This window comes from Streptomyces colonosanans, assembly GCF_001866645.1.
Taxonomy (GTDB): Bacteria; Actinomycetota; Actinomycetes; order Streptomycetales; family Streptomycetaceae; genus Streptomyces; species Streptomyces colonosanans.
The window spans coordinates 173,015-229,783 of record NZ_MLYP01000039.1 but is presented as its reverse complement, the minus strand read 5'-3'; the positions used below and the strand labels follow the sequence as shown (position 1 = coordinate 229,783).

51 protein-coding genes, 8 tRNA genes, 1 other RNA gene and 2 pseudogenes (2 of these 62 only partly in view) are annotated in these 56,769 nt (G+C 70.5%); 35 read left to right on the top strand and 27 right to left on the bottom strand.

The window, feature by feature from the left end; genetic code table 11:
* The 3 genes in view from purL to purS are tightly spaced (each overlapping or abutting the next) and all read right to left on the bottom strand, a layout consistent with a single transcriptional unit that may run on beyond the window.
* On the bottom strand, positions 1-598 hold the beginning of the coding sequence (gene purL, locus BIV24_RS15020) for a phosphoribosylformylglycinamidine synthase subunit PurL (protein ID WP_071366787.1). 1,661 nt of this gene lie to the left of the window's left edge; only the first 598 of its 2,259 coding nucleotides appear in the window; the start codon lies at positions 596-598; its stop codon lies beyond the left edge, outside the window.
* Positions 595-1,275, bottom strand: coding sequence for a phosphoribosylformylglycinamidine synthase subunit PurQ (purQ, locus tag BIV24_RS15015; protein WP_071366786.1), 681 nt, complete (start codon positions 1,273-1,275; stop codon positions 595-597). Before purQ ends, purL begins: the two co-directional genes overlap by 4 nt.
* Positions 1,272-1,535, bottom strand: a complete 264-nt coding sequence (gene purS / locus BIV24_RS15010) for a phosphoribosylformylglycinamidine synthase subunit PurS (RefSeq protein ID WP_071366785.1) — start codon at positions 1,533-1,535, stop codon at positions 1,272-1,274. Before purS ends, purQ begins: the two co-directional genes overlap by 4 nt.
* A 359-nt stretch (positions 1,536-1,894) precedes the next feature.
* On the opposite strand from purS, the gene BIV24_RS15005 reads away from it, so the two are divergent.
* From BIV24_RS15005 to BIV24_RS14970, 8 genes are all read left to right on the top strand, one after another.
* Positions 1,895-2,212, top strand: coding sequence for a histone-like nucleoid-structuring protein Lsr2 (locus tag BIV24_RS15005; RefSeq protein WP_071366784.1), 318 nt, complete (start codon positions 1,895-1,897; stop codon positions 2,210-2,212).
* Positions 2,213-2,499: 287 nt separating this feature from the next.
* Positions 2,500-2,574 (top strand) — tRNA-Gly (locus BIV24_RS15000).
* Between the two features lie 77 nt (positions 2,575-2,651).
* Positions 2,652-2,724, top strand: a tRNA-Gly gene (locus BIV24_RS14995).
* 127 nt (positions 2,725-2,851) lie between these two features.
* Positions 2,852-3,859, top strand: coding sequence for an ABC transporter ATP-binding protein (locus BIV24_RS14990; RefSeq protein ID WP_245766810.1), 1,008 nt, complete (start codon positions 2,852-2,854; stop codon positions 3,857-3,859).
* Positions 3,856-4,665: an ABC transporter permease gene (locus BIV24_RS14985; RefSeq protein ID WP_071366782.1), complete on the top strand. Its 810-nt coding sequence runs from the start codon at positions 3,856-3,858 to the stop codon at positions 4,663-4,665. The genes BIV24_RS14990 and BIV24_RS14985 overlap by 4 nt, the downstream gene beginning before the upstream one ends.
* 32 nt (positions 4,666-4,697) lie before the next feature.
* A complete protein-coding gene (locus BIV24_RS14980; RefSeq protein WP_071366781.1) occupies positions 4,698-5,990 on the top strand; it encodes a sensor histidine kinase in 1,293 nt (430 codons plus the stop codon).
* Positions 5,987-6,610: a response regulator transcription factor gene (locus BIV24_RS14975; RefSeq protein ID WP_071366780.1), complete on the top strand. Its 624-nt coding sequence runs from the start codon at positions 5,987-5,989 to the stop codon at positions 6,608-6,610. Before BIV24_RS14980 ends, BIV24_RS14975 begins: the two co-directional genes overlap by 4 nt.
* A 22-nt stretch (positions 6,611-6,632) precedes the next feature.
* Positions 6,633-6,708, top strand: a tRNA-Gly gene (locus BIV24_RS14970).
* Between the two features lie 109 nt (positions 6,709-6,817).
* Here BIV24_RS14970 and BIV24_RS14965 read toward each other — a convergent pair.
* The 6 genes from BIV24_RS14965 to ffs form a co-directional block, all read right to left on the bottom strand.
* A complete protein-coding gene (locus tag BIV24_RS14965; protein WP_071366779.1) occupies positions 6,818-7,717 on the bottom strand; it encodes a phosphoribosylaminoimidazolesuccinocarboxamide synthase in 900 nt (299 codons plus the stop codon).
* Between the two features lie 86 nt (positions 7,718-7,803).
* Complete coding sequence (locus BIV24_RS14960; protein WP_071366778.1) at positions 7,804-9,300, bottom strand: N,N-dimethylformamidase beta subunit family domain-containing protein; 1,497 nt, start codon at positions 9,298-9,300, stop codon at positions 7,804-7,806.
* A 429-nt stretch (positions 9,301-9,729) separates the two neighbouring features.
* Positions 9,730-12,018 carry a hypothetical protein gene (locus BIV24_RS14955; RefSeq protein ID WP_177198724.1) on the bottom strand — a complete coding sequence of 763 codons (2,289 nt, stop codon included), beginning with the start codon at positions 12,016-12,018 and terminating at the stop codon, positions 9,730-9,732.
* A gap of 429 nt (positions 12,019-12,447) precedes the next feature.
* Entirely contained in the window at positions 12,448-13,704 is a 1,257-nt protein-coding gene (purD, locus tag BIV24_RS14950) for a phosphoribosylamine--glycine ligase (protein ID WP_071366776.1), read from the bottom strand.
* Between the two features lie 201 nt (positions 13,705-13,905).
* Entirely contained in the window at positions 13,906-16,143 is a 2,238-nt protein-coding gene (locus tag BIV24_RS14945) for a DNA polymerase III subunit gamma and tau (RefSeq protein WP_071366775.1), read from the bottom strand.
* Between the two features lie 87 nt (positions 16,144-16,230).
* Positions 16,231-16,327: signal recognition particle sRNA small type (gene ffs, locus BIV24_RS14940), an RNA gene on the bottom strand.
* 72 nt (positions 16,328-16,399) lie between these two features.
* Between ffs and BIV24_RS14935 the strand changes: the two genes are divergently transcribed.
* Positions 16,400-16,487: transfer RNA gene (locus BIV24_RS14935), tRNA-Ser, on the top strand.
* A 75-nt stretch (positions 16,488-16,562) separates the two neighbouring features.
* Here the strand turns inward: BIV24_RS14935 and BIV24_RS14930 are convergent.
* The 3 genes from BIV24_RS14930 to BIV24_RS14920 form a co-directional block, all read right to left on the bottom strand.
* Positions 16,563-16,751: a hypothetical protein gene (locus BIV24_RS14930; protein ID WP_107459451.1), complete on the bottom strand. Its 189-nt coding sequence runs from the start codon at positions 16,749-16,751 to the stop codon at positions 16,563-16,565.
* Between the two features lie 517 nt (positions 16,752-17,268).
* Positions 17,269-18,690: a DHA2 family efflux MFS transporter permease subunit gene (locus BIV24_RS14925; protein WP_071366773.1), complete on the bottom strand. Its 1,422-nt coding sequence runs from the start codon at positions 18,688-18,690 to the stop codon at positions 17,269-17,271.
* A gap of 14 nt (positions 18,691-18,704) precedes the next feature.
* Entirely contained in the window at positions 18,705-19,337 is a 633-nt protein-coding gene (locus BIV24_RS14920; RefSeq protein ID WP_071366772.1) for an NADPH-dependent FMN reductase, read from the bottom strand.
* Positions 19,338-19,471: 134 nt separating this feature from the next.
* Here BIV24_RS14920 and BIV24_RS14915 point away from each other — a divergent pair, with 134 nt between their 5' ends.
* Entirely contained in the window at positions 19,472-20,158 is a 687-nt protein-coding gene (locus BIV24_RS14915; protein ID WP_071366771.1) for a TetR/AcrR family transcriptional regulator, read from the top strand.
* 350 nt (positions 20,159-20,508) lie between these two features.
* On the opposite strand, the gene BIV24_RS14910 is transcribed toward BIV24_RS14915, so the two are convergent.
* Entirely contained in the window at positions 20,509-21,897 is a 1,389-nt protein-coding gene (locus tag BIV24_RS14910) for an alpha/beta fold hydrolase (RefSeq protein ID WP_079168265.1), read from the bottom strand.
* 183 nt (positions 21,898-22,080) lie between these two features.
* Between BIV24_RS14910 and BIV24_RS14905 the strand changes: the two genes are divergently transcribed.
* The 6 genes from BIV24_RS14905 to BIV24_RS14885 all read left to right on the top strand — a co-directional run bounded on the left by BIV24_RS14905 (position 22,081) and on the right by BIV24_RS14885 (position 25,904).
* Positions 22,081-23,067, top strand: a complete 987-nt coding sequence (locus tag BIV24_RS14905; RefSeq protein WP_071366770.1) for an ArsR/SmtB family transcription factor — start codon at positions 22,081-22,083, stop codon at positions 23,065-23,067.
* A 141-nt stretch (positions 23,068-23,208) separates the two neighbouring features.
* Positions 23,209-23,886 (top strand): HdeD family acid-resistance protein, encoded by a 678-nt coding sequence (locus BIV24_RS14900; protein WP_071366769.1) that lies wholly within the window; start codon positions 23,209-23,211, stop codon positions 23,884-23,886.
* Positions 23,887-23,989: 103 nt separating this feature from the next.
* Positions 23,990-24,340: a hypothetical protein gene (locus tag BIV24_RS14895; RefSeq protein ID WP_071366768.1), complete on the top strand. Its 351-nt coding sequence runs from the start codon at positions 23,990-23,992 to the stop codon at positions 24,338-24,340.
* A gap of 51 nt (positions 24,341-24,391) precedes the next feature.
* Positions 24,392-24,544, top strand: coding sequence for a hypothetical protein (locus BIV24_RS34415; protein WP_177198723.1), 153 nt, complete (start codon positions 24,392-24,394; stop codon positions 24,542-24,544).
* A gap of 284 nt (positions 24,545-24,828) precedes the next feature.
* A complete protein-coding gene (locus tag BIV24_RS14890) occupies positions 24,829-25,125 on the top strand; it encodes a type II toxin-antitoxin system VapB family antitoxin (RefSeq protein ID WP_003986294.1) in 297 nt (98 codons plus the stop codon).
* Positions 25,126-25,253: 128 nt separating this feature from the next.
* On the top strand, positions 25,254-25,904 hold the full coding sequence (locus BIV24_RS14885; protein ID WP_245766809.1) for a LytR C-terminal domain-containing protein: 651 nt from the start codon (positions 25,254-25,256) through the stop codon (positions 25,902-25,904).
* Between the two features lie 71 nt (positions 25,905-25,975).
* Here BIV24_RS14885 and upp read toward each other — a convergent pair whose 3' ends face one another.
* A complete protein-coding gene (gene upp, locus BIV24_RS14880) occupies positions 25,976-26,611 on the bottom strand; it encodes a uracil phosphoribosyltransferase (RefSeq protein ID WP_071366766.1) in 636 nt (211 codons plus the stop codon).
* 160 nt (positions 26,612-26,771) lie between these two features.
* On the opposite strand from upp, the gene BIV24_RS14875 reads away from it, so the two are divergent.
* The 8 genes from BIV24_RS14875 (at position 26,772) to BIV24_RS14845 (ending at position 31,815) form a co-directional block, all read left to right on the top strand.
* On the top strand, positions 26,772-26,957 hold the full coding sequence (locus tag BIV24_RS14875; RefSeq protein WP_071366765.1) for a hypothetical protein: 186 nt from the start codon (positions 26,772-26,774) through the stop codon (positions 26,955-26,957).
* A gap of 271 nt (positions 26,958-27,228) precedes the next feature.
* Positions 27,229-27,762, top strand: coding sequence for a tRNA adenosine deaminase-associated protein (locus tag BIV24_RS14870; protein ID WP_071366764.1), 534 nt, complete (start codon positions 27,229-27,231; stop codon positions 27,760-27,762).
* Positions 27,763-27,828: 66 nt separating this feature from the next.
* Entirely contained in the window at positions 27,829-28,257 is a 429-nt protein-coding gene (gene tadA / locus BIV24_RS14865) for a tRNA adenosine(34) deaminase TadA (RefSeq protein ID WP_245766817.1), read from the top strand.
* A 70-nt stretch (positions 28,258-28,327) separates the two neighbouring features.
* Positions 28,328-28,412: transfer RNA gene (locus tag BIV24_RS14860), tRNA-Ser, on the top strand.
* Between the two features lie 539 nt (positions 28,413-28,951).
* Entirely contained in the window at positions 28,952-29,128 is a 177-nt protein-coding gene (locus BIV24_RS34410) for a hypothetical protein (protein ID WP_177198722.1), read from the top strand.
* A gap of 46 nt (positions 29,129-29,174) precedes the next feature.
* Positions 29,175-29,468, top strand: coding sequence for a Dabb family protein (locus BIV24_RS14855; RefSeq protein WP_071366763.1), 294 nt, complete (start codon positions 29,175-29,177; stop codon positions 29,466-29,468).
* Between the two features lie 206 nt (positions 29,469-29,674).
* Entirely contained in the window at positions 29,675-30,658 is a 984-nt protein-coding gene (locus tag BIV24_RS14850; RefSeq protein WP_071366832.1) for an RNA polymerase sigma factor SigF, read from the top strand.
* Between the two features lie 245 nt (positions 30,659-30,903).
* A complete protein-coding gene (locus BIV24_RS14845; RefSeq protein WP_071366762.1) occupies positions 30,904-31,815 on the top strand; it encodes an RNA polymerase sigma factor SigF in 912 nt (303 codons plus the stop codon).
* Between the two features lie 287 nt (positions 31,816-32,102).
* On the opposite strand, the gene BIV24_RS34405 is transcribed toward BIV24_RS14845, so the two are convergent.
* A complete protein-coding gene (locus BIV24_RS34405) occupies positions 32,103-32,282 on the bottom strand; it encodes a hypothetical protein (RefSeq protein ID WP_071366761.1) in 180 nt (59 codons plus the stop codon).
* A gap of 87 nt (positions 32,283-32,369) precedes the next feature.
* Complete coding sequence (locus tag BIV24_RS14835) at positions 32,370-32,564, bottom strand: hypothetical protein (RefSeq protein WP_071366760.1); 195 nt, start codon at positions 32,562-32,564, stop codon at positions 32,370-32,372.
* Between the two features lie 310 nt (positions 32,565-32,874).
* On the opposite strand from BIV24_RS14835, the gene BIV24_RS14830 reads away from it, so the two are divergent.
* From BIV24_RS14830 to BIV24_RS14815, 4 genes are all read left to right on the top strand, one after another.
* A complete protein-coding gene (locus BIV24_RS14830) occupies positions 32,875-33,375 on the top strand; it encodes a MarR family winged helix-turn-helix transcriptional regulator (protein WP_071366831.1) in 501 nt (166 codons plus the stop codon).
* 93 nt (positions 33,376-33,468) lie between these two features.
* Entirely contained in the window at positions 33,469-35,922 is a 2,454-nt protein-coding gene (locus BIV24_RS14825; RefSeq protein WP_071366759.1) for an MFS transporter, read from the top strand.
* A gap of 109 nt (positions 35,923-36,031) precedes the next feature.
* Entirely contained in the window at positions 36,032-36,853 is an 822-nt protein-coding gene (locus tag BIV24_RS14820) for a YceI family protein (protein ID WP_071366758.1), read from the top strand.
* A gap of 53 nt (positions 36,854-36,906) precedes the next feature.
* Positions 36,907-37,380: a PPOX class F420-dependent oxidoreductase gene (locus BIV24_RS14815; protein WP_071366757.1), complete on the top strand. Its 474-nt coding sequence runs from the start codon at positions 36,907-36,909 to the stop codon at positions 37,378-37,380.
* 23 nt (positions 37,381-37,403) lie between these two features.
* On the opposite strand, the gene BIV24_RS14810 is transcribed toward BIV24_RS14815, so the two are convergent.
* The 4 genes and pseudogenes from BIV24_RS14810 to BIV24_RS14795 form a co-directional block, all read right to left on the bottom strand.
* Entirely contained in the window at positions 37,404-38,177 is a 774-nt protein-coding gene (locus BIV24_RS14810) for a TetR/AcrR family transcriptional regulator (RefSeq protein ID WP_071366756.1), read from the bottom strand.
* Positions 38,178-38,392: 215 nt separating this feature from the next.
* Positions 38,393-38,743 (bottom strand): annotated as a pseudogene (locus BIV24_RS31915) (MFS transporter); the annotation flags it as partial.
* Positions 38,744-38,787: 44 nt separating this feature from the next.
* Positions 38,788-39,528 (bottom strand): response regulator transcription factor, encoded by a 741-nt coding sequence (locus BIV24_RS14800; RefSeq protein ID WP_071366754.1) that lies wholly within the window; start codon positions 39,526-39,528, stop codon positions 38,788-38,790.
* Positions 39,529-39,733: 205 nt separating this feature from the next.
* The gene (locus BIV24_RS14795; RefSeq protein WP_071366753.1) at positions 39,734-40,603 is read right to left on the bottom strand and encodes a DUF2797 domain-containing protein; all 870 of its coding nucleotides are present in this window, start codon (positions 40,601-40,603) and stop codon (positions 39,734-39,736) included.
* Between the two features lie 194 nt (positions 40,604-40,797).
* Here BIV24_RS14795 and BIV24_RS14790 point away from each other — a divergent pair, with 194 nt between their 5' ends.
* From BIV24_RS14790 to BIV24_RS14780, 3 genes are all read left to right on the top strand, one after another.
* Entirely contained in the window at positions 40,798-41,634 is an 837-nt protein-coding gene (locus BIV24_RS14790) for an alpha/beta fold hydrolase (protein ID WP_071366752.1), read from the top strand.
* Positions 41,627-42,199 carry a TetR/AcrR family transcriptional regulator gene (locus tag BIV24_RS14785; RefSeq protein ID WP_071366751.1) on the top strand — a complete coding sequence of 191 codons (573 nt, stop codon included), beginning with the start codon at positions 41,627-41,629 and terminating at the stop codon, positions 42,197-42,199. The genes BIV24_RS14790 and BIV24_RS14785 overlap by 8 nt, the downstream gene beginning before the upstream one ends.
* Before the next feature lie 75 nt (positions 42,200-42,274).
* Positions 42,275-42,751 carry a PH domain-containing protein gene (locus BIV24_RS14780; RefSeq protein ID WP_177198721.1) on the top strand — a complete coding sequence of 159 codons (477 nt, stop codon included), beginning with the start codon at positions 42,275-42,277 and terminating at the stop codon, positions 42,749-42,751.
* Positions 42,752-43,220: 469 nt separating this feature from the next.
* Here BIV24_RS14780 and BIV24_RS14775 read toward each other — a convergent pair.
* Positions 43,221-43,293: transfer RNA gene (locus BIV24_RS14775), tRNA-Arg, on the bottom strand.
* A gap of 236 nt (positions 43,294-43,529) precedes the next feature.
* Positions 43,530-43,620 (bottom strand) — tRNA-Ser (locus BIV24_RS14770).
* 271 nt (positions 43,621-43,891) lie between these two features.
* Here BIV24_RS14770 and BIV24_RS14765 point away from each other — a divergent pair.
* Complete coding sequence (locus tag BIV24_RS14765) at positions 43,892-44,323, top strand: SSI family serine proteinase inhibitor (RefSeq protein WP_071366749.1); 432 nt, start codon at positions 43,892-43,894, stop codon at positions 44,321-44,323.
* A 224-nt stretch (positions 44,324-44,547) separates the two neighbouring features.
* Positions 44,548-48,573, top strand: a complete 4,026-nt coding sequence (locus BIV24_RS14760) for a PAS domain-containing protein (RefSeq protein ID WP_071366748.1) — start codon at positions 44,548-44,550, stop codon at positions 48,571-48,573.
* A gap of 88 nt (positions 48,574-48,661) precedes the next feature.
* Here the strand turns inward: BIV24_RS14760 and BIV24_RS14755 are convergent, their stop codons facing one another.
* Positions 48,662-50,317, bottom strand: coding sequence for a long-chain fatty acid--CoA ligase (locus tag BIV24_RS14755; protein WP_071366747.1), 1,656 nt, complete (start codon positions 50,315-50,317; stop codon positions 48,662-48,664).
* Positions 50,318-50,572: 255 nt separating this feature from the next.
* Positions 50,573-51,118 carry a SigE family RNA polymerase sigma factor gene (locus tag BIV24_RS14750; RefSeq protein ID WP_071366746.1) on the bottom strand — a complete coding sequence of 182 codons (546 nt, stop codon included), beginning with the start codon at positions 51,116-51,118 and terminating at the stop codon, positions 50,573-50,575.
* 241 nt (positions 51,119-51,359) lie between these two features.
* On the opposite strand from BIV24_RS14750, the gene BIV24_RS14745 reads away from it, so the two are divergent.
* Positions 51,360-52,232 carry a bifunctional DNA primase/polymerase gene (locus BIV24_RS14745; protein WP_071366745.1) on the top strand — a complete coding sequence of 291 codons (873 nt, stop codon included), beginning with the start codon at positions 51,360-51,362 and terminating at the stop codon, positions 52,230-52,232.
* A gap of 207 nt (positions 52,233-52,439) precedes the next feature.
* Here BIV24_RS14745 and BIV24_RS34400 read toward each other — a convergent pair.
* Positions 52,440-52,523 (bottom strand) — tRNA-Ser (locus BIV24_RS34400).
* Between the two features lie 606 nt (positions 52,524-53,129).
* On the opposite strand from BIV24_RS34400, the pseudogene BIV24_RS36460 reads away from it, so the two are divergent.
* A pseudogene (locus BIV24_RS36460) lies at positions 53,130-53,272 on the top strand (IS1380 family transposase); the annotation flags it as partial.
* Between the two features lie 258 nt (positions 53,273-53,530).
* On the opposite strand, the gene BIV24_RS14740 reads toward BIV24_RS36460, so the two are convergent.
* Together BIV24_RS14740 and BIV24_RS33870 are read right to left on the bottom strand one after the other, a co-directional pair.
* The gene (locus BIV24_RS14740) at positions 53,531-55,057 is read right to left on the bottom strand and encodes an FAD-binding oxidoreductase (protein WP_071366744.1); all 1,527 of its coding nucleotides are present in this window, start codon (positions 55,055-55,057) and stop codon (positions 53,531-53,533) included.
* Positions 55,058-56,314: 1,257 nt separating this feature from the next.
* Positions 56,315-56,769: the 3' portion of a hypothetical protein gene (locus tag BIV24_RS33870; protein ID WP_143064609.1), read on the bottom strand. 1,030 nt of this gene lie beyond the right edge of the window; only the last 455 of its 1,485 coding nucleotides appear in the window; the start codon falls outside the window, past its right edge; it ends in the stop codon at positions 56,315-56,317.

Sequence of the window (56,769 nt, the reverse complement as noted above, 5' to 3'; positions counted from 1 at the left end):
CACCGATGGCACCGGCGTTGACCAGCGGGTTGCCCTGGTAGCAGGCGTCGAAGACGACCTCGCCGCCGATGTTGGGCAGGCCGAGGCAGTTGCCGTAGCCGCCGATGCCGGCGACGACGCCGGGCAGCACACGCTTGGTGTCCGGGTGGTCGGCCGCGCCGAAGCGAAGGGGGTCGACGACGGCGACCGGCCGAGCGCCCATCGCGATGATGTCGCGCACGATGCCGCCGACGCCCGTGGCCGCGCCCTGGTAGGGCTCGACGTACGAGGGGTGGTTGTGCGACTCGACCTTGAAGGTGACCGCGTACCCCTGACCGACGTCCACGACACCGGCGTTCTCGCCGATGCCCACGAGCAGGGCGTCGGACTCGGGGGCCTTCTCGCCGAACTGGCGGAGGTGGACCTTGGAGGACTTGTACGAGCAGTGCTCGGACCACATGACCGAGTACATGGCGAGCTCGGCGCCGGTGGGGCGGCGGCCCAGGATCTCGACGATCCGCTCGTACTCGTCTTTCTTCAGGCCGAGTTCGGCCCAGGGCAGCTCGACGTCGGGGGTCGCGGTCGCGTGTTCGACCGTGTCCAGAGGCGTCCGGCTCATGCGCCCACCAGCTTCTTGAGGATCGAGGTGAAGAACGGGAGGCCGTCGGTACGGCCCGTACCGATCAGCGGCTCGACGGCGTGCTCGGGGTGCGGCATGAGGCCGACGACGTTACCGGCCTCGTTGGTGATGCCGGCGATGTCGCGGAGCGAGCCGTTGGGGTTGAAGTCGAGGTAGCGGAACACCACCCGGCCCTCGGCCTCCAGCTTGTCGAGCGTGTACTCGTCGGCGACGTAGCGGCCGTCCATGTTCTTCAGCGGGATGTGGATCTCCTGGCCGCTCTCGTAGTCGCTGGTCCAGGAGGTCTCCGCGTTCTCCACCCGCAGCTTCTGGTCGCGGCAGATGAAGTGGAGGTGGTTGTTGCCGAGCATCGCGCCCGGGAGGAGATGGGCCTCGGTGAGGACCTGGAAGCCATTGCAGATACCGAGGACCGGCAGACCGGCCTTCGCCTGCTCGATGACGGTCTCCATCACCGGCGAGAAGCGGGAGATGGCACCGGCGCGCAGATAGTCGCCGTACGAGAAGCCGCCCGGCAGCACGACGGCGTCGACCTGCTGGAGGTCCTTGTCCTTGTGCCAGAGAGCGACCGGTTCGGCGCCCGCGAGGCGGATCGCGCGCTGGGTGTCGCGGTCGTCCAGACTGCCCGGGAAAGTGACGACGCCAATACGAGCGGTCACTTCGCGGCCTCCGCCACTTCCTCCACCTTGACGGTGAAGTCCTCGATCACGGTGTTGGCGAGGAAGGATTCCGCGAGATCGTGGATGCGGGCGAGCGCGGCGTCGTCAACCGGCCCGTCCACCTGGAGTTCGAATCGCTTTCCCTGACGTACATCGGAGATGCCCTCGAATCCGAGCCGCGGCAGTGCGCGCTGCACCGCCTGGCCCTGCGGGTCGAGGATCTCCGGCTTGAGCATGACGTCGACTACGACGCGTGCCACTGGCACTCCCGATGTGTGGTGCTGAGCAGGTCCCTTCAGACTACCCGTACAAAATTTCTACTCGCGTAGATTCGTAGGATCCTACGTGACTTCCATCACGGTCCGACAGTGACCGCGGGATGTGCACGGAAAATCCTTGGAAAAACCGCAGAAGACACGGGAGGGCAATGCGTGCGGACACGCGGAGGCATTCCATCGGTCTTCACAGCGCAATGCCAGGCACTGTACAAAGGAAAAGGCAATAGCCGATACTTCGCTCAATTACTGCCGGACAGTCGACATCTCTCCGACATCTCCCTGACGTCTGCGCACGTCGCGGAGGGTGGTCGCGAAGGTGCCGCACGAAGGGACCGATATTCGTGGCGCAGCGTGTCGTAGTCACTCTCTTTGACGACATCGACGGCTCAGAAGCGGCGGAAACGATCGTCTTCGGACTGGACGGCAAGTCGTACGAGATCGACCTCAATCAAGCCAACGCCAAGAAACTGCGTAAGGTGCTGGCGCCGTACGTCGAGGCCGGCCGCAAGAAGGCGAAGTCCGGGAAGGCGTACACGCACACGGCATTGACGCCCGACCCGGCTGCCGTCCGCGCCTGGGCTCGCTCCCACAACATGGACGTACCGCCTCGGGGCCGCATCCCCAAGAAGGTGTACGAGGCGTTCGCGCAGGCGCACTGACACGTTCGGGCGGACCCGGCAGACCCGACCGGGCCCACCCTCTGCCCGGGTGGCGGCATCCAGCCGCCCCCGCTGCAGTCCCATCGGCTGTCGACCCCTGGCCCCGGACGCCCGGAGCGTCTCGCCATGGGCACCCCCGCAAGCGCACTCCCCGGCCGCCCGCCGCCACCCGCTCACACCCTCATCGGCCCTCGCCCGCAGCCGACTTGCATTGCCCCCCTGGTGATCAGATAGAGTCTGGAGCACGCCGAGGGGCAAGGCCGAAAGGCCGAAACCCCAAGGGACACGCGGGTGTAGTTCAGTAGCAGAACACCCCCTTTCCAAGGGGGAGGCGCAGTGTGCAATTCCTGTCACCCGCTCCATGGCATCGGTCCGACCATCCTTGTGGATCAGGTAGGCTGGTGCTCGCACCGATCGGTGAGAGCCGGTCGGAGGCAATGCGGACGTAGCTCAGTTGGTAGAGCGCAACCTTGCCAAGGTTGAGGTCGCGAGTTCGAGCCTCGTCGTCCGCTCAGAAAGAAAGGCCCCGGTCCAGTGGACCGGGGCCTTTCTGGTGCCCGTCGAGCGTCTGACATTTGTCATGCCGAGCGATGACACCGCGCACTGCAGCCGGGCTCCGGCGCCCGGGACGCTGAATCCATGACAGCCATGGGCACGATGACAGAACACGAGCACGTGATAGAGGTCACAGACCTACGGCGCGTGTACGAGGGCGGGTTCGAGGCCGTACGCGGGATCACGTTTCACGTGAAACGCGGCGAGGTCTTCGCCCTGCTGGGCACCAACGGCGCGGGCAAGACCTCGACGGTCGAGCTACTGGAGGGACTGGCGGCACCGGCCGGAGGGCGGGTGCGGGTGCTGGGCCACGACCCCTACGCCACCGGAGTCCCCCCTGGTCGAGCGAAGTCGAAACCTTGGGGAAGGGCCGCGATACGGCCACGCACCGGGGTGATGCTGCAGGAGGGCGGCTTCCCGTCCGAGCTGACCGTCGCCGAGACCGCGCGGATGTGGGCGGGCTGCGTGAGCGGGGCACGGCCGCCCCGCGAAGTGCTGGCGCTGGTCGGTCTCGAACGGCGGACGGATGTACGGGTCAAGCAGCTGTCGGGCGGTGAGCGGCGCCGCCTGGACCTGGCGCTCGCGCTACTCGGCGACCCCGAGGTGCTGTTCCTGGATGAGCCGACGACCGGTCTGGACGCCGAAGGACGCCGGGACACCTGGGAGTTGGTGCGAGCGCTGCGCGATGCCGGGACGACCGTGCTGCTCACCACGCACTACCTGGAGGAGGCCGAAAGCCTTGCGGACCGGCTCGCGATCCTGCACGAGGGGCGCATTGCCGCCACCGGCACCCCGGCCGAGGTGACCGCCGCGCAACCGTCCCGGATCTCGTTCCGGCTGCCCGAGGGGTACGCCCTGGGAGACCTGCCACCGCTCCCCGAACTGGGTGTGTGCGACCACGAGCTGGACGCCCGGGTCGTACGGCTGCGCACGCGCGAACTGCAGCGGACGGCTACGGAACTGTTGCTGTGGGCCCGGCACGCCGGGGTGGAACTGCGCGAACTGGACGCGCGATCGGCCTCGCTGGAGGAGGCGTTCCTCGGGATCGCCCGCGAGGCCTCCACGGCACGTCAGAAGGAGCACGCGGCATGAGCAGCACACGCACCACCGCTCCGGCCACCCGCAGCAGCGGCGCCACCACTCCTCTGGGCCGCATGGCCGCGCTCGCCCGGGCCGAACTGATCCTGTTCACGCGGAGCAAGGGCACGCTGGTCGCGGCCGTGGTCGTGCCGTTCCTGCTGCCTTTCAGCGTGCACACGGCGGCCAAGGACATGAATCTGGAGGACGCCGGACTCACCATCGGGCTGGTCATGCTCCCCGCCGCGATCGGCTTCTCGCTGCTGTTCGCCGTGTACTCCACACTCGTCGGCGTGTTCGTCACCCGACGTGAGCAGCTCGTCCTCAAGCGGCTGCGCACCGGCGAGCTGCGCGATACGGAGATCCTCGCCGGGTCCGCGCTGCCGGCCGTCTTCACAGGGCTGACACAGACGCTGATCCTGGTGGCCGCGTGCACGGCACTGCTCGACGTACCGGCCCCGCACGCTCCCCACCTCGCGGTCGCCGGAGTGTTGTTGGGTCTGGTCCTGTGCGGCGGTCTCGCGGCGGTGACCGCGGCCTGGACCAGGACCACCGAGAGCGCGCAGGTCACCTCCCTCCCGCTGGTGATGGTCTCTGCGATGGGCTCGGGGATCATGGTCCCGCTCCAGCTGCTGCCCGATCGTCTGGCCGCCGGGTGCGCACTGCTCCCGCTGTCGCCGGTGATCACCCTGGTCCGCGGCGGCTGGACCGGTGAACTGAGCGCGTACGAGGCCCAACGGGCCCTGGTCATCGCTCTGGCCTGGGCGGGAGTGACCGTGTTTGCTGTACGGCGGTGGTTCCGTTGGGAACCGCGGCGCTGACCGCGCAGGGGACAGCAAGGAAGAGGGCGACGGTGTTCGGTGGGATAAGGAGGTGGCAGCGGCGCCACTGGCGTGAACGCAGCAAGGCCGAACGAGTCGAGTTGCAGAGCATCATCACGTGGCGCGCCACGGTCTGGGTGTTCTCGCTCACGTGGCTGGCGCTGCCCGTGGCCGGAGAGCTGCGCCACCGGCCACTGCCGCTGGCCCTCGGCGGGCTGCTGCTGGTCGTCGGTGGGCTGCAGTGCGTGGCCGCCAACCAGCTCATGCGGCGCGCGCTCGACCACTACCTGCACCGCAGCCCCCTGCCCGCACGCGCGCTGGGCATGACCGTCGCCCTGCTGGTCCCCGCGCTCGTCCTGCCACTGGTGCTGACCGCCATCGGTGGCTTCGCCCCGTGGACGGCGCGGCTGGCGCTCGGCGCCGCTCTGTTGCCGTTCGGCCTGGTGTACGGGATGGTGACGCCGGTGCCCGTGGTCCTGCGGCGGTCCGCCGTCCTGACGGTGGTCCTCATGGCGGCAGCCTGGCTCGCCCGAGGGACGCTCGGCGACGTCCTGATGACCGGTGTCGTGGCCGCCTTCGCGGTGGGCTTGTCGCTGCTCGCTTCTCGCTGCGGCGCTTGGACCCTGTCGGTGCTGTGGGAATCCGAACGGGCCCGCGAGGTCGAGGCCCGGCTCGCCGTCGCCGAGGAGCGATTGCGGTTCGGGCGGGACCTGCACGATGTACTGGGACGCAACCTCGCCGTCATCGCATTGAAGGCCGAGCTGGCGGTGCAGCTGGGCCGACGCGGGCGGCCCGAGGCCGTGGAGCAGATGATCGAGGTACAGCGGCTGGCGCAGGAGTCACAGCGCGAGGTGCGCGCCGTGGTCCGCGGCTACCGTGAAGCCGACCTCGGCGCCGAACTCGCCGGTGCCCAGGGCGTACTGGCTGCCGCAGGCATCGACTGCACAGTCACCGGCTCGGCCACCGGCCTGCCCACCCCGGTGCAGTCCGCCCTCGGCTGGGTGGTCCGGGAGGCCGCCACGAACATCCTGCGGCACGGCGACGCCCGGCAGTGCACCGTGTCCCTGAGCGTGACCGGAAACCAGGCCGAGCTGTCCGTGGAGAACGACGGGGTGCCCGAGACCCCCACCGGCAACCTGCCGGGTTCCGGGCTCGCCGGGCTGCACGAACGGCTCTCGGAACTCGGCGGCACGCTGCGCGCCGGGCCGGCGGAGCGCGGCCGGTTCCGGCTGACCGCCGAGGTGCCGTTGTCGGCACCCGACGCGCTACCGCGAGCCACCCGCCCGACGAGCGAGCCCGCCCCCTTGAACGAGGTCACCCTATGACGACGTCTCCCCCACCCATACGGCTGCTGCTGGCCGACGACGAGCACCTCATTCGCGGTGCGCTCGCCGCGTTGCTCTCGCTGGAGAACGACCTGCTGGTCGTCGCGGAGGCGGCCAGCGGACCGGAGGCACTGGCCATGGCGCGGGCGCACGCGCCCGACGTCGCCGTACTGGATCTGCAGATGCCCGGCGCGGACGGTGTGAAGGTCGCCACATCCCTGCGCACCGAACTCCCCGGCTGCCGGGTGCTGATCGTCACCGGTCACGGGCGGCCCGGGCATCTGAAGCGGGCGCTTGCGGCGGGGGTACGCGGGTTCGTCCCGAAGACCGTCAGCGCCCAGCGGCTCGCCGAGATCATCCGCACCGTGCACGCCGGAAACCGCTACATCGACCCGGAGTTGGCCGCCGACGCGATCTCCGCCGGGGACTCGCCGCTGACCGCACGCGAGGCCGAGGTGCTGGAGCTGGCCACCGACGGAGCGCCCGTCACGGAGATCGCCGAGCGGGCCGCGCTGTCCCCGGGAACCGTACGGAACTACCTGTCGTCGGCGGTGACCAAGCTGGGTGCGGACAACCGGCATGCGGCAGTACGCCTCGCGCGCGAGCGAGGTTGGGTATAGTTGCTCTCGCGCACCGCGCAGTGCGGACGTAGCTCAGTTGGTAGAGCGCAACCTTGCCAAGGTTGAGGTCGCGAGTTCGAGCCTCGTCGTCCGCTCCAGATGCCGAAGGCCCCGGTCATGACGACCGGGGCCTTCGGCATGTCCGGGCAGGGGCCCCGTGGGCGCCCGGGACCCGGCCGGTCGCCGGACCCCGGGGGACGTCCCCGGCTACGACCAGCTGACGCCCGTCAGTCGCTCGTACGCCTCCACATACTTCGCCCGGGTCCCCTCCACGACCTCCGACGGCAGCGGAGGCGGAGGCTGCTCGCTCGCGCGGTCCCAGCCGGAGGCCGGTGAAGTGAGCCAGTTCCGTACGAACTGCTTGTCGAACGATGGCTGGGGGCGGCCCGGCTCCCACTGGTCCGCCGGCCAGAAGCGGGAGGAGTCCGGGGTGAGCACCTCGTCAGCGAGGATGAGGGTGTCGCCGTCGTAGCCGAACTCGAACTTGGTGTCCGCGAGGATGATCCCGCGCTCGCGGGCGATGTCGCGGGCCCGGCCGTAGACGGCGAGGGTCACCTGCCGCAGCTGGGCGGCGGTCTCGGCGCCGACCTGGTGGGCGACCTCCTCGTAGGAGACGTTCTCGTCGTGCTCGCCGACCGCGGCCTTGGTGGCGGGGGTGAAGATCGGCGCGGGCAGCTCCGAGCCGTCGACCAGGCCCTCGGGGAGGGCAAGGCCGCAGACGGTGCGGGACGTGCGGTACTCGGCGAGTCCCGAGCCGGTGAGATAGCCGCGGGCCACGCACTCCACGGGAACCATCCGCAGGGACTTGCAGACGAGAGTGCGGCCGGCCCAGTCGGCGGGCGCGCCGGGCGGAAGTTCGGTGCTCAGGACGTGGCTCGGGACCAGGTCGGCGAGTCGGTCGAACCACCAGAGCGAGAGCTGGGTGAGGATCCGGCCCTTGTCCGGGATCTCGGTCGGCAGCACCCAGTCGAATGCGGACATGCGGTCGCTGGCGACCATCACGAGGTCGCCCGCCTCGTTCTGGTACAGCTCGCGCACCTTCCCGGTGTGCAGATGCACCAGACCCGGCACCTGGACGGGCTCGGGCTTTTCTACGAATCCGGACACGGTTCCTCCCCGTGGTTCTCTCCAACTGGCTCGATTCTCCCGTATGCGGATGCCGAGCCGGACCCGGGGGGCCGGGAAGAGAGGGGTCAGTCCCGTTTGCAGATGCGGTCCAGCAGGTTCGCGGTGGCCTGCTGGACCCGAGCGTCCACGTGGCCGGGGCGATCCAGTGCGGGGGACCAGGCGAACGTTCCGGACGCGAAGACCAGGGCGCCGGAGGGAGCCCGGTAGAGGGAGGTCTCCTGGTGGCGCAGGACGCCCTCGCCGTCCCGGTACGGAGAGTGGGCGAGGAGGATGCGGCCCAGGTGCTCGGGCAGCGGAGCGCGCGGGAAGTAGCGGTCGGCCTCCCCGGCCACCATTCCCTGCAGCTCGTCGCCCTCGTGGGCGCCGGTCGCCTCCCACAGCCAGTGGCCGGCGTTGCGGACGACGAGGGGGTTCGGTTCGGGCACCCGGCCCGCGTACTGGATCCCGATCATCTCCTGCTCGGGACGGTCGATTTCCCGCCACAGCGTCGGCTTTCCTGGGCCGCGGCGCTTGCGGCAGGTGAGCAGCCGGTCGGGGACGCCGGACGGGGACGGGCCCAACTCCACTTGCCAGTACATGGTGTTGGCGGAGAGGAAGACGAGCGAGGTGCCGTGTTCGCGGGCGAGTTCCACGGTGCGGCGCATCTGCGTCGACCAGTACTCGTCATGGCCCGGGAAGACGAGGCCTCGGTAGCGGGTGGGGTCGACACGGCCGGCATGCAGATCGCGGGCGTCGGCGTAGGCGAGGTCGTAGCCGTAGCGCTCGGCCCAGCGGATGAAGTCGTAGGCGTGGCCGACGTGCAGGGGCAGGCCCGCTCCGGCGTAGGGGCGGTCGAAGGAGACCGTGGTCGCGGCGTCGGCCTCGCCGAGCAGCCGGCCGTTGTCGTCCCAGGCGTGGTACAGGCTGGCGCCCGTGTGGCCGTCCTCCGGGTAGAGGTTGTACGCCTGCCATGTGATGTCGGGGAGCAGCAGGAGCAGGTCCGCCGGGCGGGCGTCGCGGACGGTGAAGGGGACGTGGGAGCGGTACCCGTCAGCGGTGGTGAGGACCGCCACGTAGGCGCCGATGCTCCAGTACGACGGGATCTGCAGTCGCCAGGAGAGCCACCAGTGGTGGCAGGAGACCGTGCGGTCGGCGGTGAGCGGGGGCGGCTGGACGATGCCGGAGAGGCGGGGGCTGGTGGTGATCTTGGATGCCCCGTCGCCGCCGTAGTGCCCGATCCGGTAGACATCGACGCCGAACTCCTGGGGCGGGTCGACCGTGACGTGGAAGTCGATGGCCTCGCCGGGGGCGACCGCGCCGGCGGAGGTGAAGCCCTTGATCTGGCCGTGGACGTCGTCGGCGGAGCGCGGGCCGCTGGTGCGCGGGGCCGGGATGCGTGCTCCCTTGGCCTGGGACGGGATGGCGGGCGGCGTCGGATCCACGTACCAGGGGACCACGTGGCCCGTGTCGTCGAAATACGTCTCACTGCCCCGCAGCCAGGGAACCGGACCCTGGCCGAAGGGGTCCGTCACGGCATGCGCGAGAGCGCCCGACTCCCAGCGATGGACGTGCTCCGAGCCCATACGATGTCCCCTCCCTCGTCCCCCGTGAGCCCTCGTAAGCCCGTTGCTTGCGCTCGATCGGTCCCAGCACATCACATTACGCACCCACTCCGTCACCGTTCGTCGTGAATTGACGTGACCGGAATAGGGGGCTCCGGCCAGCGGTAGGGGTTGCGGTCGTGCCGTGTGGGGCGTTTCCGCAGGTGGGAAGGGTGATGACCGCCTCTGGACACTTCGGGTGCGGATGACGGCATCTGGTCGGAGCACCGGGTTCCGTGGGGCCGATGCAGGCCGGGCGGGGGTCCTGACGGGGCCTGGTCCGGGGTGCGCGGGGCCGGTGCGGGCCGGGTGGGATCCGGGCGGGCCGTTGTCACGGTGCAGACGAGGGATGCGATGAGGCCGAGGGGCCCGGTGAGGGGGTGGCCCGGCCGGCGTACCCGGCCCCCGGGGTCAGACCAACCGGACCGGCTTCTCCGGGCGTATGCCCAGGTGGACGAGCCAGGTCCGCAGCGGGACCGGGTCGCCCTCCTCGACGAGGGTGAGGACTCGGGGCGCCAGGTCGACCATGCGCTCGCCCTTGACCAGGAGGGACGGGCCGTCCAGCCAGTCGAGGCCCGGCGCCGCTCCCGCCGTGTCCATCGCGGCGCAGCACACCATCGCGGTGACGTGGTCGACGAGCAGTTCACGGCCCGTGCGGGGCGGCTGGAGCGGGAACAGCGGCAGCGTCCCGTCGTCCCACAACGCCCGGTCCGGGCCCGCCGGCTGCCCGGCGCCCCCGCCGCTCGGTATCGCCCCGGCGCCCGCCTCCTCCCGCGCCACCGCGGCACTGAGCCCGGCGAGGAGAGCAGCGGTCCGCCCACTGGCGACGAGGCCCTCGTCGTCGGGGGGGAACACGTCCGCCCGGCCGCCGTCGCCATCGAGGACGCATGCGTCACTCGTGGCACCTCCGGCGTCAGGGGCTGCCGTCTCCCCTTCCGCGCCTCCATCGTGGGGAGTTGTCGCCTCCTGCGGTGTGCCTCCGTCGTCAGAGGTGGTCGTGTCGCCTGGCGGCACATCTCCGGGGGCGGATGCCTCCGCGGCACTGTGGAGAGCCTTCTCGCCGGAGGCATTGTCGTCCCGCGGGGCACGTAGAGAGTCGGGCTCGCGTTCGCCGCCCGGGGCTCGATCGCCATCCGCCCTCCTTCCGGCGCCCGGGGCTTGTACGCCCTCCGGTGCGCCTTCACCCGCGAGGCCGCGTGGGCCGTCGGACGCGCCCTCGTCGCCTGGCGTTCCCGCGGTCTCGGGTATCGCCGCACCACCGGAAGCCCTCTCGGCCCGCTCGTTCGGCCCGACCGGCTCGGTCCTCCCGCGCCGCTGCACCTGTCCGGCCTGCTCGGCCCACCCTGCACCCCTCACGCGTGCGGTGCCCGGCCCCTTTCCGCCCTCACCCCCGTCCACCCGGACCGTCAGGTACTCCAGTACCCGGTCCAGGGTCGGCCCGTCCGCGTCGGGTGTGGTCGTGTCCGTGACGTGGTGGACGCCCAGGGCGTCCAGAACGCGGTACAGGCGGGCCGCATCCATGCGCCATGTGCGGTCGACGACCTCGTCCGGGTACTCCTGCCAGTCCACCGGGGCCCAGTTGCGGCCGGGCCGGGCCGGGCCGCCGTGGAAGAGTCGGGCCGCGAGCAGCGACGCGGCCTCGTCCACGACGCCGGGTTCTTCCAGCAGATCGCAGGCCGGCCGCTCACCCAGGCGGGAGGCGAAGGCCTCGGCCAGTCGGTCCCGGCGCGAAAGTTCCGTAAGCGCCGCGACCACGCCCGCATCCAGGCGTGACGGCCAGCGGCCCATCCGCCAGGCCGGCAGCGCGACCCGGGTCAGGAGCCGGTCCCAGCCCGCGTACGCCAGGCCGACCTGTTCCTGGGCGACGATCCGCAGACCGTAGTCCACAGCCTGTGCATGCTCGGCCGCAGCCGCGGCCACGCCCCGCTCCATCTCCGCCGCGTGCCCGCGACAGCTCCGCAGCAGCAGACGGGTCACCCAGCCGACACCGGCCAGCACCATACGGGTCAGGGGTCCGTGCGCAGGCGCCGACGTCACGGCCACGGCCGCGTCCAACCCCCGCACGAAACGACGCGCCGCCGCTATGTCCGGGTGCGCCGACGGTCCCGTACCGGCGACGACCGGGGCGAGGACCGCGCGCAACTCGCCCACTCGCATCCACCACAGGAACGGTGAGCCGATGACGAGCACGGGCGCGGTCGGGGCGTGGTGGTGCCGGGGTGCCGACAGGCCGCGTATCCCCCGAACACCCGGTATCTCGTGCGCGGACGCGGAAGGCGGCGGGTTGTGCGCGGGGTGGGCGCGATCCTCCAGCCAGCTGTCGCAGTCCGGGGTGAGTGCTATCGCGGAGGGGGCGGGGACGTCGAGGCGGTCGGCCAGGTCCCGGACCATGCGGTACAGATCGGGGGCCGTGTCCTCGGCGATCGGGACCGTAGGACTGATGGCCGGGCGGGCGCGGGCGACGACGAGGGCGACACCGGCGGCGGAGAGCAGGACGACCGCGGCGACAGCGGCCACGATCCAGCGCACGGTCGCCCAGTGCGCACCGCTGATGTGACCGGTGGAGCCGCCGACGAACAGCACCACAGCAACCGCTGCGGGCAGCAGGGCAACGGCCAGTGCCCTGCTGCGGACCCGCAGCACGGCGAGGGCCCGGGAACGCGCGGCCTGCGCGCCCGCCTCCACACCTATACCGATCACGACCGGCCGTCACCCCCTCTGTCCCGCCTCTGTTTGGCGCGACACACGCCGTGACGGTCTCCGTCACGGAAATCGCCGCCGGATGCCCGTGCGTTGCTCACTCCCCCACTGTGGCATCCGTCACTGACATCGCAATGCCGGTGGGCCAAGTGCCGGAACGCCTGCGCCGCACCCTAGTTGGGGCTCCGGCCATCGTCAGCAGGATGGGGCACCGGTCACTCGATGGAATGGCTTTGGGGAAAGGTGGATGACGCAGGGCAAGGAGCAGGGCAAGGATCAGCCCCTCGATTGCTCAGGCCCCTGCTCGTGGCCGACCCATGGCCTACTCATGGCCCGCTCATGGCAAGGGCCCCGAATCCCGAGACGGATGCGGGGCCCATGGGGTCTTCGGGCCGCGCTACGGCATCGGCCCGTGCTGCGCCCGGGCGCTCAGACTGCGGCTTCCGCGGCCTTCGCCGCGATGTCCGTACGGTGCTGGGATCCGTCGAGCCCGATGCGGCCGACGGCCCTGTACGCCCGACGGCGCGCCTCGGCCAGATCCGCGCCGGTCGCCGTGACCGACAGCACACGTCCGCCCGCGCTCACGACCGCGCCGCCCTCGCTCCGGGTACCGGCGTGCAGGACGTACGCGAACGGGGCGTCCTGGGCCGCCACTTCGTCGAGCCCGGTGATCGGGTCGCCGGTGCGCGGGGTGCCGGGGTAGTTGTGCGAGGCCACGACCACGGTGACCGCCGCGTCGTCGCTCCAGCGCAGGGCCTCGAGGTCGGCGAGGGTGCCCTTGGCGGCGGCCAGCAGTACACCGGCGAGCGGGGTCTTCAGACGGGCGAGGACGACCTGGGTCTCGGGGTCTCCGAACCGGGCGTTGAACTCGATGACCCGCACACCGCGCGAGGTGATCGCCAACCCCGCGTACAGCAGCCCGGAGAACGGGGTGCCGCGGCGGCGCATCTCGTCGACGGTGGGCTGCAGAACGGTCCGCAGGACCTCCTCGACCAGCTTCGGGTCGGCCCACGGCAACGGCGAGTACGCGCCCATGCCACCGGTGTTCGGCCCCTCGTCACCGTCCAGGGCGCGCTTGAAGTCCTGGGCCGGCTGAAGGGGGAGGACCGTCTCGCCGTCGGTGACGGCGAACAGGGACACCTCGGGTCCGTCGAGGAACTCCTCGATGACGACGCGCTCGCAGTCGGCCGCATGCGCCTTCGCGGCCTCCAGGTCCGTGGTGACGACGACGCCCTTGCCGGCGGCGAGGCCGTCGTCCTTCACGACGTACGGGGCGCCGAAGGCATCGAGCGCCTCCTCGACCTCCTGGACGGTCGTGCAGACGTACGAACGGGCGGTGGGTACGCCCGCGGCCGCCATCACGTCCTTGGCGAAGGCCTTGGAGCCTTCCAGTTGTGCGGCCTCCTGGGAGGGGCCGAAGACCGGGATCCCCACCTCGCGCACGGCGTCGGCGACACCCGCGACGAGCGGCGCCTCCGGGCCCACGACGACCAGCTCGACGCCGAGGTCGGTGGCCAGCGCGGCCACGGCCTCTCCGTCGAGAGCGTCGATCCGATGCAGTTGGGCCACCTCGGCAATCCCCGCGTTTCCGGGGGCGCAGTGCAGCGCGGTGACGTCGGGGTCGAGCGAGAGACAACGGCACAGGGCGTGCTCGCGGGCACCACTACCGATGACGAGAACCTTCACGGGGTCAGCCTAACGGGCGCAGCCCGACGGCTTTGTGCGGGCCACTGAAGCGGAGCGGGGCGGGGATTTGTGGGTTCGTCCCAAGCGGGCCGGGAGTTCGTCCCGAGCGGATCCGGGAAAAGGGGGGCCCGCCGTCCTCCGAGCCCTCGCCCTTACCCGTTCCGCCGCTTCCCCTTGTCCTTTTCGCTCGCCCTGGGCGCCCTACTCGTTCGAGAACTCCTCCACCACCGTCGCCCCCAGTTCCCGGACGATCAGTTCATGGCCCGAGAGGGCCGACTCGTCGAGGTCGGGGTCGTCGTCCGCCGGCATGTCGTCCTCGGGGGCGACCACGTGTCGCTCCGGGGCGGGAGGCCCGGCGGGTGCCGTCGGCGCCACCGGTGCCGGCGAGGGAGCCGGCTCCGCCGGGGCGGCAGGACGCGCTACCGGGGCGGACTGCTGGCGTGCGGGGCGCTGCGCGGCGGGTGCGCCGCCGTATCCGCCGCTCGCTCCCGAGTTGAAACCGCCGCCCCCGGATCCGGAGCCCGCGGCGGCCGGCGCGGCCGAGCCACCGGACGGGTCGACGATCGCCTCGATCTTCCACTGCACGTTGAACTGCTCGGCCAGTGCCTGCCGCAAGACGTCCTCGCTGCCGCTGCTCGCGAAGTTGTCCCGCGCGCCCGCGTTCACGAAGCCGAGTTGCAGCGTCGTACCGTCGAAGCCCGCCACCTGAGCGTTCTGACTCAGGAGGATCCAGGTGAAGCGGCGGCGATTCTTGACGGCCTCCAGGATGTTCGGCCAGAGCATGCGGGGGTCGAGCCCGCCGGCCGCCGGTGCGGCAGCGGCAGCCGGCACGGGTGCGGCCGGCACGGGTGCGGCCGGCACGGGTGCGGCCGGCACGGGTGCGGCCGGCTGCGCGGGAGCAGCCGGGGGTCGCCCCCCACCCGCGGGCGCGGCCGTGGGCCACCCGCCGGGCCTCCGGCCACCGCCCGCGGCGGCAGCGGTGGGCCAGGCACCCGGAGCGGCGGGAGCAGGGGCAGCCTGCGGCTCAGCGGCCGCGGGGGCGGCGGGAGCCGGGGCAGCCGGAGCGGTCTCAGGCGGTTCCGGAACGGGCGCCGTCTCACCCTCGTGACCTCCCGGACCGGATGCCCCACTGGCGCGCACCGCGGCCCGGGCCGCCGCGACACCGCCACCGGGCGGAACGGGCGCCGCCCCCTGCGGCACCGGCGCCCCGGCCATCCCTCCGTGCGCCTCGGGCCCCGGCACGTACCCCATGGCGGGGCCCGCACCGCCGCCCGAGAAGCTGACGCCCCGCTCCAGCCGGTCGAGCCGGGCCATGACGGACCGCTCGTCGCCGTACGCGGCGGGGAGCAGTACGCGCGCGCAGATCAGCTCGAGCTGGAGCCGGGGAGAGGTGGCCCCGCGCATCTCGGTGAGCCCCTCGTTGACGAGATCGGCGGCGCGGCTCAGTTCGGCCGGACCGAAGACGCCCGCCTGGGCCTGCATCCGCTCCAGTACGTCGGCGGGGGCGTCGATGAGCCCCTTCTCCACGGCGTCGGGCACGGCGGCCAGGATCACGAGGTCCCGCAGCCGCTCCAGCAGGTCGGCGACGAACCGCCGAGGGTCGTTGCCCCCCTCGATGATCCGGTCCACGACCTCGAAGGCGGCGGCCCCGTCGCCGGACGCGAAGGACTCGACGACGGAGTCGAGCAGCGACCCGTCCGTGTACCCGAGCAGCGAGGTGGCCATGGCGTACGTCACACCCTCGGCGCCCGCGCCCGCCAGCAGCTGGTCCATGACGGACATCGAGTCACGCACGGATCCCGCGCCCGCGCGCACGACGAGCGGCAGCACCCCGTCCTCGACGGGGATGTCCTCCTTCTGACACACCTCGGCGAGGTAGTCCCGAAGGGTCCCCGGCGGCACGAGACGGAAGGGGTAGTGGTGCGTACGCGACCGGATGGTCCCGATGACCTTCTCGGGCTCGGTGGTGGCGAAGATGAACTTGAGGTGCTCGGGCGGTTCCTCGACGACCTTGAGCAGCGCGTTGAAACCGGCCGACGTGACCATGTGGGCCTCGTCGATGATGTAGATCTTGTACCGGCTGCTCGCAGGCCCGAAGAAGGCCTTCTCCCGCAGGTCACGGGCGTCGTCGACACCACCGTGCGATGCTGCGTCGATCTCGATGACGTCGATGGACCCCGGCCCGTTCCTGGCCAGGTCCCGACAGGACTGGCACTCGCCGCACGGCGTCGGCGTCGGCCCCTTCTCGCAGTTCAGGCACCGGGCCAGAATCCGCGCGCTGGTCGTCTTTCCACAGCCGCGCGGACCGCTGAACAGGTACGCGTGGTTGACCCGGTTGTTCCGCAGCGCCTGCTGCAGCGGGTCAGTGACATGCTCCTGCCCGATGACCTCGGCGAACGACTCCGGGCGATAGCGGCGGTACAACGCGAGAGACGACACACATACGAGGTTATAGGCGCCCGCCGACAAAGCTCCCCGCTCGAGCTGCGGCCCCGCATCCCTTCCCCGGCGCTCTCCCCCCGGAACGCACAAGACCCCCCACGCACCCGCCAGAGCCGACCTACCCTTGCTGCCTTCCGGCCCTGGGGGAGTTCAGTCAGATAGCGCCGCGTGAGGGGCTGACCCCCAGCCTACCCGATCGCCGGGGCCCGAACGAGTTCGCTAGCACTCCCCAACGTCATGTAATGTTTCCGGCGGAGGATTCGCCTAGAGGCCTAGGGCGCACGCTTGGAAAGCGTGTTGGGGGCAACCCCTCACGAGTTCGAATCTCGTATCCTCCGCCACGGCTGACCAGCCGAAACGAAGGTCCCGACCGCAGTGCGGTCGGGACCTTCGTCGTTCCGTGGTTGCAGTTCCGGTTATCGCCCGTTGAGAACGGCCCGGCACACGTTGCAGTTCATGGCGGCGTTCCGGCCGTAGCGCCGCATCAGCTGGCCGCAGCTGGCGCACAGCCCGAGCTCCCACGGCGGGCATCCCAGCGCCGCAAAGGCGGCGGCGCGTTCTACGGCGGTGATCCGCATCGGGCCGCGGGAGCGCTGGAACGGCATGCGGGGAAGCGTGAAGCCGCCGGTCGGCTGCCGTTCACCACCTACGTTCAGCCCCACTCAGCCGCAGGTCAGGCCCTGGTCCATGAGCCGGAAGTATTCCTCCCGCTCACGGACCAGCTTCTTACGGCCTTGCGCCACCGTCCGCACCTTGCGGATCTCGAACTCCATCGCACCCCTTGAACTGGGGTGTTGCGACGACTCCTAGAACCCAAGCTGTGCAGTCGGGGCCTTCGGCATTCCGCCGTTCCGCAGTTCCGTCCCGCCGTAGCGCTGGCTCGGACCGCTCGCTCGCAAAGACGTCGATCGCCCCTGCGGACGTTCCCACAGTCAGGCCAGCCTCGCCCGGATCGACGCCGTCGCGGCGCAGCGCGCAGGCGAGTCCGGTCATCCAAGCCGTGCCGACGAGCCTGCGGGCCCCAGGACCGGTGCTCGATCGGGTGAGTCATCTCGTCTCCGCTCAGTGGTGAAGTGACGAGAGGTGATCAGTGCGGCCGACGACGTACTCGTGGCCGGCCGGTTACGACCGCCGGTGCGGGAGCAGTGACGCGGGCAGCAGCGCCAGCGCGAGCACGGCCGCCGCGACCGCGTACGCGATCCGGAACCCCGCCGGGTCCGCGCCCGCCGAGCCCAGCACCACGGAGATGAGTGCCGTCCCCATCGACGCCCACAGCTGCGAGTTGATGCTCAACGCGGTGCTCGCCGCGGCCATTCGGTCCTTCGGCAGGTCGCGGCTGGCGGTCGCCATCGTCGGCATCAGCACCATCCCGGAGCCGACGCCCATGACCATCGCCGAGCAGACGACCCGCCAGGCCGCCACCCCATCCGTTCCGACCTGAACCGCCGTCAGCGCCATCCCGAGCGCTCCCACCGCGATCCCGGCCGGGATCAGCCGCCGCGGCGACGCCTTGTCGATGCGCCGCGCGGCGATCTGCATCGTCGCCCCGACAGTGAGCGCTACCGGCGCGCCCAGCGCTCCCGCCGCCGTCGCGCTCATGCCCCGCACCTGCTGCCAGTACATCGGCCCGAGCAGCATCGATCCGAAGTAGCCACATGTGAACAGCGCGAGCGTGCCGATCCCGACTGCGAACGTGCGGTCGCGCAGCAGCCACAGGTCGAGCAGCGGCTCACGGACCATCAGCGCGCGCCGCACGAAGGCGGCGACGAGTACGGCACCGGCAAGGGTGGGGACGAGCGCGCCGGGCGAGGCGAAGCCACCGCGCTCTCCGCCCCGAGTCAGCCCGAACAGCAGCAGCGCGAGGCCCGGCGAGAACATCAGCAGGCCCGGGACGTCGAGCTTGGGGCCCGATGAGGTGCCGCCCGGCGCGTCGGGCCGTAGCAGCGTTGCGGCGAGCGCCAACGCTGCCGCGCCCAGGGGCAGGTTGATGAGGAAGATCCAGCGCCAGGACGCGGTGTCGATCAGCCAGCCGCCCAACATCGGCCCGGCGGCCGGCCCGACGAGAACGGGCAGCCCGAGCAGCGCCATCGCCCGCCCAAGCCGCGCACGGTCTGCGGCGCGCATCACCATCGCCATACCGACGGGCATGAGCAGCCCACCGCCGAGCCCCTGCACCGCGCGGAACGCGATCAGGCTCCCCGCATCCCACGCGCACGCAGCGAGCAGCGACCCAAGCGTGAACAGCGCGAGGGCTGTCAGGTATGCGCGCTTGGCGCCGATCCGTCCCATCGCCCATCCCGCAGTCGGAATGACGGCGGCGAGCGCAAGCGTGTACGCGGTCGCGGTCCACTGGATCGTCGCAAGCGGGGCGCGGAACGCCTCGGAGAGGCTGCGCAGCGCGACGTTGACGATCGTCATGTCGAGCACCGACATCACGGAGCCGGTGATCACGACGACGATCGCTCGGTTGAGCGCCGTGGGCGCGGTCCGGCGCTCCTCCGGCGATGACTCGACTGCCCCTCCCACGGTCTGTGTCACGGCCATCTCCCGCTCCCCCTTCAGCCCTCGTAGGGCAGGGTCGCGCGAGCCACCCGCAGCGCCCGCCCCCACCAGACCAGCTGGCCGAGCATGCCCTTGGCCGCGCCCTCGCACACGGCCGTGTCGCGCGGCGAACCGTTTTCCGCGAGGCCCGACCACGGCCCGTGCAAGCTGACGGAGTCGCGCACCGTCATGGCGTGCAGCTCGGCGAAGACCAGTCGGAGCTGCTCGACGGCACGCAGGCCCCCGCCGAGTCCGCCATAGGAGACGAAGCCGACCGGCTTGGCGTGCCACTGCCCGCGGTGCCAGTCGATGAGGTTCTTCAGTGCGGCCGGGAAGCTGTGGTTGTACTCGGGGGTGACGATGACGAAGGCGTCGGCGGCGGCCAGACGCGGTGTGACGTCTGCCAGCGCGGCGACGGCCTCCGGGCTCGGCGTGCTGCCCCAGCCGGGCATGACGAGCGGTAGTTGGACGTCCACGAGGTCGATGACATCCAGTTCCAGGCCGGCGTGGCCCGCGGCGGTGCCGAGGAACCAGTCAGTGACGGCACGGCCCCCGCGGCCCTCGCGAACGCTGCCGACGATGACGGCGACGCGGAGCGGCGCATCCTCGTAAGCGGCGATGGCCGTGGGCGCGGCTTCGGTGGCAGGCATGGCGATATCCCCTCGTTGGGCGGGTCGGCCGCCCGCTGCGGCCCCCACTCCGGTAAAGTACAACGTGCGTTGTTAAAAATGCAACGTTCGTTGTTAGAAATGCAACGCTCGTTGTAGATAGCAAGGAGGCACATGTGGGCAGCGGCAACGATGCCCGGCTGGAGAGGGCGCGACGCGAAGTCCCGCCCCGGAAGCTGGCGAAGCAGCTCGCCATCGCGGGCGCGGCCTGCGCGGTCTTCGGCCGCGAGGGCTACACGCGCGCCTCGGTCGATGCGCTCGCCGCTGCGGCCGGCGTCTCGACGCGCACGCTCTACAACCACTTCCCGGGCGGCAAGGCGGAGCTCTTCCGCACCGTCGTCACTTGGACATCGGGCGAGGTGCGGGACGCCCAACTCACCCGGATGCACGCCCTGCTGGACCCGGAACACCCGCCGCAACCGGACGACCTGGAGCGCGACCTCGTCGCCCTGGCCCGCATGTTCGTCGGACTGATGGCCGACTATCCGGACCACTTTGCGCTCGTCCGCCACATCCACGCCGAGGCCGACCACGTGCCGCCCGAGGCGCTGGAGGCGTGGAAGGACGCCGGACCGGGCCCGGTCGGCCACGCGCTCGCCGACGCTATGGCAGGCCTCGCCACTGCAGGCCTGATCGATGTGCACGGCGACGCCGCCATGGCGGGTGCTCACTTCATGACCCTGACCTCACACTCGATCGTGCAGCTCTCGCACTACGGTGTCCTCCCGCTACCGAAGGAGGAGACCAACCGCTTGATCACAGGCGGCGTTGCGGCGTTCCTACGGGCGTACCGCGCCAGGTGATCCAGCGGCACCACTCGTCGGTGGTCGCGGAAGGGGTTCAGGCAACCGACCCAACCAAGTGGCGATGGTTGCAGTTCTGGTTGCATTCACCCCCGTCCAGCGCCGTTCGAAGCCAAGCCTGCGGGCCGCTCAGCCACAGGTCAGGACGCACGTGACCGCCAGCGGACAGCCGGACGAACAGTTGAAAAGCGTATTGGGGGCAACCCCTCACGAGTTCGAATCTCGTATCCTCCGCAGCCGCCCAGCAGGGCAGACGAGGGCCCCGACCGGTTCACCGGTCGGGGCCCTCGTCGTGTTCCCTTCCACTTTCCGTCGCAGTTGGTTTTCCGCCGGCTCCGGGCGGCTCCCGATCAGCGCTCCGAGAGGAAGTCGAACACCGCCTGACGGCCCGTGCCGTCGGCCCTGCTCTGCACCGAGTGCGCCGCACCCGGCACCACCACGACCCGGGCCCGCGGTGTCAGCTTCTTCTGGTCGTACAGCCATTCCAGCGGCGTCGACAGGTCCCGGTCCCCGCCGAGCAGCAGTACCGGTACACCCGGAAGCCGGCGGTGCTCCGGCGGCAGCGGCGGCACCGGCGTACGCGGCCAGTGCAGACAGCCGAGCATCGAACCGAGGCCCGTCGCCGTGGCCGCGTCGAAGGGGCCGTAGTCGGCCGGTGTCAGCTCCGCGCCCGCCTTCTCCAGCGCCGCCCGCCGCCCCGCCACCGGGGTGTCCGACCTGCCCCACGGATAGCGCCCGTCCAGGCACAGCGTCGAGGCGTGCAATCCCTGGCTCAGCTCCTCCGCGCTCGCCGCGCTTCCCTGCCGTACGCCCGCGATCAGGCCCCGCAGCGGCCCGGGGTCGCCGCCCGCCGCCGTATGCAGGGCGCCGATCATCGCCGCGTAGTCCGGGTCCACGAACTCCCAGGTGGTCAGGGCATCGATCACGTCGACCCCGTTGTCGTACCTGCGCACCACCTCGGCCAGATCCGCCGCCGGGTCCGTGGTGCAGCCGGTCGCCTCGCAGGCCGCCGTCAGCACGCGCGGCGCCGCGCGCAGGGCGGCACGGTCCATCGGGTCGTATCCGGTCTGCGGCACCACCGAGTCCAGCACCAGCCGCGCCACGTGCTGCGGGTACGCCAGGGCGTACCGTTCGGCGGTGTACGTGCCGTACGAGACGCCGTCGAGCGTCATCGTCCGCACGCCCAGTGCCCGGCGCAGCAGCTCCAGGTCGGCGACCGTGTCACCGGTACCGTAGAAACGGCGGTCCGGGCCGATGTCCGCGGCGCAGTCCGTCACCGCCCGCGTGGTGGGCGGCGTGAGATCGGACGACCCCATCTCCTGCTGCAACTGCGGGCATTGCAGCGCGCCCGCGCCGGTGCCGCGCTGGTCGATCATGACGAGGCGGTAGTCCTTCAGCACCGGAGCCAACCGCTGGCTCATCCGTTCCACGAAGGGCACACCCGGCTGCCCCGGACCGCCCGTCAGGAACAGCAGTACGCCCTTCGGGGCCTTTGTGTTGTCCGCCATCGCGACCTTCAGGCGCAGCCGACCCGGCACGCCGCCGCCGTGGGCGAGCGGGACCGTGAGCATGGCGCAGCTGAAGCCGTCCAGGCCCGGGCAGGCCGCGGCACCGGAGAGTCCCCCGCTCCCCCCGGCCGGCGCCGCGGCTGCCCGGTCCTGCGCCGTCGACGTACACGACAGCGTCAGCACGCCGGCGGCGGCCAGTGCGAGCGCCGCCGGCACTCCGGGCCTTGGCATCCCCCGTACCTTCCGGCCCCTCCGTGTTCCCCACATCCCCCGCAGCCCCCCGCATCCCTCGCGCCCGAGCGCACCCTCGTCCCCGTGGGCCACCAGACTGGCCGAGCATGCCCGCCAAGGCGAGCTTCCGTGCCACGATTCGAGCAGGTTCGAAGGCATCACGGACGAGAGGCAGCGGGGGCCATGATCGAACTCACCATGGACGCCACAGGGTTGGCCTGCTCCCGCTTCGCGATCTCGCCGTTGCACGAGGTCTCGGCGACGCTGCTCCCGTGGGGCCTGCGCCAGGGCTCGAACGCCGATCCGTGGGTCGCGCGTGCCCGGCGCGTGCTGCGCCGGGCACGGCTGCCGCTGCTGTCCGAGCTGGCCCTGGACGGCGGCGGCTACGTGCCGGATTTCCTCAATCCGCACCCGTCCGGGTCGGCTCCCACCGTCGAGGAGGAACTGGAGCGGGTCCGGTCCACCCCGCCCGAGCGTGTCCTGAGCGAGCTGAGGGCTTTGCGCGACGGCCGCCCGTGCAACGGCCTGGCCGGATCGGAGCTGCTCCCGGAGGTGCGGCGGGCGATGGCCCGGGGTGGTGGACATGTCGCCCGGCAGGCCGCAGAAGAACTGCGGCGCTACTGGGACCTGGCCTTCGCCCCGCACTGGGAGGCCGCGAGGACCGCCCTGGAATCGGAGGTCGACCGGTGCGCCGGTGTGCTGGCCCGGCGCGGCGCGGCCGCACTCTTCAACTCGCTGCACCCCGGCATCCGGTGGGCCGACGGCACGCTGCGCGTCGAGAGCCGGTTCACGGTGAGGCTGGACGTGCCCCTGGTGGTCATGGTGCCGTCGCTGGTGGCGCCGGGGCCGGGCGTGGCCGTGGACCCGGTGCAGGGCGAACGGAGGCCGCCGTTGCTGGCCTACCCCGCGCGTGACAGGGCCACGGCGCCGACCGCCCCCACCGCCGAGCTGGCCAGACTGCTCGGCCCCACCCGCGCAGGGCTGCTCGCGGCGCTGGCGCGACCGACGTCCACCGCACAGCTCGCGGCAGGCCACTTCCTCAGCCCTGCCACGGTGTCGTACCACCTGGGCGTGCTGCACCAGGCGGGTCTCGTCGCCCGCGCCCGGTCCGGGCGAGCGGTGCTCTATCGCCGCACGTCGGCGGGTTCCCGGCTGACGGAAACCGGTTAGACACGGCTCGCGGTACCACCTCGTGCGGCACGGTCCGTGCCCTCAGCCGTGGCGAAGGCACCAAGGCCGCTGGCCGGCAGCCGTCAGCCGGGTGGACCGCCCGAGGTGGCGGGGCGCCCGTGCCCGGTCCAAGCATGGATCATGACCGACGCACCGAGCGGCTCCTCCTGGGGGCCGGAATACGACGACCGCCGCGTCCATGCCGCGCGTGACACGCACGCGCCCACCCCGCACCCGGGCGACATGGAGCCACCCTTCGAGGGGTTCCTGCACACCCTCTCCCGCACCGCCTGGCAGGTCGTCCTGGCCACCGGCGTCGCCTCCCTGATCCTGGGGATCGTGGTCCTGGCCTGGCCGGGCCCGTCCCTGCTCGTCGCCGGGGTCATCTTCGGCATCTACCTCATCATCAGCGGTGTGCTCCAGTTGGCGGCCGCCTTCGGCACGCACAAGGCGACCTCGCTGCGTGTCCTGGCCTTCATCAGCGGTGCCCTGTCGATCCTGTTGGGCCTGTTCTGCTTCCGGGGCCAGTTGGAGTCGATCCTGCTGCTCGCGTTGTGGATCGGCATCGGCTGGCTGATCCGCGGGATCACCCACACCCTGGCCGCCGCCCACGACCCCGCCATGCCCTCGCGCGGCTGGCAGGCCTTCCTCGGCGTCGTCACCTTCATCGCGGGGATCGTGCTGATCACCTCGCCGTTCACCTCGATCGCCGTGCTCACCCTGGTCGCCGGCTGGTGGCTGGTCGCGGTCGCCATCGTCGAGATCGTCACGGCGCTCCGGCTCCACGGCCGTGCGCAGCGGATCCCGCGTACGGCGTGAACCGGTGCACCACGTCAATTTCGCGCCCCACAGGTAGCTCGAGAGAGCGATTCTCGGTGTCGACACGCTGAACGGTGCGTGCGTGGCGGGCACATGCCCTCTCGTGAGCCCCGCCCCGCAGCACCCCCGCACCGCTCGTCGGTACGCCTGGCTGCGGGTGCTTTCAGTGCTCGTCGCGCTGTTGCTCGCGGCCGGCACGCACGCGGAGGCGGTGGAGGACGGGTCCTTCGCGGTGTCCACGGCTCAGGCGTGCGACGCGGAGCACGACGCGCTCGCCACCGCGCTGCGTCCCGCGGGCCTTTCGGGCCACCGGACCCTCGCGCCGCCGCGGCCGGTGCCGCGGCTCGACGCCTGGCCGCCGTCCCCGCCGGACGGCCTCCTCCTGCCCGCCCCGGGACCCGCGCCGTGCTCCTCCGCGCTGTACGCCCTGCGCACCGTCGTCCTCCTGTGCTGACAGGTCCGGCTCCACGAACGCCACCTCTCGCAGCGACACGAGGACACCGACATGCCGAGCGATCCGTACGCGGTCCTGCTCGCCCTGCTGCGGGCCGAGGCCGCACGCAGTGCGAAGCCACGACCGAAACCGAAAACCGAGCCCGAACACGAGACCCCGGAGGAAGCCCTTCCGGCCCTCCCGCGGGACGGGGACCGCGAGTAGCGCGCAGCGCACGACGGCTGCCCCGCACCGGGCAGCCGCCCTCCCCCGCCGATCGCCCCGCCTCGCCCGGCAACCGAACGGGTGATCTTGCGGATCGGCGCGTACGACGGCAGCCGGACGCGGAAACGCTCCGCGCGCTCGGGGCGACGGCCCTCGATACGGTCCCGCCGTCGCACATTCCGCGGCAACCTATCCCGCTTCGCCCCCAATTACCGCGTGTTTTCCGGCCTCGCACTCCGTCGCCATGGCTGCGCCCGGAACGTCTTGGCCGGTAGGCTTTCCGTGTGATCTTCAAGCGCATCGGAAACGGCCGGCCGTACCCCGACCACGGCCGGGAAAGCACCCGGCAGTGGGCGGACGTCGCGCCGCGCCCGGTCCGCCTCGATCAGCTCGTGACGACCAAGCAGCAACTGGACCTGGAGACCCTGCTCGCCGAGGACTCGACGTTCTACGGCGACCTCTTCGCGCACGTCGTGAAGTGGCAGGGCGACCTGTACCTGGAGGACGGCCTCCACCGTGCGGTCCGCGCAGCGCTTCAGCAGCGGCAGGTCCTGCACGCGAGGGTCCTCGAACTCGGCTGACCTCTCCCGGACCCGGTTCACCGGACATGGGCCCGTCCGTGGGGCCCTTTGGTCCTTTCGGGTTGGACTGAGCCGCAGCCAAAGATCATTTAGTAGGCATTGCAGCCAGGGCGCACTACGCTGCGCCCATGAGCATGCTGACTCCTCCCGGCATGGGCGGCCAGTACCGGATCACGGGGGACAAGTACCCGCGGATGCGCCGACCCCGGCGCCGCAGCAGGCTCGTGTTCGCGATCGTCGCGTCCGTGGCCGCGCTCGGACTGGCCGGCTGGGGGACCCTGCAGCTCATCGACGTCTTCACGGGTGGCGGCAAGACCTCGGCGGCCGGCTCGAAGGTGAACTGCGCTAAGCCGAGCGCGGCGCCCACGACCGCCGCCAGGGCACTGCCCGCGCCCGCCCAGATCACCGTCAACGTCCTCAACGCCACGCCCCGCTCGGGCCTGGCCAAGGAGACTGCGGACGAACTGCAGAAGCGCGGCTTCCGCATCGGCGACGTGGGCAACGCGACGCAGGAGTACGACAAGAAGGTCACGGGCGTCGGGCTACTGATCGGCCCCAAGGCTTCCCTCGGCACCTCGCTGCCGGTCCTGGGCACCCAGCTCGCGACCGCCGACCGCCGCACGGACACCCGCACGAACACCGCCGTCGACCTGGTCCTGGGCGACAGGTTCACGTCGCTGACAAGCAAGGCGGACGCGGACAAGGCCCTGGCGACGCTGACCGGGTCGTCACCGTCCCCGTCCCCGTCGGCGGGCAAGGGCGGCAAGAAGAGCTGCTGAGGCCCTCCTGCGCGGTCTGAGGGCGCAGGTGCGGTCGTCGTACGAGAACCGCACCCCGCCCCGAACGCGACTTACTCCGCCGCTCCGTACAGCCGGTCCCCCGCGTCCCCCAGGCCCGGCACGATGTAGCCGTTCTCGTCGAGGCGCTCGTCCACGGCGGCCGTCACGACCGTGACCGGTGTGCCCGCCAGTTCGCGCTCCATGACCTCGACACCCTCCGGGGCGGCGAGCAGGACCACCGCGGTCACGTCGTCCGCGCCACGCTTGATCAGCTCCTGGATCGCCGCGACGAGCGTGCCGCCGGTCGCGAGCATCGGGTCCAGGACGTACACCTGGCGACCCGAGAGGTCCTCCGGCATGCGCGTCGCGTACGTGGAGGCCTGGAGCGTCTCCTCGTTGCGGATCATGCCCAGGAAGCCGACCTCGGCGGTCGGCAGCAGCCGGACCATGCCGTCGAGCATGCCGAGGCCGGCGCGCAGGATCGGCACGACCAGCGGGCGCGGATGGGAGAGCTTGACGCCTGCGGTCCGGGCGACCGGCGTCGCGATGTCGACCTGCTCGGTGCGCACGTCCCGCGTGGCCTCGTAGGCGAGCAGGGTGACGAGCTCGTCGGCGAGCCGACGGAAGGTCGCGGAGTCGGTGCGCTGGTCGCGCAGCGTGGTGAGCTTGTGGGCGACGAGGGGGTGGTCGACAACATGGAGACGCATGCCCCCACACTAGCCGGGCCCCGCACACTCGCCGCGCCGCCCGTAGGAGCAGGGCACCACCACCCCGCGCGGAACCGGTTCGTCCAGGATCCGACCCCTCTCTGGCTTCCTACCCCCCATCGGAGGGAAAGTGAGAGGGATGCAATGGAGTGGTGTGCCTATGCCGGACCGGGAGTCCCACGAGGACCGCGAAGCGCGGGAGACAGACGCCGAGCGCATGCGGCGCCGGGCCCGGTTCCTGCGTGAACTCGCGGAGGCACGGGAGCTGCGCGCCCGCGTCCAGCCCCGCCGGGCCAAGGTCGCGCGCCTGCGCCGCGCCATGCGTATGCGCACCTTCCGCTGGTAGCGACGCGGCCGTCCGGGGTGGTTGTACGACCACACGGCCCCGGGCCGCGTACGATCCGCTGATGGCGGCAATGAGTGCGCTGGTGAGTGGAGTGCCTTGATCGGAGTATCCGCGATCAAAACGGCCAGACACAGGGAGCCGAAGACATCCCTTGAACGCCTTGTTTCTGCCACGATTCCGGGTGGGTGGGGCTCGGAGAAGCACTCCCCGCCCACAACCTCCGCCGGGGGGACCCCCAACCGGCACGCCTCTGACCAGTGGGAGAGTCACGGTGTACTTCGCCGCACTGCTCGCGCGCACCGAAGACGGGTGGGAAGCGAGCGACACAGAGCTCGATGATGTGGAGACCCTGTCGGATCTGACCGACCTGGCCCGCGACACCTCGGTCGACGACGACACGGTGCTCGTGCTCATCGAGCAGGAGGACGCGTGGTTCGGACTCGTCCGCGTGGACGGCGAGGACGACCCTCGTATCTACGTCTCGGACGCCGCGGCCGCAGCCCGCAGCTCGTACGGCGAGATCCTGCTCACGGACGAACTGCTCGGAAGGGAGCCCAGCGACGACGACACCGACCTGGACTCCCTCGACCTGGACGGCACGGAAGACGGTGAGCCCGAGAGCGCCGACGACGAGGACGGTGCGGAAGCGGACACCGCCGTGCCGCACGGCCCCGTGGGCGACAGCGAGATCCTCGACGACCTCGGTGTCGACGAGAAGCAGCTGCGCACTCTGGACCCCGAAGACGCCCTCACCGCGATCGCCGACGCCCTGGGTGCCTCGGACGTCCTGGAGACCGTCCGCTAGGTGCGCCAGGTGATCGAAGACAGGACACCGACCGCTGATCCGGTACGCGACCGGTGGCGGGCCGCGATGCGGCTCGCCCTGGACGAGGCCGGTCGCGCCACCAAGGGCGGTGATGTGCCGGTCGGCGCCGTGGTGCTGTCCGCGGACGGCTCGGTGCTCGCCACCGGCCACAACGAGCGCGAGGCGACGGGCGACCCGACGGCCCACGCGGAGGTCCTCGCGCTCCGCCGGGCCGCAACGGCACTCGGCGAGTGGCGGCTGTCCGGCTGCACGCTCGTCGTCACCCTGGAGCCCTGCACGATGTGCGCGGGCGCGCTGCAGCAGTCCCGGGTGGACCGGGTGGTCTACGGCGCGCGCGACGAGAAGGCCGGCGCCGCCGGGTCGTTGTGGGACCTGGTACGCGACCGGCGCCTCAACCACCGCCCGGAGGTGATCGAAGGAGTGCTCGCCGACGAGTGCGCCCGGCTCCTCACGGACTTCTTCCGCAACCGCTGAGCCCCCGACCCCGGGCGATCCCCGGAAACGGATTTCGGAGCACGGCCCACCTTGGGGTAGGGTCTCCCTCGGTAGCGTGTCCGAGCGGCCGAAGGAGCTCGCCTCGAAAGCGAGTGTGGCGCAAGTCACCGAGGGTTCAAATCCCTCCGCTACCGCTGAAGAAGGGCCCCGTCACAAGACGGGGCCCTTCGTGCGTTCGGCATATGTGCCCGCGCCGGCGGCGCAGGGTGGTGCGTCGGATAGTACGCACCACCCTGCGCCGCCGATTCACCGGGTTCCTGTCCGCCACAGAGGAAGCCACGGGGAACGGCGCGACCGATGGGGAGGCAGACGCGGGGGAACACACCGCCTCCCCGGTGGGGAGAGGACCCCAAGCCCGCGCCGCGCCTTGGGCAAGCCCGCGGCGCGGACCCCGCAGTGGGGGCCTCTCCCCGACCCCCCGACTCCTGCCAGATCCGGTGGGCAGCCCCATCCTGCCGCCTGCGCCCGCGCCGGCGGGCGGACGAATGGCCCCGGCCGTTGGGCCATTGGTCCCTAGGGGCCGAGGAGGGACCCCTGGAGGCCATAAAGGGACGCACCGCATGAGGACATGGTGCATACGTGATCATTTGCGAGTCCCCGAACACCTGGGCGGGTTACACTCGCCGCCGGCGAACCAGGCCCCGCGGGGCACAGAAGACGGGGGGAGGCCGCGGTGGCGGTACAGGGAAAGAAGATCGCGCTGTACGTGATCGTCGTCTTCGTGCTCTACATAATCATCACCGACCCGGCCAAGGCCGCCGGCTACGTGCAGATAGGGTTCGAGGGCATTTCGAGTGCCGCCAAGGCCATCGGCCACTTCATGTCGTGGGTCGCCGACGGAGCCAAGTGAGACTCCCCGCGGCCGGGCGGCTGTCGCCACACCTCTGGGAGCGCCCGTGATCCGCCACCTGGTCCTCTTCAAGCTCAACGAGGGCGTCCAGCGCGACGACCCGCGCGTGGTGGAGGGCGTACGCGCCTTCCAGGCCCTCGGCGACCAGATCGACGAGCTGCGATTCTGGGAGTGCGCCTGGAACATCAGCGACCGGCCCATCGCGTACGACTTCGCGATCAACTCGGCGGTCGACGATGCGGCGGCGCTGGGGCGGTACATCGAGCACCCGAAGCACCAGGCGGGTGTCGCGCTGTGGCGTGAGTTCGCCACATGGGTGATCGCCGATTACGAAATCTGAGCGACACCGCGCACCGATTCCGGGCGACACCGCCCGAAGAGCCCTCCACCGGACCGGTGGGGGGCTCCCCTATGTCATAGGCCCCAACTCTCTTTCAACACGGGGTTATGCGGTACTTGCACACTGTGTCCATCTCTTGTGATGCTATGACCGCTTTTGGCGGTGCATTGACGGATGTGTGGACGGATGAAGAGGTGGCGTTGACCGTGTCGGCCAGTAGTGCGCCGCCCCAGGACGAGGCTCCGGCCCCGGCTCCCGACGGACCCCAGGCCTCCGCCACGGCTCCCGCACAGCCCCAGGCATCCGCTCCGGCCACCGCCTCTTCGAACGCCCCTCAGGGCGCCCCCGCGGACACCCCTCAGGGCGCCCCCGCGGACACCTCTCAGGGCGCCTCCGCGGACACCTCTCAGGACGCCTCCCGGAAGCGCCGTGGCGCCGACACCCGGGCTCTCACACAGGTGCTCTTCACCCAACTCAAGGAGCTGGAGCCGGGCACGCCGGAGCACTGCCGCGTACGCGGGGCGCTCATCGAGGCGAATCTCCCGCTCGTGCGCTACGCGGCCGCCCGCTTCCGCTCCCGCAACGAGCCCATGGAAGACGTCGTCCAGGTCGGCACCATCGGCCTGATCAACGCCATCGACCGCTTCGACCCCGACCGCGGCGTGCAGTTCCCGACCTTCGCGATGCCGACCGTCGTCGGCGAGATCAAGCGCTACTTCCGCGACAACGTCCGCACCGTCCACGTCCCGCGGCGGCTGCATGAACTGTGGGTGCAGGTCAACAGCGCCACGGAGGACCTGACCACCGCGCACGGACGCTCCCCCACCACCGCCGAGATCGCCGAACGGCTGCGCATCACCGAGGAGGAGGTGCTGTCCTGCATCGAGGCGGGCCGCTCGTACCACGCCACCTCGCTGGAAGCGGCCCAGGAGGGCGACGGGCTGCCGGGCCTGCTCGACCGGCTCGGCTACGAGGATCCCGCGCTCGACGGAGTCGAGCACCGCGACCTCGTACGGCATCTGCTCGTCCAACTGCCCGAGCGGGAGCAGCGGATCCTGCTGCTGCGTTACTACAGCAACCTGACCCAGTCACAGATCAGCGCCGAACTGGGCGTCTCACAGATGCATGTGTCAAGGCTCCTCGCCAGAAGCTTCGCGCGACTTCGATCCGCAAACAGGATCGACGCATAACTCACGCGAGCGAATCACCCGCGACAGCTTTTCCCGGCAGTTCTCCACTGAAAGACCATCAGACCCCCTCCAACCAGGGCGCATTCGGCTCTCTTGTGTCGACATGTCACTACAGCGCGTTGCCGACATGTGACATCCTTCCGGAAGCGCGTTTGCCGCAGCCTCGCGGCCGGTATTCAGGTGGAGGCTGCGTTCCTCCGACGGGAGCGTCCGCCGCGACCGTCCCGCGACCCAAAGGGGGTGGCATGTCCGCAGACCAGGGCAGCTCGAAGGTGCTCACGCTCACGCAGAGCGACTCCGCCACCGACGTGCTTCCGGGCCTTCAGGCCCCTCAGGACCTCCCGAGCGCCGAGATCCCTCCGGCTCCAGAGGCTCCGGCCCTCCCGTCCTCCGAAGCCATCGACACCCGCACCCTGTCCCGCTCCCTCTTCCTGCGACTGGCCGCACTCGACGAGAACAGCCCGGAGCGCGCCTACGTCCGGGACACGCTGATCGAGCTGAACCTCCCGCTCGTGCGCTACGCGGCCGCCCGCTTCCGCAGCCGCAATGAACCGATGGAGGACATCGTCCAGGTCGGCACGATCGGGCTGATCAAGGCGATCGACCGCTTCGACTGCGAACGGGGCGTCGAATTCCCGACGTTCGCGATGCCGACGGTCGTCGGTGAGATCAAGCGCTTCTTCCGGGACACGTCGTGGTCGGTACGGGTGCCGCGCCGCCTCCAGGAGCTGCGTCTGGCCCTCACCAAGGCCAGCGACGAGCTGTCCCAGAAGCTGGACCGCTCCCCGACGGTCCCCGAACTCGCCTCCGTGCTGGGCGTGTCGGAGGAGGACGTGGTCGACGGCCTCGCGGTCGGCAACGCGTACACGGCATCCTCTCTGGACTCCCCGGCTCCCGAGGACGACGGCAACGAGGGTTCGCTCGCGGACCGGCTCGGGTACGAGGACAGCGCGCTGGAGGGCGTGGAGTACCGCGAGTCCCTCAAGCCACTCATGGCCAAACTCCCGCCGCGCGAGCGGCAGATCATCATGCTGCGCTTCTTCGCCAACATGACGCAGTCGCAGATCGGCGAGGAGGTCGGCATTTCGCAGATGCACGTCTCCCGGCTACTGACCCGCACGCTGGCCCAGTTGAGGGAGGGCCTGATCTCCGACTGAGCCGCCGGACGGGCCAACGGGCCTGCGAAGCAGTTCAGTTCACTCGGAGGATCTGTCGTGACCGGGCGTCCGATACACGGGCGCAACGATTCGAGTGTCGTGGTTGCGAAAGCCGTCGAGGGGTCGTGGTCGACACCTCGACGGCCTTCGTACGTCCGGGCGGACGCACGTGGTTTCGGCGGCAACTTCCCTTCGTACGCCACTCGGTGGCCCGGCCCTGCTCGACAGGGTGAGCCGGTGCCCCGCGGCCACGGATCAGCAGTGGCGATAGAGGCGGACGTCGCCCTTCACGACACCGCAGGCAGTGCGGCGCGTTCGGGCACGGCGACCTTCGGGGCACCCGGAATCGACCGGGCGACGATCGGGTCCACCGAAGTGCCGCCGGCGGTGATCGCCTGCGGGGCGCCGACGACGAAGATCTGGGCGGCACGCTTCGACGCCTGGCACGCGCCGTCGGGCGTGCGCATCCAAACGCGGGACGTGTCCGTCCAGTGGACATGAGGCCTCGCCCCGCCCACGCCATGTCGGTGTGAGCCGGGCGACGCCACTCTTTCTTACTTCAGCGCGAGCCAGGCGACCGCCGCGACGATCACGACGGCGGCGAGAACACCGACGATCAGGCCGATGCGGGGGCCGGTCGAAGCCTGCTGCTGCGGGCCGCCCTGCGGGGCCTCGTCGACGAAGGCGCGGAACATCTGGGTGTTGCCCGCGGGGTCGTAGTTGCCCTGGGGTCCCTGGGTGTTAGCCATGGCCCGAGACCCTAGCGAATACACGGGAACTGCCCAAGTGCGGGCTCCTCGTTGACGCCGCATCGCGTGGGCACCCCCCGGTGGGGCTCACCCACCGGGGCCACCACTGCCAGGCCCGCTTCGGCCCGGGCGGCTTCACCCTCGAGCACCGGACCAGCCGATGCCACCCGCCCCGCCCCCATCCATCTGCATGTTTACGTTCGCCAATACTTGCCTTTGCCAAGTTTTTAGTCCGCCCAGTTCTGTTTTATTTGCCTGTAGCAACCAACTCTCTTTATGGTTGCCTCAAGCAACGAAACTGGGAGGCATGATGGCCGCGCGGGCGCAGTACGAGGAGCTGGCACGCCAGCTCAGCGCCATCGGAGCCGTGAAGAGGGACCTCGGGCGGATCCTGCCGCCCGACTGCCCGGGCGGCTCCGCCGCCGTACTGACACTGCTCGGCCGCCACGGCGACATGCGCATGAGCAAGCTCGCCGAGCTGCTCTCCGTCGACATGTCGGTCACCAGCCGCCATGTCGCCCACGTCGCGGACCGCGGCTGGATCGAACGCTTCCCCGACCCGGCGGACAAACGCTCCCGCATCCTGCGCCTGACGGATCCCGGCTGTGCCCAGCTCGACGAGCTGAGCCGGCGCGTCACCGAGCTGCTCGCCGAGCGGCTGAGCGACTGGAGCGACGAGGACGTCGCCCTGCTCATCCAGCTCATGGCACGGCTGCGGGAGAGCTTCGGCGACTGCCGCTCCACACCCCGGCCCGAGCAGGTCGCACCCGCGGAGTCCGTTGCTGACCAGACCACCCGTACACCCGCATAAGAAACGTAGAAAAGGAAGCCCATGGCAACGACCACACCAGCCGGTGTGCGGGCTCACGCCAAGCACGGGGGAGGCTCCCCGGACGGTGCTCCGATGACGCACCAACAGATCATGAAGGCCCTCTCCGGGCTGCTGCTCGGCATGTTCGTGGCGATCCTGTCGTCCACGATCGTCTCCAACGCGCTGCCGCACATCATCGGTGACCTCGGCGGTGGCCAGTCGGCCTACACCTGGGTCGTCACCGCCTCGCTGCTGGCCATGACCGCGACCACCCCGCTGTGGGGCAAGCTCGCGGACCTGTACAGCAAGAAGGCGCTCGTCCAGATAGCCCTGGTCATCTTCGTCCTCGGCTCGATGGCCGCGGGTCTGTCGCAGAACCCCGGCATGCTCATCGCCTGCCGTGTCGTCCAGGGCATCGGCAGCGGCGGTCTGTCCGCACTGGCGCAGATCGTCATGGCCGCGATGATCTCGCCGCGTGAGCGCGGCCGTTACTCCGGCTACCTCGGTGCCAACTTCGCCGTCGCCACCGTCGGTGGCCCGCTGCTCGGCGGCGTCATCACCGACACCTCGTGGCTCGGCTGGCGCTGGTGCTTCTACGTCGGCGTGCCCTTCGCGATCATCGCCCTGATCGTGCTGCAGAAGACCTTGCACCTGCCCGTGGTGAAGCGGGACGTGAAGGTCGACTGGGCCGGCGCGTTCTTCATCTCCGCCGCGGTCAGCCTGCTGCTGGTCTGGATCACCTTCGCCGGTGACAAGTACGACTGGCTGTCGTGGCAGTCGTACACGATGGTGGCCGGCGCGATCGTCCTCGGCGCGATCTTCGTTCTCGTCGAGTCCAGGGCCAGCGAGCCGATCATCCCGCTGCGCCTCTTCCGCAACCGCACCATCACCCTCTCGTCGCTCGCCTCGCTCTTCGTGGGTGTCGCGATGTTCGCCGGCACGGTCTTCTTCGCCCAGTACTTCCAGCTGGCGCGGGACAAGTCCCCGACGATGTCGGGTGTGCTGACGATCCCGATGATCGGCGGTCTGTTCATCTCCTCCACCGTCTCCGGCCAGATCATCACCCGGACCGGCAAGTGGAAGGCCTGGCTGGTCACCGGTGGCGTCCTGGTGACGGCCGGCCTGGGTCTGCTGGGCACGATCCGCTACGACACGGCCTACTGGAAGGTGGCCGTCTTCATGGCGCTGCTGGGCCTCGGCGTCGGCATGATGATGCAGAACCTGGTGCTGTGCACGCAGAACCAGGTGGCGCCCACCGATCTGGGCTCGGCCAGCTCGACGGTCACTTTCTTCCGGTCCCTCGGCGGTGCGGTGGGTGTGTCCGCGCTCGGCGCGGTCATGGCCAACCGGATCACGCACTACGTCCAGGACGGCCTCACCGACCTCGGCCCCAAGTACGCGCACCTCGCCTCGGGTTCGGGTTCCGGCGGCTCCATCCCAGACATGGACAAGCTGCCCGCGCCGCTGCGCACGGTCATGGAGAGCGCGTACGGCCACGGCATCGCGGACGTCTTCCTGATCGCGGCCGGTATGGCGTTCCTCGCCTTCGCGATCACCCTGTTCATCAAGGAGGTCCCGTTGAAGACGTCGGGTGCACTGGCACAGGCCGCGTCGTCCGAGTCCGAGCCGCAGAAGGCGCCGACGGCCACCGCCGAGGCTTCCACCCCCGTCGAGGAAACGGTCCCGAGCTGGGCCGCCGCCTCGTCCGTCCCGGCCGGTCCCGAGGGCACGCAGAAGCTGGCCGCGGTCGCCACAGTGGCCACGCCGGGTGAGTCCGCGTCGTCCGGCGGCGTCCCGGTCCGCGGCTTCGTCCGCGGCGCCGAGAGCGCGCCGGTCCCGCAGGCCGCCGTCACGCTGATCTCCCTCGGGGGACGGCAGCTGGGCCGCTCGGTCGCCCAGGCCGACGGTTCCTACGCGGTGGACGCGCCGGGCGCGGGTTCGTACGTCCTGATCGCCTCCGCCGACGGCTTCCAGCCGCAGGCCTCGACGATCGTCGTGAACACGGAGCCGGTGGCGTACGACATCCTGCTCAGCGGCACCAGCGGTCTGAGCGGTGTCGTCCGGGCCGCCGGGACCGCGCGGCCGGTCAAGGACGCGATGGTGATCGTCACCGACGTGCGCGGTGACCTGCTGGCCACCGGGACCACCGGCGAGCAGGGCGACTTCTCCTTCACCGAGATGGTGCCGGGCTCCGTCACGGTCGCGGTGAACGCCGCCGGCTTCCGGCCGCGGGCCCTGCCCGTCGAGGTGGGCGGCACCGGGGTCACCCGGATCGAGGTCGAGCTCGACGCCGGCGCCCAGGTCCAGGGCGTCGTACGGGCTCCGCACGGCCCCCTCGCGGACGCCCGCGTGACGCTGGTGGACGCTGCGGGCAATGTGGTCGGCACGGCCACGACCGGCACGGACGGGGCGTACGCCTTCACCGACCTGGACAGCGGCGAGTACACCGTCATCGCGACGGGCTACCCGCCGGTGGCCACCGCGCTGACCGTGTCCGGCGGCGTCGTCGACGACCACGACGTCGAACTGGCCCACCCGGGCGAGTAAGGAGACCCCGGCTCGTGGGGGCGCGCTCTGAGCGGAGGTGCGCCCCCGTGAGCCGGACTTTTTTGACCCCTCTACGGGGACATTCAAGGATTTCGAGGGAGACCACACGATGGGACTGACCGCACGGATCCGTACGCGGGACGGATGGGCCGTGTCGCACGCGGTCGTCACCGTGACCGATATGACCGGTACGCAGGTGCTGCGGGCCGAGGCCGACGGGGACGGGGTCGTACGGGACACGACCGCGCTGGCGCCCGGCGCCTACACCGTGATCGTGACCGCGGTCGGGTACGCGCCCGCCGCGTCCACCGCGATCGTCACGGCGAGCGGGCGGGCCGAGATCGGGACGGTGACGCTCGCCCGGCAGGGCGGTACCGAGCTGCCGCCGCCCGGCCCGTGGACGATCGACCCGGCCCACTCCTCGGTGGGCGCGGTCGCGCAGCATCTCGGGATCTCCAGCGTGCACGGCCGGTTCACGGAGTTCTCCGGGCGCATCGAGATCGCCCCGGACGAGGTGGAGAAGTCCCGCGTCGACGCCGTCATCCGCGCCGAGTCCATCGACACGGGCAACGGCATGCGCGACACCCACCTGCGGTCGGCCGATTTCCTGGACATCGAGCGGTACCCGGAGATCACCTACCGCTCGACCGGCCTGACCGCGGCGGGCTCGGACCGCTGGAGGGTCCACGGCGAACTGACCCTGCACGGCGTCGTACGCCCCGTGGATCTGGACCTCGCCTACCTCGGCACCGGCTCCGACCCGTGGGGCGGCACCCGCGCGGCCTTCCGCGCGACGACGGAACTGCGCCGCGAGGACTTCGCCATGAACTACAACCAGGTGATCCAGGCGGGCATCGCCGCGATCGGCACGACGCTGAAGGTGGAGCTGGACATCCAGGCGGTGCAGGGCGAGTCGCTGCCGCAGGCGTAGCACCCCCGGCGGGGTCACTCTGTGCGGGCCGGTCCGCCCCCTAGGCTGCCCCCATGGCACCGAACATCGCGACCAACACCGCCGTCACGCTGGACGAGCTGCTGGACTTCGTACGACCCCGCCACCGCGCGATCCTGCTGACGCGGCGGGCCGACGGGAGCCCTCAGGGGTCCCCGCTGACCTGCGGGGTCGACGACTCGGGGCGGATCGTGGTCTCCACCTACCCGGAGCGCGCCAAGACCCGCAACGCCAAGCGGGACGAGCGGGTCAGCCTGATCGTGCTCAGCGACGAGTGGAACGGGCCGTGGGTGCAGATCGACGGCACGGCGGAGGTCATCGACCCGCCGGACTCCGTCGAGCCGCTCGTCGAGTACTACCGCAACATCGCGGGCGAGCACCCGGACTGGGACGAGTACCGGCAGGCCATGATCAAGCAGGGCAAGGCCATCATCCGGGTGACTCCGGTGCGATGGGGCCCGGTGGCGACGGGCGGTTTCCCGGCCCGCCTGGTGGCCTCGGAGGACTGACCACCGCGCCGGATGCCCGGGGGCTATCCCTGGGCGACCATCGCCTCGATCCCGGCGATCAGCGTCTCCAGCGCGAAGGCGAAGTCCCGTTCGCGCATCTCCTTCACCGTGCCACCGCCGCGGGCCTCCATGATGTCCACGGACCGGTGCATCACCTCGTCGAGTGCGGGGTTCTCCGTCACCGCGCTCATGGCCCGTCGGAAATAGTCGTCCTGGCTCATCCCGGCCGCCGCGCAGCGCTCGACGAAGTGGCCCTCGATCGTGCCGAACCCGTACACGAACTGGAAGACCGCCGCGATCGCGCCCGTCTGGCCGTATGCGGGCAGCCCGGTCAGCTCGATCACCCGCTGCGCGGTGAGCGAGAAGGCGACGGCGTGCGGGCCGATGTTGAGGAACGTCCCGGTCAGCGGCGACACCCATGGGTGTCGCACCAGCAGTTCCCGGTACTCCGCCGCGAGGGCCCGCAGTTGATCGCGCCAGTCCTCCTCCGAGTCGGCGCCCGGCAGCCGCATCTCGCCGAAGACCGCGTCCAGCGCCAGCTCCAGCAGGTCGTCCTTGGTGTCCACGTACCAGTAGACCGACATCGCGGTGACGTTCAGTTCGGCTGCCAGGCGCCGCATGGAGAACTTCGCGAGGCCGTCCGCGTCCAGCAGCCGTACGGTCGTCTCGGTGATCCGGTCACGATCCAGGCCGGACGGCTGGCTGCCGCCGCGGGAGCTACCGCCCCGGGGTGTCCTGCCCTCCAGCCAGACGCTGGTCCGCGCCGCACGCCCCGCCCCTTGGGCTGCCTTCACCATGGCGCACCTTCTCTCGACACTCCGACGCCTGATCACGATGCTAGGTGCCCCGCGCCCGGACGAAACGCCGGGAGCGGGTACCCCGCAAGGGACCGGACCCCTGCGCGACCAGTCGCACAGGGGTCCGCAGCCGCACGGTGACCGCGCCGCCCGATCGAGTGCCCCGGCGGGCAACGTCCGCCTCCCTTCGCGGCCGTCCGGCACTGGCCCCAGGCGGCGGCCACCACCTCCGAGTCTGCCCGCTCCGCCCTCCGCAGCAACGCCGCCGCCACCAGCCCCCCGAGCAGTACGGCCACCGCCTTCACCGTATGACTGTCCGTCATACCGGAGGAACGCGCGTCCGGAACACGACGCCGCTCCGCCGCCGAGCCCGCCGACGCCCCCGGCAGGGACGTCGCGGCGACCGGAATCAGCACCGCGACGCGGGAGGTGAGGACCGCCCCGAGCACCGCCGCGCCCAGGCCGTCGCCGAATTCCACGAGCGTGCCGTTGATGCCCGCGCCCACGCCCGCCTTCGTGGGCGGGATGGCACTCGTGATGGCGTGCGCCATGGCGGGGTCGGCGACCGTGCCGCGGCGTCGTCTCTGCGTATGCGGCCGTCGTCGCCTGCTCAGGACACCGCGGGCTTGATCAGGTATCCGGCGCCGCGCCGGGTGTGGATCATCGGCTCGCGGCCTGCGTCGATCTTCCGTCGCAGGTAGGAGATGTACAGCTCGACGACATTGGCTTTCCCGCCGAAGTCGTACGACCACACGCGGTCCAGGATCTGCGCCTTGCTGAGCACACGCCGCGGGTTGCGCATCAGGAAGCGGAGTAGTTCGAACTCGGTGGCGGTGAGGTGGATGTTCTCACCGCCCCGCGACACCTCGTGACTGTCCTCGTCGAGGGTGAGGTCGCCGACGACGAGCACGGATTCGGAGCGGCGGTCGGCGGCACCGCACCGCCGGATCAGAGCACGAAGCCGGGCCACGACCTCTTCGACACTGAACGGCTTGGTGACGTAGTCGTCCCCACCGGCGGTCAGACCCGCGATCCGGTCCTCGACGCCGTCCTTGGCGGTCAGGAAGAGAACGGGCACGTCGGGCAGCACGCGCCGCAGCTCCCCCAGGACGGCCAGGCCGCCCATGTCCGGAAGCATCATGTCGAGGATGACCGCGTCGGGCCGGAACTCGCGCGCGGTCCGCATCGCGCCCTGCCCATCACCCGCGCTGCGGATCTGCCAGCCTTCGTAGCGAAGTGCCATGGACAGCAGTTCGGCGATCGACAGCTCGTCGTCCACCACCAGGACTCGGACGGGACCCCCGTCCGGCCTGAGCAGTTCGGTGCGCCTCTGGGGCGAGGTCGTGGTCATGGGGGACACCTTGTCGAGGTCCCCTGAGAGCGCTCTTTCAGTGATCTGTGATTTCCCTGAGAAACGCACAGGTTCCTCTCAGGGAACTCCCGGGAAGACTCCGGCACCGCCCGCCCATCGGGGCCACCGGCCTTGCCGTAAGGCGCATTTGCACCTGCACCGCGCACCCCGATACCGAGACAGCAGGGCCACGGTCCTCCGCCCGTCAGAACAGCCCGTCCTGAACACCCGCGTCCCCCACCTCCCGTATCGGCACGGTCGTTTCATCCCTCCCCGAGGCGGCCGTCAGCTCCCACCCCGTCATCAACCGCGTGTCCAGTACGACGCAACCGCGTCCGGTGGCCATGTGCAGATCGGGCCCTGCGGCAGCCAGAAGCTCGCCGCTCACCACCCCGCCGGCGACCAACTCGCCCACCACACCGTCCGCCCGTGCCAGCCCGTCGAGCCCGAACACCCCGCTGTGGTCGACGACCCGGAACGGCGCCCGCTCCAGCGACTCCGGCCAGCCGGCGAGTGCCACCGCCCGCGCGTGCAGCTCCGCAAGTTCAGCGGCCCGCTCCCCGGCGGGCGGCAACGCAGCACGTACCGCCCGCTTGTCGGCGTACGGAATCCGGTCCGGCACCCGCAGCGCGGCGCGCAGCAGCTCCTCCGCACGCCGTGCCGCCATCAGCGGCCCGCGCCCCAGCCAGGTGAAGGAGACGGCGCCCTGTTCCAACAACCGCGCTGGACCGCGCCGGACCGCCGTGATCCCGACCTTGACCATGCCGGGCCCGAACCACGCCAGATACACGTGGTACGGCTGCGGATCGTCGACGGCGGCGTCGGCTGCGACGGAATGCATCCGATCGAGCCGCGCGCACTCCTCGCACCGCGCGCCGGTACTCCGCCCGGACACCACGGCCCGCGCCGGACACCCGTGCCCCCGCGCACCCACACACGTCCGCACACCCCCCGCCACGACGGCGAAGGCCACCCGCTTCCCCCGCTGCAGACGACTGCCCCGCCCGCCTTCCCACCCGAGCACGGGCACGCCGTCCCCCCACCGCAGCCCCGTGCATCGCCACACCTGAGTCATTGCTGTCGAGAGTAGAGGCGGCCACTGACAACGCGGTCCGGAAGGAGGGACGACGCGGAAGACGGACCGGCGGGCCGGCGCGCCCACGGGAGACGCACCGGGTGCGCGGAGGGCACACGCTCGGGCCTCGTTTGACAGGTGAGGCTAATGGCATTAGCTTTTTAGTTACAGACATTAGCTCCTGTGGGGACGGCATGACCGAGTTCTTGAAGGTCGACGACGGACGGCTCGCCTACGACGTGACAGGCGAGGGCCCGCTGATCGTGCTCGCCCACGGCATGGGCGACAACAGGGCGGCCTACCGCGAGGTGGCCGCACGTCTCGCCGCCGTCGGATTCCGCATCGTCAACACCGACCTGCGCGGGCACGGCGAGTCCAGCACCGGCTGGGCGTCCTACACCCGCACCGATGTGGCGGCCGACCTGCTCGCTCTGATCCGGCACCTGGGCGGCCCCGCCGTCATCGTGGGCCACTCCTTCGCCGGTGGCGCCGCCACCATCGCGGCGGCGCGGGACCCCGAACTGGTCAGCGCCATCGTCGAGATCAGTCCGTTCACCCGCGCGCAGAAGATCGACCTGGGCGCTCTGGCGTCCCACGCCCGCTACCGCAAGGGCATGGCGCTGCTCATGGGTGCCGGGCTCCTGCGCAGCGTCGGGCTGTGGAAGCGTTACCTCGACCACGCCTACCCGGGCCTCAGGCCCGCCGACGTCGCCGACCATATCGCCGCTCTCGACGCCGACCTGCGCAGGCCGGGCCGGATGGCGGTCGTCAGCAGGATGGGTATGTCCGCACCCACCGACGCGGGTGCCGTACTCGCTGGCATCCAGTGCCCCGCTCTGGTCATCGGTGGCACGCTCGACCCCGACTGGGCCGACCCCGGGGCCGAGGGCGAGGGCGTCGTGGCAGGGATGCCCACGGGCCTCGGCCGCCTTGAGATGATCGAGGGGGCGGGCCACTACGCACACGTCCAGTTCCCCGCCGAAGTCACCGCAGCCATCACGGCCTTCCTCAAGGTCAGCCCACGTGGCTAGAACCACGCTCTCCGCGGACGCGGTGGTCGATGTCGCGCTACGGATCCTCGACGAGGACTCTCCCGCCGCCCTGACCCTGTCGGCGGTCGCCGGCCGGGCGGGTGTGGCCACCCCGTCTCTCTACAAGCACGTGCGCAACCTTGCCGAGCTGCGCGACCTTCTTTCAGCGCGCATCATGAACGAGATCGCGGACCAGGTCGGCGAGGCCGTGCTCGGACGCTCCGCAGACGAGGCGATCGGCGCACTCATGTCGGCCTGGCGCAACTACGCGTTGGCGCACCCGAACCGCTACGCGGCACTCGTCCACAGCCCCGAGCCACGGACGGCCGAGGCCGGCACGCGACTGATCAACATCGTGCTCGCCACCTTGCGGGCCTACGGCATGGAGGACTCCGCGGCGATCCACGCGGCCCGATGCCTGCGCGCCGTCGTCCACGGCTTCGCCGCCCTGGAGAGCGAAGGCGCGTTCGGACTCCCCGAGAAACTGGACGAGAGCTACGACCTGCTGATCCATATGGTCATCACCGGCCTGCACTCACCTCGTGATGCTGGGCCCCTCCCGTGAAAGGGGCGGCGAGGTACAGGGGATGACTGGCCGTCAGGCGAGCGTAAGTAGCGGATGGATGGCATGATCACGCGGATGGCCGGTCATGCTGAGTTGTCGTTGCGGTGGGAAGGGAAGTCCGCACGCTGGTGGACCGCGTTGTCCGCGCTCTTCGCGGTTGCGGCGGGGGGTGCGGCACGCCTCGGTGCTCCGGGCGCGCAGGATTGGGGGATCATTTCCGCGATCGTGGGTGTGGGGGCCGTCGGGTGCGCGCTCGGGCTGCTCAGGCGACGGGTGGAGGCGGGCCCGGACGGGCTGCGATTCCGCACGGTGCTGCGGTGGCGGCGGCTGGAGTGGGACGAGATCGTCCGCTTGGAGGACCTGCGGGTAGCCGCTGCCGACCCCCGCGTCCGTCGTTCGAACCTGCGTGTCGCGGCCACACTGCGCGACGGCTCCATGGTCTCGCTGCCGGTGCCGTGGGTCGGCGCCGCCGACGTGGGGGACTTCGAGAAGCAGGTGTCCCAGCTGCGTGCGCTGCACCGCCGTTACGCGCGCAGCACCCGGGGGTCGTAACTCCCAGCGTTCATGCCGGGCCCGCAAAGAGTCCGCGGACCCTGTACGGACGCGGGCTCACGCCTGGGCACGCCGCCATCAACACGCCTCACGGTCTCACCGCGAGCCCCGGGGCATCGCAGGGCATTCACATGTGTCCTCCATGCCGTCGCTCACATCAGGTTGGCGCGTGCGGGTGCACGACCTGCGCGTCGCTGCTGCCGGCCCAAGGCGTCGACGCGCGCACCGTCATGGAGACGCTGGGCCACAGCATGATCACGATGACGTTGGACACCTACGCGCACGTGATGGGGGCGACGCTGCGCGCGGCTGCGGATCGGACGGACGATGCGTTGGGCGACGATCTCAAAGAGGAGATCTTGTAGTCGGGTGCTTTCATGACGTCGTCCGCACGGCCAACGCAGGTGTTGATGTCACTCACTGACGTCAGAGGCCCCGCCGGGCGAACCGGCGGGGCCTCTGATCTATGTGCACTCGGCAGGATTCGAACCTGCAACCTTCTGATCCGTAGTCAGATGCTCTATCCGTTAAGCTACGAGTGCTTGTCTTTTATTTTCGCCCCCGCTCCCGGTCCTTTCGGCCCGCTCGCGGCGACAGGAAGAACATTACATGACTGCCGCCGCCATGTGAAATCCGTTTGCCACACCCCTTGTGACCTGCGGAAACGCACTGCAGGGGGCAAGGTGGTTCGCGGGGCGGGCCGGCCGGCCGGGAGGCGACGCCATCCCGGAAACACCGAAGCCCCGGCCGTGAGGACCGGGGCTTCGGTGATCAAGCGCGGAGGCGGAGGGATTTGAACCCTCGATGGGCTTTAAGACCCAAACCGCATTAGCAGTGCGGCGCCATAGACCGGACTAGGCGACGCCTCCAGCACAACCGTCCGCGCGAGCGCGAATGGTGCGTGCAGATGATGACACAGTCGAGCGGCGTGTCACCAATCGCCCCCCACGGTACTAGGCCGAAAGGCCACAGGGCAAAGCACGGGGCCGCGATCCGCCGGGCGGGATGCGCAAGGCGGGGTCCGACGCGGATGCTCCGGGGGCGGCGCGCGCCGCTTCCCTCTCGGCGACGCCACGGCCGCCACCTCCGCCACCCGTGCCGCACCCGCAACCACAGCACCCCGTCGCCGTTAGTCAGGGCATGATCCAGATCACCACGCGCCGCGCACTCCTCGGTGCCGTCGCCCTCCTCTCCATGGCCGCGGCGCCCGCCGTGGCGTACGACCACGTCCACCCCTCCGCCCCCCGCGGGGACCGGCTCGTCATCACCGTCAGCCACGCCGGGCGCGCCGATGGGACGTACCTGCTGCGCTGCCATCCCGCTCGCGGCAGCCATCCGAACCCTGCCGGCGCGTGCGCCACCCTCGACCGGCGGACCGTCTGGGGCCGGGACCCGTTCGCCCCGGTGCCGCCACTGCGCCTGTGCACGATGGAATACGGCGGCCCGGCCACCGCGCACATCACCGGGAGCTGGGCGGGGCGTCCGGTCGCCGCGCGGTACAACCGCAGGAACGGCTGCGAGATCGCCCGCTGGAACGAACTGGTGCCCCTGCTGCCGAAGGTCCGTTCGTAGCGTCCGCCCCCACCGGGCCACGGCCCGCGCCTGGGGACATCGGGTTCCGCGGGAACGACCTGCGCGGTCACTGGCTCTGCGTCACTTCCCCATGCCGCTTCCCGCCCATCCGCCGCCGCGGGCCGGGCCACTGCCCGTAGACTCCCTCGCGTGACACGCTGCGGGCCGATTGGCAAGATGGCCTCCGCGGTCGGCAAGGTGCAGTAACAGGGAGGAAGCGTCTCGTGAGCAGCAGGCCATCCCGAGGCGCTGCTCGCCTCGCAGCCATACTGGACGCACTGCCCGACGCGTTGGTGCTGGTCAACGCCAACGGGACCGTCGTGAACGCCAACACCATCGCCCTGGAGGCCTTCGAGGCGCCGGGGACGGCTCTGGTAGGGCGGGGGCTGCTCGATCTGCTGCCGCATTTCGACTCACGGCTGATCCCCGGGTCCATGCGACGACCCGACTCCATGGACTCACAGGGGCGGACCAAGCCGACGCGGATGACCGCCCGGCGGACGGACGGGAGCGAGTTCCCCGTCGAAGTCACCAGCGCCAACCTGGAGGACGGCCGGCAGGCGTACGACGGCCAGGGCTACACCGGCGACGAACTCCTCATGCTCGTCGTCCGCGACCTGTCCGGCACCGTCGACACGGAGGCCGAACTCGCCCGCTCCCAGCGTCAGACCGAGATGATCCTGCGGGCCGCGGCCGAGGGCGTGGTGGGCACGGACACGGACGGGCGGATCGTGCTCGTCAATCCGGCCGCCGCCCAGATCCTCGGATACCGGGCCAGCGATCTTGGCGGGAAGGAGCTGCACACCCTCGTGCTGCACTCCCGCGAGGACGGCTCCCCCTTCCCGTACGCCGAGTCCCCGCTCCACGACACCCTGCGCTCCGGACGCAAGCACCGGGTGCGCGGACAGGTGCTGTGGTCCAAGAGCGGCGGCAAGGTGCCGGTCGACCTGACGACCTCGCCGGTACGCGACGGCGACCAGATCGTCGGCGCCGTGATGACGTTCACCGACCGGCGCCCGTTCGACGCGCTCGCCGCGGAGAAGGACCAGGCCGCCAAGCAGCACGAACAGGAACGGGAGCGGGTCGCCAAGGAGCACGAGGAGGAGCGGGAACGGGTCGCCGAGGAGCACGCCCTGGAGCTCGCCGGGCTCCGGGAGCGGCATGCCGAGGAGATCGCGGCCGGCGACGAGCGCTATGCGGCGCTCGGCGAGCGCGAGAAGGACCGCTACGAGGCGCTGACCGCTCGCCATGAGCAACTGCTCGCCGTACTCGGCCGGTCCCTGCGCGGCCCCCTCGACCAGCTGCGGGGTCAACTGTCCGCACTCGCCGCGGACGACGCCGGCCAGTTGTGGCCCGAGGCCAACCAGGTGCTCCACCACCTCGCGGCCGGCTACTCGCGCATCACCACGCTCGTCGACAACGTCCTCGGCTACCAGCGTCTGGACGCGGGCGAGGACGAGATCGTACGGACGACCGTCATGCTCGACGCGGTCGTCACCGCCGGTGTCGACGGCGCCGTCGAACTGATCGGGCCCGGACGTGTGCAGTTCGCCGTGCACGCCCCGCCCATCGAGGCCGAGGTCGACCCGCGGCGGCTCGCCCAGGCGCTCGCGCACCTCATCGCGGACGTGGCGGGCGTCGACGCCACGGGCAACGCGCCCGTCTCCGCGGGCGGTTACACGGACAACACCGTCGTGGTGGCGGCCGCACAGCGCGGCGAGGTCGTACGCGTCGAGGTGCGCGGCCCGTACACCGGGGGAGACCCGGTGCACCAGCCGATCGTCGGCGGCATCGTGCGTGCGCACGGTGGTGTGCTGCAGACGCACGAGGTGCCGGGCATGAGCGGCAGCGCGTACGTACTGGAGGTACCGCTCGGCAGTGGCGCGGGCGCGGTCACGGCGACTTCGGCCGAGGCGCCCGGGGAGGAGCCCGGTGCCGAGGCCGCCCCGCCCGAGCGGGCCGCCCAGCAGGGCGGTGGCCGGCGGCGGGCCCGCCGGTCCTCCGTGGACGCGTTCCTGGAGAGCGAGGTCGGCGGCTCCGCGGCGCCCTCCGACACGGACGCGGCGGCGCCCACCGGGCGGCGCAGGCGGCGCGCGGCGGAGAAGGCCGCCGCAGAGGCGTCCGGGACGGCTCAGGCGACCGCGAGCAAGGGTGCCGCGGAGACCGGGGCGTCCGGAGACACGGGACGACGACGCGGACTGCCGACCCCCGCCGAGGGCGGTAGCGAAGGCGTGAACGAGGACTCGGCGGTGACCGCCGCCGAGCATGCTGCGGAAAGCCTGCCCGCGCCCACGGGACGACGCGCCCGCCAAAACAGCGAGCAGCAGGCGCTGCAGCCCGCCCTGCCTGCGGCCTCCGGCCCGCCGTCACCGGACGGCTCCGGGGCCGCTCCGGAGTCCACCGGACGCCGTCGGCGCGCCCTCGCCCCCGCGAACGAGCGTGCCGCCGCCGCGGACTCCGGTGCCCGGCCGGTGTTCGCGCTGCCGCCGGCCGAGGCCGACCGCACACCGGAGCAGAACCCGCCCGCTGCCGCCCAGGCCGACGAGGGCCGCCATGACGCGGCACCGCACGACCAGGTCGAGAACCACACGCCGCCGCAGCCTCATCCGGTGCCCACGGGTCGCCGCCACGCCCGCCAGGCCGCCGTGCCCGGGCAGCTGCCGGACAGGACGGGCAGCACGGATACGGCCGGGCCGACGCCTCCCCGGGGCGTGCCCGCGCAGATCGCCTCCCCCCAGGGTGTCCCCGCATCGATGGCGGCCGCACCCTCCGGCCAGGGCGTGCCCGCACCGGACGGTCCGCATCCTGTCCCCGCGCAGGGCGTCCCCGTGGCCACGGTCGAGCCGCAGGCCGTTCCCCCGCAGGGGATTCCGGCTCAGGGCGGGCTGCAGCCCGCGCAGGCCCTGCCCGTGACCGCCACGCCCCCGTCCGGAACCTTGGTGCCCCCGCAGGCCGCCCAGCCGCAGCACTGGCCCGGTTCCGGTTCCGGTGACACCTCCGGGGCCGGGATGCCTCTACCGCAGCCCACCCCGTCGGCAGGCACCCCACTGCCTCCGGAGCGCACCGCCCAGCCGCGGACCGCGCAGCCACTGCCCGCCGAGACGGCCGCACCCGTCGATCCCCACTCGACGCAGGGACGGGCGATCAGCGTACGGACGCTCGGTCAGGGTGTGCCCTTCGTACGTCCGACGGCTGCCCAGCCGCAGTCTCAGCCGTCGTCCACGCCTCCCCCCAACCAGTCGAACGGTTCGGGTCGGCGCCGCAAACTCGGCACACCTCCCGAGCCCGCGGGCGAGCGTGCGGAGACTGCCGCGCGCCCGCATCCGCAGACTGCCTCGACTCCGCTCCCGGCACAGCCCACCCTGGCCGGGCAGTCCCGCCTGGCCGCGGCCTCCGAGGGCGCCGGACGGTCGTATGCCATAGGGGCCCCGGACGCGAACGCCGACGAGGGTCCCGAGCCGCTCGACGGACCCGGCGGTGCCGTCGAGATCGCCGACCACCCCCAGACGCAGCCGATGGACGACGAGCTGCCCCCGGAGCCGCTCGACAACCCGCGTCGGCTGCTCGTGTGGCCCGCGCCGGACGTGACGACCCAGCAGGCGCTCAGCGACCGCGGCTACCGGCCCGTCGTCGTCAACTCCCGTGAGGAGGTCGACGCACAGATCGCCGCCTTCCCGGCCGCGCTCTTCGTCGACCCGCTCACAGGCCCGATCACGCGGACCGCGCTCCAGTCGCTGCGCCAGGCCGCGGTGGCCGCCGAGGTCCCCGTGCTGGTCACGGCGGGGCTCGGACAGGCGACGCGCGAGGCGGCGTACGGCGCCGACCCGGCCGTACTCCTGAAGGCGCTGGCTCCGCGTGACTCCGAGCAGCACCCACCACGCGTGCTGCTCGTCGAGGAGCACACGGAGATCGCGCTCGCGCTCACCGCGTCGCTGGAGCGGCGCGGGATGCAGGTCGCCCGGGCCGCGTCGGACACGGACGCGGTCACGCTCGCCGCACAGATGCGACCGAACCTCGTGGTGATGGACCTGATGCAGGTTCACCGCCGCCAGGCCGGGATCGTCGACTGGCTGCACGCGAACAACCTGCTCAACCGCACCCCGCTCGTCGTCTACACCGCTGCCGTCGACCAGGCCGACCTGCCGCGGCTGGTGTCGGGGGAGACGGTCCTGTTCCTGGCGGAGCGCTCGACGAGCGCCGAGGTGCAGGGGCGGATCGTGGATCTGCTGGCGCGGATCGGTACGAACTGAGGCCGTCCGAAGGGTGATCAATCCACCCAGATGCCACAGAGGGCACTGTTTCACGTGAAACAGTGCCCTCTTTCGCCCGCCTTCGGCCCTAAATATGGGTGACGTTCAGCTCTCCGGTGGCGTACTGCCGCCGCAGTACCTTCTTGTCGAACTTTCCGACGCTCGTCTTGGGCACCACATCGATGACCGTCCAGCGCTCGGGAAGCTGCCACTTGGCGATCTTGGCCTCGTCCAAGAGGAAGGAGCGCAGGGTGGCGAAGTCGGCAGCGGCACCGTCCTTCAACACCACGATGGCGAGCGGGCGTTCGCCCCACTTGTCGTCCGGAACGGCGACGACGGCGGCCTCGGCGACATCCGGGTGGGACATCAGCCCGTTCTCCAGTTCCACCGACGAGATCCACTCGCCGCCGGACTTGATGACGTCCTTGGCGCGGTCGGTGAGAGTGAGGAAGCCGTCGGGGCCGATGGTGCCGACGTCACCGGTCTTGAGCCAGCCGTCTTCGCTGAACTTGTCGGCGGGGCGCAGGGGTTCGACATCCGGGCCGTTGTAGTACGCGCCCGCGATCCACGGTCCGCGCACCTCCAGTTCGCCCGCCGACGCGCCGTCCCAGGGGAGCCGTTCGCCACCGGGTCCGATGAGGCGGGCCTCGACGCCGGCCGGGAAGCGGCCCTGGGTGAGCCGGTACGCGAACTCCTCCTCCGTACCGACCACGTGGGCCGGCGGGCGGGCCACCGTGCCCAGCGGTGAGGTCTCCGTCATGCCCCAGGCGTGGCAGACACGCATCCCCAGCTTGTCGAAGGCTTCCATGAGGGAGGGCGGGCAGGCCGAGCCGCCAATGGTGACGTGCGTGAGAAAGGAGACGTCGCGGGGCCTGGCGATCAGCTCGCCGAGCAGGCCCTGCCAGATGGTGGGTACTGCGGCGGCGTGCGTCGGCCGCTCGCCCTCGATCATCTCGGCGAGCGGGGCGGGCTGCAGATGGCGGTCTGGCATCAGCATGTTCACGCCGGTCATGAAGGCGGCGTGCGGCAGGCCCCAGGCGTTCACATGGAACTGCGGGACCACGACCAGCGAGGTGTCCTGGTCCGTCAGTCCCATCGACTGGGCCATGTTGACCTGCATGGAGTGCAGGTAGATCGAGCGGTGGCTGTAGACCACGCCCTTGGGGTCGCCGGTGGTGCCGGAGGTGTAGCACAGAGCGGCGGCCTGGCGTTCGTCCAACTCGGGCCAGGCATACGTGGTCGGCTTGCCGACGATCAGGTCCTCGTACTCGTGCACCTGCACGGGAGAGCCGTCGAGCGGGGTACGGTCGCCTGGGCCCGAGACGACGACGTGCTCGACCGTCTTCAGATGCCGCAGCAACGGGGCGAGCAGGGGGATCAGGGAGCCGTTGACGATGATCACGCGGTCGGCGGCGTGGTTGATGATCCAGGCCAGCTGCTCGGCGGGCAGGCGCAGGTTGAGGGTGTGCAGGACCGCCCCCATGGAGGGGATCGCGAAGTACGCCTCGACGTGCTCGGCGTTGTTCCACATGAGGGTCGCGACCCGGTCGTCGCCCCTGACCCCGAGGTCGTCGCGGAGGGCGTTGGCCAGCTGCACCGCGCGGCTGCCCGCCTCGGCGAAGGTACGCCGCTGTGGCTCGCCCTCCCCGGTCCAGGTGGTGATCCGGGACCGTCCGTGCACCAGCGCCCCATGCACGAGGATGCGGGTGACGGTCAGCGGTACGTCCTGCATGGTGCTCAGCACGGCGGTCCTCCCGGGGCGGCATGGCCTACGCGGTCATAGGGGTTGCGCAGATTCTGCGCACATACCGCTTGGTATGTCACTAGGCCTCGGGATGATCGATCAAGGCGCGGTCACAGCACTAGCGCCCCGGCAGGCAACGTTCACCCTCAAAGGAGCGACGCCGTGGGGCACTTCCCGCTCTGGGGTCCCCCCGCTCGAAGAGCTTGGGGGAGCGTGCCGGGCGTCGCGACGGGGTAGACGACGCCCGCTGGGGCACTAGCGCACCGGCTCCAGCTCGGGATCCTCGCGGAGCTTGCCCAATGCCCGGGACACTGCCGACTTGACCGTACCGATGGAGACGCCGAGCACCTCGGCCGTCTGGGCCTCGCTCAGGTCCTCGTAGTAGCGCAGGACCACCATCGCCCGCTGACGTGCAGGCAGTTTCATGATGGCCCGCCACATGGCGTCGTGCAGCGCCTGCCCCTCGGCCGGGTCTGCGGCCGGCACCCCCGCGGGCTCGGGCAACTCGTCGCACACGAACTCGTCGACCTTGCGCTTGCGCCACTGCGAGGTCCGCGTGTTCAGCAGCGCACGGCGTACGTACCCGTCGAGCGCGCGATGGTCCTCGATCCGGTCCCAGGCGACATACGTCTTCGTCAGCGCGGTCTGCAGCAGGTCCTCCGCATCGCTCGGGTTCGCGGTCAGCGACCGGGCGGTGCGCAGCAGCAGCGGATGGCGGGCCTCCACGTACGCCGAGAACGACGGGTACGGAAGGGTCCGCGTCCTGGCGTTCGAAGCGCTGGTGCAGACGGGTGTGGTCATGGCTCCACGCTAGGTTCGCCCCTCCTCCGGCGGATCGGCCGCAGGTCCCGAAGCGGTCTCCGCCTCAGGTTGTAGGTGGGGGGCCACCCCCACCTACTGAAGGTGGACGAGTCTGCATGCATCCCTGAGGGTTCGCCCCTGAGAGGCGATGCGAGCAGCTCGCACGGCAGCGGCCGCTGCCGGCCGCACCGAGCGTCACCTCCCTCTTCCTTATTTCGAACGTTCGTACGAGCATGGATTCATGGCCACCATCGACCGGCAGGCCACCGCCCTGGCCCTGGCCCACGCCCTGTCCGCCGCGGAGCGCGGACTGGCGGTGATCCCGCTGTCCCGGACGAAGCTGCCGGCCCTGCGCTCCCCCCACCGCGACGATCCCGACCCGACAGCAGCCGCCTGCCACGGCGAATGCGGCCGCTTCGGGCACGGGGTGTACGACGCCACGACCGACCCCCGCCGTATCCGCGAACTGTTCTCCGCCGCACCCTGGACCACCGGCTACGGCATCGCCTGCGGCCTGTACCCCCACCACCTGATCGGCATCGATATCGACACCACATCAGGAACCGGCTCCTCGGCAGCCCTGCGCGAACTCGCACTGCGCCACCTGTTCGCCATCCCCGAGACGGTGGTCGTGCTGACCCCGAGCGGAGGCCGGCACCTGTGGCTGAGCGGCCCGCCGGACGTGGTCGTGCCGAACTCGGCAAGCCGTCTGGCACCCGGCGTCGATGTACGCGGTGCGGGCGGCTATCTGGTCGGCCCCGGCTCGCGCACCGAGCACGGCGTGTACGGCACGGCGCCGGGCACCGCGCACCTCGCGCCCGCACCCTGCCCGTCCACCCTGCTGCGCCTGCTCGCGCCCCCGCCGCGCCTGCGTCCGGCCACGCCTTCGCCGGCCGGACGGCACGGCCGGGGCCTCGTCCAGTTCGTCCTCGCCGCGCACGAGGGACAGCGCAACACCCGGCTGTTCTGGGCCGCCTGCCGGGCGTACGAGAACGGGTTCGGCCCCGACCTGGCCCCCGCGCTGATCGACGCCGCGGTCCGCACCGGCCTCACGGAACGCGAGGCCCGTTCGACGATCGCGTCGGCGGCACGGACGACGGGGCAGCGACCCTGAGGACAGCTGCGGCAGGCGCGACGGCGCAGGTCGCCATCCAGTCGCACCCGACGGAGAGCGAACTCGACGGTCCGAAGACAGCGATCCCTCTCGTGCCTCTCGCGCGCCCGGTCGGCCGGAGAACCACGCAGGACAGCGGCGACCGGCAGTCAGGGCCGACGCGAGAGCCCCCGACCGATGCTGCCGGTCAGGGGCCCTCAACCACTGCGGTGGGTGTGGGATTTGAACCCACGGTGACTCGCGCCACGACGGTTTTCAAGACCGTCGCGGTGTCGCGCTCGAAACCCAGCCTGACCTGGCCGAAGACACTTTTGCTGAGACACGGCCCGGGCGCTGGCCCACGGATGGCCCACGGACCCTCCATCCACGCCACCCGCGCCCCGTACGTACAGGAACAGGCATCAATTCCGTATAGAACGCACGGGTGATCTCCATCGACGTTACGACCTGCTCGTCTGGCGTTGAGGTCTCATGCTGACCGGCAAGGTCAGTGCTTCAGGTGTGATCGGCCTTCCGGCGGATCTCAGCCCAGTCCTCCACGTCGATCACCCTCGCTTCCTCCTGACCCCAGACAGTGAAGTCAGGAGGATCACGAGATCGCGGAGTGGCTCACTTTTCATCCGCCGTACGTGGCCCTCGTTTCACCCGTTGCCGAGACATACGAACGCCCCCGCCTCTACTCGCGAGGCGGGGGACCGTAGCTCGCGCCTACCGCTCTGTGACAGCGACCGGCGCTTTGGCCCGGCTGCCATCTGATCCGTAGGCGCGTGCAGGTCGCAGTCGATCAAGTCGCAGAAGCCATCCAATGCACCAACGTCGCACCTTGCTTCAGGTAACCGTCCGTGACTATGCACCGCTGTCCGTGCTTGTTGATGTCAGCTGCTGATGTCAGCACCGCGCGTCCGCGCCGAGGACCGCATCCGCGCCGCCCGTTCCACCGGCCTGCGCAACCTGCCCTGCACGACACGCCCCAGAGCCAGATCTGGCTGGAGATCATCCAGATCGCCTCGACCGGCTCGAAGCTCTGCCCAACCCTGGCTGACCAGCAGCATCCCATCCCTGCTACCAGCGCCATCACAACCGGAGCCGTGGAACCCGGCGCCCACCCGGCACGACAGCCGGACCATCAGCCCTGCCCGCAAGCAGAAATCTTCACTCTGAACGAGCAAAGGGATCGTCAGCAAGCTGACGATCCCTCATGCAAGATCGAGGCTAACGACACCCCTTCGACTGCGTCGGGCCCTTCTGCGTGAAAGGCCGAGCCTGACCGGGGCGGGGCCCCGACGGCGAACTGTCGATCAGCGTGACGCGGGCGGGATGCTCTGCTCGTACTGGAAGACGTTGCGGGGGTCGTACTTCGCCTTGATCTCGCGCAGCCGCTCGAAGTGGCGTCTCCCCCAGTAGGCGGTCTCCCACTCCTGCATGCCGACGTTCGGCACGTTGACGTAGGCGCCGTCCACGAAGCTGCGCATCGCCTGGCTGAATTCGGCGGTCCAGGCCTGGCACGTCGAGGTGAGCGGGTCGCAGACGCCTGGTGTCGTTGAAGGAGTCCCCCAGGCTGCGCCGATCTCGCCGTAGAAGATCGCGTCGCGGTGCACGAACGCGGTGCCGCCACGGGGCTCCTTCTTGATCGCCCCGCCGAAGGCATCGACGAAGTAGTTGCTGTCCTCCGTGGGAGCGTTTCGCATGTAGTAGCCGATGACGTCGATCGCCTTCTTCGGGAACAGCTTCTTGGCGAACTGTGAGAAGAACTTCACGTTGGCGGGCTCCTGCGAGCGCGGGACCTGGGCTCCGGCAAAGATGGGGCCCCAGTTACCGACCTGCACCTTCACATCGGGCGTGCCGATCGACAGGATCGGGGCCAGCATCTTTCTGGCCTCTGCCGCCGTGCCCTCCGCGAGCCACGCGAACAGCAGGATCTGGGACTTGTGGATCTCGACTTCGGATCCGAGGCGGTTGTCGGCGAACGGTACCGTGCGCTGCCATGCATCGAAGATCCCATGCAGGTCCGTAAGGCCGTCCCAGGTCGCCTGCACATAGGCGATGCGCTTGAGCGGGTGCACCTTGTAGGTGAGTTGCGTGACGATTCCGAAGTTGCCGTTTCCCGCCCCACGGAGCGCCCAGAGCAGGTCTGAGTGGTCCTTCAGGTCGGCATGGATCACCTCGGCGCAGTCGCGACCCGACGGGACGACGACCTCGGTCCCGATCAGGCTGTCACAGGCCATGCCGAGCCAGCGGTTGAGGGGGCCAAGGCCGCCGCCGACCGTCGCACCGACCAAGCCGACGCTGCCCTCGCTTCCGGTCGTGACCGCGAGGTCCTGCTTGGCGAGCGTCGTCACCGCTTCCAACTGGGTCAGGCCGGCGCCGACCGTCGCGATACGAGCGTCGGTGTCGATGTGGACCGACTTGAGCTGGCTGACGTCGATCACGATGCCGTTGTCGATGTTCGACCAGCCCTCCAGGGCGTGGCGGCCGCTGCGTACCCGCAGTGCGACGTTGTGCTGCCGCGCCCAGGTGAGGGCGTTCACCACGTCCTGGGTCTCCTGGGCGAAGACGATGACCAGCGGGTAGTGAGAGAACAACTGGTCGTAGTCGATGCGATCATCCGTGTACGAGGCATCACCGGGGCGGACGACGCGACCGGTCAGCTTCGCCGGCGGACATCCCGACGACCCTTTAGTCGGGTCGCTCGCGGCCAGAAGGCCCGAGGTGCTCGCGGCCGCAATGTCCGGCGCGCCTGCGGCCGTAAGGCCCGGGACGACGACCGCCCCGGCGCCGACGGCCGCTGACGCCCTGAGCAGGTAGCGGCGGGAAAAATCGCTCAAGGTCCAGATCCTCTCGATCGGGCTACGCCGCTACGCGGCTGAGGGAGCCCTTACCCGCCAGCCGCCGGGCAGTCCTTTGTGGTCGACCCCCGCACGGTAACGGGGCGACCATGCGGTGTTTCCCGACACGCCAATTGAGGACGATGACGACAGCCTGAAGGAGTAACTCAGCGGGATCCCGTCATAACCGGTTTGGGATGCACCGCGTCCTGCTCGAAGCTATCCCTTGGTCCAAGCGGTCAGAATACGCGGGTGCTCTCAAAGATGATGGGCTCGCCGATCTTGCTAGTCAGGTCAGCATCTCGCAATGGCCCGAAGAACCGCCTTTCTGATAAGAATTTGTGGGCGTGCCCCCGTAATCACCACTCTCCGCCTGGAGAACCCAGCTGGTCACTCGCGGGACTCATCGTGCGAACGGTGTGCCGCTGTGCGCACGTGTACGCCGGTTGGTGTCGGCCGCTGATGTCAGGCCGCCCGCCTGTTTTTCCTGGCCACCACTAGCAGAAGGCCACGGTCGCGTCATCACCGGATTTGTAGCGTGGCCACCAAATGCCGGTTGGATCTGTCGCCTCAACCTTGCGAGCAGTCTCGATAAGCTCACGTGGGCCTCCCGCTTGCAGTGTGGCGAACACCCCATCCCAGGTAGCCATGCCGTACTCCGTGACGAGTCTCGACACGCCATCCGACATGACGGCCGCGCTCCGTACGTCGTCGAGCTTGGTTGTGCCCGTCAGACCGTGGTGCGCGGACTCCGGATCGGTGCCCGCGACCCAGTAGCCGTCTGGGGTGTTACGCACCTCTCTCTGGGCGAGGACCAGACGCTGAAGCGCTTCCCTGTGTGTGGGTCTCGTGGCGTTCCACCTCTGTCTGCAGATCAGGAAGGATCTCGTCCACCCGCTGATCCGTGATCACGGTGTAGCCGTCCTGGCCATCGAGGACAACGGGTGAGTCTGCGAGCACAAGGTGATCGAGGACCCCGTGCCTGTGCCGCAGGATCGCGACCGTGGCCGATGGTGTGCCCGGATTGCTGAGATCCGTAGGCGCGTGCAGCACCATCACGAACCGCTCGTCTGCTGGGATCTGTTTGCTCGCCCACCGATTGCGGGTGTGTCACCGTGCTCGGTCGTACGCCTCTGTTGATGTCAGCTCCTCCGGCTAGATGCCAGAGCGTGAGCACCACGCTGCTTCGACGGCCCACAGACGGCCCGGCAGGGCGACCCGGCAGATTTACAGCGGACCCTCCTCAACCCCGCTCACCTATTTCCTGGCCTCTTTGATGAGTTGATCTACACTTTTCACGACCCACTGTTCCATGTCCTGATCATCGTACGCTCGCGCCTCTGGTTCGCTGACACGTTCCCTTCCGTATCGGTCGTGGGAAAACGCAACTGAAAGGAATGGAATGGTGTCATCTTTGCCGACACTTGCGCCCGGTCGCCAGGGTGGCAGGATCCACCAATCGGAGGCGTACGCAGGCTTACGTGTTATATCCAGCACCGCACTGCTGGGGTGGATTTTGTAGGAGGTTCGAATGAATTCAGCCTTAGGGTTAGCGTAGGCGAACCGTTTTGGCACATCTCGCACATGGCGCTGTGTGCTGCGGTCCCAAGAGACTTCACTCGGGGACTCGGCTGGCTCGATCCAGTACCTGTCGCCCCGAATGAGAACCATACTCGCATGCAAGCGAATTACGTTGAGCCCGGTCTTCAGGG

Coding starts and splice junctions, on each gene's coding strand:
- BIV24_RS14990 (WP_245766810.1), top strand. CDS start 2,852: ATGACAGCCATGGGCACGATGACAGAACACGAGCACGTGATAGAGGTC.
- BIV24_RS14985 (WP_071366782.1), top strand. CDS start 3,856: ATGAGCAGCACACGCACCACCGCTCCGGCCACCCGCAGCAGCGGCGCC.
- BIV24_RS14975 (WP_071366780.1), top strand. CDS start 5,987: ATGACGACGTCTCCCCCACCCATACGGCTGCTGCTGGCCGACGACGAG.
- BIV24_RS14960 (WP_071366778.1), bottom strand. CDS start 9,300: ATGGGCTCGGAGCACGTCCATCGCTGGGAGTCGGGCGCTCTCGCGCAT.
- BIV24_RS14930 (WP_107459451.1), bottom strand. CDS start 16,751: ATGCCGTTCCAGCGCTCCCGCGGCCCGATGCGGATCACCGCCGTAGAA.
- BIV24_RS14925 (WP_071366773.1), bottom strand. CDS start 18,690: ATGGCCGTGACACAGACCGTGGGAGGGGCAGTCGAGTCATCGCCGGAG.
- BIV24_RS14920 (WP_071366772.1), bottom strand. CDS start 19,337: ATGCCTGCCACCGAAGCCGCGCCCACGGCCATCGCCGCTTACGAGGAT.
- BIV24_RS14910 (WP_079168265.1), bottom strand. CDS start 21,897: ATGCCAAGGCCCGGAGTGCCGGCGGCGCTCGCACTGGCCGCCGCCGGC.
- BIV24_RS14905 (WP_071366770.1), top strand. CDS start 22,081: ATGATCGAACTCACCATGGACGCCACAGGGTTGGCCTGCTCCCGCTTC.
- BIV24_RS14900 (WP_071366769.1), top strand. CDS start 23,209: ATGACCGACGCACCGAGCGGCTCCTCCTGGGGGCCGGAATACGACGAC.
- BIV24_RS34415 (WP_177198723.1), top strand. CDS start 24,392: ATGCCGAGCGATCCGTACGCGGTCCTGCTCGCCCTGCTGCGGGCCGAG.
- BIV24_RS14885 (WP_245766809.1), top strand. CDS start 25,254: ATGAGCATGCTGACTCCTCCCGGCATGGGCGGCCAGTACCGGATCACG.
- upp (WP_071366766.1), bottom strand. CDS start 26,611: ATGCGTCTCCATGTTGTCGACCACCCCCTCGTCGCCCACAAGCTCACC.
- BIV24_RS14875 (WP_071366765.1), top strand. CDS start 26,772: ATGCCGGACCGGGAGTCCCACGAGGACCGCGAAGCGCGGGAGACAGAC.
- tadA (WP_245766817.1), top strand. CDS start 27,829: ATGCGGCTCGCCCTGGACGAGGCCGGTCGCGCCACCAAGGGCGGTGAT.
- BIV24_RS14845 (WP_071366762.1), top strand. CDS start 30,904: ATGTCCGCAGACCAGGGCAGCTCGAAGGTGCTCACGCTCACGCAGAGC.
- BIV24_RS34405 (WP_071366761.1), bottom strand. CDS start 32,282: ATGCGCACGCCCGACGGCGCGTGCCAGGCGTCGAAGCGTGCCGCCCAG.
- BIV24_RS14835 (WP_071366760.1), bottom strand. CDS start 32,564: ATGGCTAACACCCAGGGACCCCAGGGCAACTACGACCCCGCGGGCAAC.
- BIV24_RS14830 (WP_071366831.1), top strand. CDS start 32,875: ATGGCCGCGCGGGCGCAGTACGAGGAGCTGGCACGCCAGCTCAGCGCC.
- BIV24_RS14825 (WP_071366759.1), top strand. CDS start 33,469: ATGACGCACCAACAGATCATGAAGGCCCTCTCCGGGCTGCTGCTCGGC.
- BIV24_RS14820 (WP_071366758.1), top strand. CDS start 36,032: ATGGGACTGACCGCACGGATCCGTACGCGGGACGGATGGGCCGTGTCG.
- BIV24_RS14815 (WP_071366757.1), top strand. CDS start 36,907: ATGGCACCGAACATCGCGACCAACACCGCCGTCACGCTGGACGAGCTG.
- BIV24_RS14810 (WP_071366756.1), bottom strand. CDS start 38,177: ATGGTGAAGGCAGCCCAAGGGGCGGGGCGTGCGGCGCGGACCAGCGTC.
- BIV24_RS14800 (WP_071366754.1), bottom strand. CDS start 39,528: ATGACCACGACCTCGCCCCAGAGGCGCACCGAACTGCTCAGGCCGGAC.
- BIV24_RS14795 (WP_071366753.1), bottom strand. CDS start 40,603: ATGACTCAGGTGTGGCGATGCACGGGGCTGCGGTGGGGGGACGGCGTG.
- BIV24_RS14790 (WP_071366752.1), top strand. CDS start 40,798: ATGACCGAGTTCTTGAAGGTCGACGACGGACGGCTCGCCTACGACGTG.
- BIV24_RS14780 (WP_177198721.1), top strand. CDS start 42,275: ATGGCCGGTCATGCTGAGTTGTCGTTGCGGTGGGAAGGGAAGTCCGCA.
- BIV24_RS14765 (WP_071366749.1), top strand. CDS start 43,892: ATGATCCAGATCACCACGCGCCGCGCACTCCTCGGTGCCGTCGCCCTC.
- BIV24_RS14750 (WP_071366746.1), bottom strand. CDS start 51,118: ATGACCACACCCGTCTGCACCAGCGCTTCGAACGCCAGGACGCGGACC.
- BIV24_RS14745 (WP_071366745.1), top strand. CDS start 51,360: ATGGCCACCATCGACCGGCAGGCCACCGCCCTGGCCCTGGCCCACGCC.